Genomic DNA, 56,152 nt, shown 5'->3' on the forward strand with positions numbered 1-56,152 from the left:
GGCACGTCCCCCCCGGTCAGCGCCCAGACGACGAGGGGCGTGAGCTCTGCGACGTTGTCCGTGAGGTGGTAGGTGAGGAAGCGCCGCACGTTCGCGAAGGTCGCACGTCCGAGCTCGATGGCTGTGACGATCGTGGCGAAATGGTCGTCCAGCAGCACGAGGTCGGCCGCTTCGCGGGCGACGTCGCTTCCCGACGCGCCCATCGCGACCCCGACGTCTGCCTCGCGAAGCGCCGGAGCATCGTTGACGCCGTCACCGGTCATCGCCACGACATGCCCGTGGGTGCGCAGGGCCCGCGCGATCCGAAGCTTGTCTGCCGGCGTCGCGCGGGCCACGACCACGCCGCCGGGGTGATCGATGGCATCGGCGAGCGCCGCGTCCGTCGGTGGGAGGGAGGGGCCGTCGAACACCACGCCGTCCGGCCCCAGCAGCCCGACTTCCCGCGCGATCGCCGCGCCGGTGCGCGGGTGGTCGCCGGTGATCATCGCGATACGGATGCCCGCGTCGCGACAGGCGAGCAGCGCCTCCTCGACGCCGTCGCGAGGTGGGTCTTCCAATGCCACGAGGCCGAGCAGCTGCATCCCCCTCTCCGCCTCGACTGTGAGCGGCGTCTCCCACTGCAGCGTCGCGACGGCCAGCACGCGGCGCCCCTCGCCGGTGAGGCGATGGAGGGCTTCCGCCATGCCGGCGGGAACGAATGCGCAGCGCGCGAAGACAGCCTCAGGAGCGCCGAGCGTCGATACCGTGCCTCCGTCGAGTGACGAGCTGATCATCCGGTCGGCGGTGTAGGGCAGCCGCTCCCCTTCCGACGTCTCGGCAACGTGCGCGCGCAGCGCGAGGCAGTGCAGCGCGGCCTCCATCGGATCACCCACGGCAACCCATTCGCCTTCGCGCTGCGCGACCCGGCCGCTGACGCACCGCCGCGCAGCCTCGGCGACGCCCACGAGCGAGGCGCGGGCCGCGGCGCTGCCGACGAACTCCGCGTCGGGGGTGTACCCGTCGCCGGTCACCGTGACGGCGCCGTCCGGCGTCACGACCTCGACGACGTTCATGCGGTTCTGCGTGAGCGTTCCGGTCTTGTCGGTGCAGATGAAGGTCGTCGCCCCGAAAGTCTCAACCGCGTCGAGCCGCCGGACGAGCGCCCGCCGTTCGGCCATCGACTCCGCGCCGCGTGCCAGCGAAAGCGTGACAGTGGGAAGCAGCCCCTCGGGAACCAGCGCGACGGCCACCCCGACGGCGAAGATGAACGCCTCGGTGAGCTGAAGTCCGAGGAGGATCGAGGCGGCACCGAGCCCTAGCCCGGTCACGGCGGCGATCACCGCGATCACGCGCACCACCCGATTCAGCTGCACGGTCAACGGACTCTGCGGCCGACTCGCCGACTCGGCAAGCCGGCTGATTCCTGCCAGCTCCGTGCGCGCACCGGTGGCGACCACGATGGCCGACGCCTCACCCTCGACCACGAACGTGCCACCCCGCAGCCGATCACCCGGTGCGCGCGCGACCGGAACGCTCTCGCCCGAGATCATCGACTCATCGACTCGGAGACCTTCGCCGGTGAGCACCTCCAGATCGGCGCCCACCCTGTCGCCCGCCGTGAAGACGACCAGATCGCCGGGCACCAATGTCGCTACGGCGACGTCGGTCGGCGCACCGTCGCGCACCACGCGTGCGGATGCGGGCAGAAGCGCCCGGAGCCGTTCCGCAGAGCGGTCGGCGCGATGCTCCTGTGCGAACGCGAAGACACCGTTGAGCACCACGATGATCACGATGGCGACCGCAAGAGCAGGGGTGCCGGCAATGAGAGCGAGGACGGCGGCGACTCACAGCAGCACAGCGAGCAGGTGCGTGAACTGCCGTGCGAGCTGACGCCAGACGGGCACGCGGCGTGGTCGCGGCACCAGATTGGGGCCGACCCGCGCGAGGCGCGATGCGGCTTCGACCCCGCTCAGTCCGGCTTCCGATGACACGCGCTCAGCATCGCAAAACCCGTCGCGCACCGGAACCGCATCTCGGGTGTGGACTGCCTGGCCGACGCTCCAGCGTCCCGAATCTGATGGCCTCGTCGGCGAGACCGCGATGAGCGCCCCGCCGTGGTCGTTATGAAAGGACTCGAGCTCGCGCCTGCGCTTGCAGGCTGAGCTCGGCCGCCTTCAGCGCGTGCGCCTGGGTCATTGCCGTCTCGGTCCGCCGAAGGCAGTCGAGGATCAGCTCACCGAAGAACGGATAACCGACGGTGCCGGTCGCGTTGATCCGGTGCTCCCCGTCGCTGTCCACCAGAAAGAGCTGACCCGGGCCGTCGTCCGTGGCGATGTTGGTGTACTTGCGAAGCTCGATGTACCCGTCGGTGCCGAGGAGGATCGTGCGGCCATCGCCCCACGTGCTCAATCCGTCCGGAGTGAACCAGTCGACGCGCACGAAACCGGTCGCGCCCGTGTCGGTCACCACGTGGGCGTCGCCGTAGTCATCCAGCTCAGGAAACTCGGGATGCGCGTAGTTGGCGATCGATGAGCTGACGATGTCTGCATCGGTCGCACCGGTGTAGTGGAGGATCTGCTCGAAGTTGTGACTGCCGATATCGCAGAGGATCCCGCCGTACTTCTCCTTCTCGAAGAACCACGCCGGCCGCGTGGCAGGGTCGCCTATGCGGTGGGGACCGAGACCGATCACCTGCAGAACCCGGCCGATGGCGCCACGCTCGATCAGCTGCCCCGCCAGCACCGCCGCCTCCACATGGATGCGCTCGGAGTAGTACACGGCGTACTTCTGACCGGTTCGGGCGGTGGCCTCGCGGACGTCCGCGAGCTGCTCGAACGTGGTCAGCGGCGCCTTGTCGGTGAAATAGTCCTTTCCGGCAGCCATCGTCCGCAATCCGAGCGCGGCGCGTTCGGAGGTCACGGCAGCGCCCGCCACGAGATGCACGACGGCGTCGGCGAGGATCTCCTCCTCTGAGCGCGCGACCTGCACCTGAGGGAAGCGCTCGACGAAGGCCGCGACCTTAGCCGGGTCAGGATCGAAGACCCACTTGAGTGTGGCGCCTGCGCCCAGGAGGCCCTCGGTCATTCCGTAGATGTGGCCGTGATCGAGGTGAGCCGCCGCGAAGACGAACCCCCCCTCACTGATGACGGGCCGGGGAATGGGGGCGGGCGCGTAGCGCGCGCCTTCAGATGCTGGCATTGATCGGGCTCCCTTGATCACGCGCTGGTGGCGCCGACGACGATCGAGCCGACCTGGTCGCGGACGGACTCGCGCTTGCGGTGGAAGCGGGGAGCGCGCTCGACGAGGGACCCGCTGAAGTAGTAGGGATCCTCCGAGAGCAACGGCAGGTCCACGACCGACCGTTCGATACCCGATTCGTAGATCGCGGTGACCAGCTCGACGGCGTTGCGCCCGTCTTGACCCTCGATCGCGGGCGGCCGGCCGCTGACGACCGCATCGAGGACGTCCGCGATCTGGCCCGTGTGCCCCACGTATGCGAGAGGCTCGTGAGCTGCCACGAGGCGTTCGATCGCGGTCACGACATCCTGGTCGCCGCCTCGCGCGGGGAATCCATTGGGTTGTGCTGTTTCGGCGCTCACGCTCCACGGCTGCGCGATCTGAGCACGCTCGCCCTGAATGACGATCTCCTGTCGCTCGCCATGATGGACGACTGAGCTCGTCAGCTGGGCGAGAGCCTTTCCATAGCGGAGGATGGCGACGGAGAGGTCCTCCACCTCGGCGTTGCCGTGCTGCACGTTCGTGATCATCGACACCACCGCATCGGGACGACCCAGCAGCCACAGGCTGAGATCGATGTGATGAATCGCGTGATTGAGGGTGGGTCCGCCCCCTTCCGACTCCCACGTCCCGCGCCACCAGAGGTCGTAGTACGGAAGCCCCCGCCACCACGCGGAGTCGATGCGCACGTGAGAGATCGAGCCCACGAGGCCTGAGTCCAAGACCTCCTTGAGAATCATCAGATCGTCACGGAACCGGTTCTGCGCGACGACGGACAAGAGCCGACCCGATTCCCGCTGGGCGGTCAGCATCGCGTCGCACTCTTCGAGCGACGGCGCCATCGGCTTCTCGACGATCACGTGAATGCCCGCGCGGAGCGCGGCGATCGAGAGTTCGGCATGACTGCTCGGCGGCGATGCAATGCTGACGAGGTCGACATCCGCCTCCGACAGCAGATGAGCCGCATCGCGGTAGGCGACGGCGTTCTCGAGACCGAACGCGATGCGCTTCTGCTCGCTCTTGTCCTGCGAGAGGTCTGCGAGGGCGACGATTTCGCACCGATCCGGGAACGTGAGGTAGCCGCGGATGTGCTCGTCGGCGATGTTGCCGACCCCGATGATTCCGATTCTGAGCATTCGAAGTCTTTCTCTGTCGGTAATGAGGAGGGTGAGGGCGCTCCCCGCGCCCCCACCCTCGTGGTCATGCCGCGTCGATGGCCTGCTGGAGCTCGGCGATCATCGCCGCCGCCGCATCATCGGGCGATGTTTGCCCGAACAGCACTTCTTGCTGGTACCGCTGCAAGACGTCCTGGATGTTCGACGCACCGTTGGGAACGATGTCGGGAGCTGACCCGATGAAGGGCTCCCGTGACTCGGAGTACGAGACGACGGACTGCTCCTCCGGCGAGAGCTGGTCGAAGATGGCGTCGAGGGCATTGGTGGTCGCAGGCAGTCCGCGCTCCGCGCCGAGGACCTCCGCGGCCTCTTCGTTGTTGATGAAGAAGTCGACCAACGCGGCTGCTTCCGCGGGATGCTCGGACTGCGAGGAGATCGACCAGTACATGCCCGGCTTGGAGTACTCGAAGTCCTCCACTCCATCCTCCGTGCGGGGAAGGGGAAGAAGCTCGATGTTCGCGCCCGACGCACCGGAATACGCAGATACCAGCGTGGCGGTGTTGGGGAAGGATGCCACGGCGCCCACAGCCATCGGCGTCTGGTCCAGCGGCAGTCCGGCCGATTCCGCCCACACGGAGGCAGGTGCGGAGGCGCCCGACTCGGACAGCTCGAGAGAATTCTGGAACCACATGGACAGCACCTCCGGTGAGACGGCGACGCCGTCCTCATCGAAGAGCTCTTCGCCGTGCTGCCGGACGAACAGCTGGAGCTGATACTCCGTGAACGGGATGGACGCTCCGTACGTGCCGGCCGGGGAGGCTGCAGTGACCGCGGCACCCCAATCGCGGTACTCCTCCCACGTCCACGAATCGGCGTTCTCGGGGAGCGGCACCCCGATCTGCTCCAGCAGGTCGGTGTTCACCAGCATCGCCGTCATGCTGGTCGAGATCGGTGCGGCATACGACGTGCCCTCGTACAGGCCGGAGTCGCGGACGCTGTCCTCCATCCCGCTCATGTCGACGTCGAGACTCCCCAGATCTGCCAGCGTTCCGCGGTCGGCATATGAGGCGAGGTAGAGCTGGTCCATCTGCATCACGTCGGGAGAGTTGTTGCCCGCGGTCGAGGTCGCGAGCTTCTCCCAGTACCCGCTCCAGTCGGAGAACTCCGGTTCCACCGTGATGTTGGGGTATTCCTCCTCGAACAGGTCGATGACCTGTTGCGTGCGTTCGTGTCGGCCGTCGCCACCCCACCAGGCCATGCGCAGGGTTACGGGCTCGTCGCTCAGTTCCGCTTCACCGCCTGCGCCGCCGGCTGTGCCGCATCCGGCAAGGGTGATGACGAGCGCAGCTGCGCCGGCGATGGCGACAGCCTTTCTGACCGGTGGCTTCATATCGATCTCCTTTGTTCGATGGCTCGGCGAGCCGCTTCTGCGGGCGGGCCCGCGATGGGTGGGAGGAAGGGTCATTTCAGACCGGTGGTGGCGATGCCCTTGATGAGGAACCGCTGCCCGAAGGCGAAGATGAGCACGAGTGGCACGATCGCCACGACGCTCATGGCGAACATGGCGCCGAAGGATGTCGACGACTGGGCGTCCACGAAGGCGCGAAGCGCGATCGGCACTGTGTAGTTGTCGGGGCTGGTGAGGAAGATGAGCTGGGAAAAGAAGTCGTTCCACACCCAGATGAAGGTGAAGATCGCCGTCGTCGCGAGGGCCGGCACCATCAGCGGGAGCACGATCTGGAAGAAGATCCGGAAGTGGCCGGCGCCATCGATCCGCGCGGCTTCATCCAGTTCTCTGGGTAGGCCTCGCATGAACTGGATCATCAGGAAGATGAAGAAGGCGTCCGTCGCGAGGAACTTCGGTGCGATCAACGGCCAGAACGAGTCGGTCAGGCCCACCTGCGCCCAGAGCACGTACTGAGGAACGATCACTACGTGGATCGGCAGCATCAGCGTGATGAGCATGTAGACGAAGGCGGTCCGCTGGAGGCGGAAACGCAGCCGCGCGAAGGCATAGGCGGCGAGCGAGCACGTGATGAGGTTGCCCAGGATGGAGCCGGCGACGATGATCGCGGAGTTGAGCAGGTATTGGCCGAACGGCGTACCCAGCGCGGTCCATCCGTATGCGTAGTTCTCCCACTCGAACGTCGTCAGAAGCAAAGACGGGTTGCCGAAGATCTGTCCGTCCGGGCGTAGCGAACTGACGACCATCCAGAGGATCGGGTAGAGCGAGATGATGACGACGATGATCATCAGCGCGTGACGGAGGAGCGAAGCCCATCTCGTTCGACTGCGGGGACGGTACCTGGTGTGGAGGGTCGTGGTGTCGACGCTCTCACCCTTGGATGTCGATGCGCGCGCCGTTTCGGCGGCGAAATCCTCAATCGTCATAGTGAACCCAATACTTCGAGAGCCAGAAATTCACGGCGGTCAGGACGCCGATGATGATCAGCAGCAGCCAGGCCAAGGCCGAGGCGTAGCCCATTCGGAAGGCGCCGAAGCCCTCCTGGTACAGGTAGAGCGAGAAGAACAGCAGCGAATCCGTCGGGCCACCGGTTCCGCCCGAGACGATGAATGCTTGAGTGAAGGCGCTGAAAGAATTGATCACCGCAAGCACGAGGTTGAAGAAGATGATCGGAGTGAGCAGCGGGAGAGTGATCGCCCGGAACCGGCTCCACGGTCCGGCGCCGTCGACGGCGGCGGCCTCGTAGAGCTCACCGGGTATCTGGCGAAGTCCCGCGAGGAAGATCACCATCGGTGAGCCGAACATCCATACGTGCAACAGGATGATGGTCATCAGCGATGTGTCGGGGTTACCGATCCAGCTGGTGTCGGTCTGGATACCGACGACGCCGAGCAAAGAGTTCAGAAGACCCTCGCTGCCGAAGATGAGGCGCCACAGCATCGCGATCGCGACGGAGGCACCGAGAAGACTGGGCAGATAGAACGCCGACCGATAGAACGGCAACCCCCGCAAGCCCTTGTCGAGCAGGACCGCCAGCCCGAGCGCGACTCCAAGCTGCAGCGGCACACCGACGAAGACGTAGGTGAAGGTGACGACAAGCGAATTGTGCAGACGCGCATCCGTCAGCATCCGCTCGTAATTCGCCAGCCCCACCCACTCGGGGTCCTGGAGGAGGTTGTAGTCGGTGAACGACAGGTACAGCGACCCGACGATCGGTCCGATCGTCAACGCCAGCGCTCCGAGGATGAACGGTGCAAGGAAGAAAAGTGCCGCCCGGTTGTCGGGGTGACGCTGACCGGATGCCCGGCGGCCGCTTCTGCGGTCCTTCGCCAGCGTTCGCAGCTCCGCGACGCTCATGCCACGCATCCTCCTCGATCGCGTTAGTGATACGTATAACTGATACGTATCACTACTATGCTGGGAGGAGCCGTCGCACGTCAACCCCCTCGAAGAACGTGCAGCAAGGGAGACGAGATGGCCGGCCGGCCGACAAGTCGGGATGTCGCACGACTCGCCGGGGTCACGCAGGCCACTGTGTCGTATGCGCTGAGCGGCAAGGGCTCCATCTCGCCCGAGACGCGGGACCGAGTTAAGGCCGCCGCCCGGGAGCTGGGCTATCAGCCCAACCTCGCGGCGCGGGCGATGCGGACCAGACGAACCGGCAGGATCGCCGTCGTCATGGGCATTCCGATCTACAACCCGGTCCAGATGCTCGCGGGTGCGGGAGCTGCTGCGGCCGACGCAGGATTCGTCATGGAAGTCCACAGCGTCGACGGCACCATCGACGAACGCAGCCAGCGCATTGTGGAGCTCGCCGGGTCGGGGCAGTACGAGGGCGTGCTTTCCTTCGTCCCGGCTTCCGACAGCGCGCCTGGCGCCATCCCTCCTGACGTCGGGTTCGTCGTCGCGGCGAGTTTCGACGAAGCGATGCACTCCGCCGGCGAGCTGGCCGATGCGAGCCCGGTGGCCTCGCTCATCACACGGCTCGCAGACTGGGGCCACACACGATTCCTCCATGTGGCCGGTGAGCGGGGTTTCGCCTCCGCCGACAGCCGAGCGCAGGTGTTCCAGGAAACAGTTGCGCACCTTGGACTGGAGAACCTTGGGGTGGTCGGTCACGCCTGGACCGGAGAAGCGGGACTCGAGGCGATCCGCTCCCTTCCCGCTTCCGCCCGGCCGCTCGCCGTCGTCGCTGCGAATGACCTCGTCGCCGTCGGAGCGATGCGCGGCGCAGCGGAGCGGGGCTGGAAGATCACGCACGACATCAGCGTGACCGGATGGGACAACTACGACGTGGGGCGGTTCCTCTGGCCGGCGCTGACCACGGTCGACAACAATCGCGCCGAGGCAGGAAGGCATGCGATGCGCCGATTGATCGCGCTGCTCCGCAAGGCCGATAACGAAGTCTTGCCCGCCGAGCCTCCCCGCGGCCAGATCATCTGGCGCGAATCCACCGGCCCGCCGCGCTGGTGATCCCTCCCACGACTCATTTCGACCGGAGACCACCCGCGATCGGCGGCACTAGGATCATCAGCGACGCCCGACTCACGCAATGGCCAGCCCCGGTTGTCGGCGGCCCTCGGTGAATGACGCGGACCCGCTGCTGTCTTCCTCACTCCCCCGTTATCCGCGCGACCTCGGCGCCGAATGGAGGGATTGCGGATGGCTACCGTTCACGACGTCGCTGCGCTTGCCGGTGTGTCGATCGCAACCGTCTCGCGTGCGCTGCGTGAACCCCATCGGGTCTCGGACGCGACGAGAGAGCGGGTCATGTCCGCGGTGCGTGCAACGGAGTACTCACCGAATCGCTCGGCGATCGGCCTTCGCACGGGGCGGACCGGGTCGATCGCCCTCGTCGTGCCGGATGTCACGAATCCCTATTTCTCGGCTCTCACGAGAGGAGCGCAAGCAGCGGCCCGGGAGTCCGGCTTCGGGCTCTTCGTCGTCGACACACAGGAGTCCACGCAGCTCGAGCGAGCCGAGATCACCAGCATCCGGTCACACGTCGATGGCGTGCTGCTGGCGTCAGCGCGGTTGTCCGATGACGAACTCGAAGATCTCGTCGACAGCCCGACGCCCATCGTGCTCCTCAATCGTCTTCCCCGGCCCCACTGGCCTGTGGCGGGATCAGTAGTGATCGACGAGTCTGCCGGCGCGCGATTGGCGATGGACCATCTGCATGCCCTCGGTCACCGGGCGATCGCCTATGTGGGTGGACCGGCGAATGCATGGTCGGAGGTGCAACGGCGCCGAGCGATGGAGCGTGCCGCCTCGGCCTACCCGGATCTGTCTCTCGTCACCATGCGGGTGGAGTCTCCGGACGCGTCGGGCGGCAGGGCGCTCGGGCCGGCGGCTCTCGCAGACGGCCCGACGGCAGTCGTCGCATTCAACGATCTCGTCGCACTGGGGCTGATGTCGGACTGGGCCGAGAGAGGAGTCTCCGTGCCCGGCGACGTGAGCTTGCTCGGGCACGACAACACGTTCACGACGGGTCTGTCGAATCCCCATCTCTCGAGCATCGGCGTCGACCCCATGATCTTCGGCGCTCACGCGATCGATGCTCTCGCCGAAGCCGTCGTCCGCAAGCGACGGATGAGAACGCCCGGCTCCGTCGTATCCTTGCCGCCGACGCTGCACTCGCGGGAATCCACCGCGCAAGCCGCAAGAGGTGGCGGAGACGGAGGGATTTGAACCCTCGGTCCCCGTGAGGGGACTCCACCTTAGCAGGGTGGTGCACTAGGCCTGACTATGCGACGTCTCCAGGCATCCGAGCAGAAACCCGGACGCGCTCAGCCATCATAACGGGTGCCGCGGGCGACACCGAAACCGAGCTCAGCCCGAGAGGTTGCCGGCCGAGCAGGTCTCCTGCGCGGCGGTCTGACCCTGGATCGAGTCCGGCAGGACCGCCGCGGTCTCGGTCGGTGCCGGCTCGACGGGCGCGGCGCCCTCGGTGGGCTCCACGGGCTCGGTCGGCTCGGTGGGCTCGCCCTCCACAGGCGCATCGGTCGGAGCGGGGTCGGCCGTGATGACACCACCGCTGAGGTTCGGGTCGCTCGTCAGCTGCAACGGCTGGTTGGCCTCGAGGGCCGCCCACAGCTGCTCCGCGGCCGCCTCATCCGGCACCACGCGGTTCGCGTTGGAGGGGTCGTCGAAGACGGGATAGCGAACGAACACCATCTCCTCGAACGGCACGCCCTGCACGGCGCGTGCGATCTGCACCATCGTCACCGGGTTGGTGAGGCTCTGCGAGGGGGTCACGTTGTCCACGACGGTGGTCGCCAGCCGCAGCAGCGTCGAGGGGTTCGTCAGCACCTCCTCACTGACGAGCTTCCGCGCGAGCGATGACATGTACTGCTGCTGGTTGCTGATGCGGGCGAGGTCGCTGCCGTTCTCGAGCCCGTACCGGGTGCGCAGGAACTGCAGGGCCTCCACGCCCTGGACGTTGCGAGGGCCGGCCGCCCAGTCGATACCGGTGTAGCGGTCGCGCATTCCCCCGTTGCCGATGCAGACGTCCACACCGCCGATCGCGTCGGTGATGTCGATGACGTTGCCGAAGCTGACCTTGGCGGCGAAGGGGATGCTCATGCCGCTCAGCTGCGACACCGTCTTCACCACGCAGTTGAGTCCCCCGTAGCCCCATGCGGAGTTGATCTGCTCGTAGCTCGACCCGCCCGTCTCGCTGCCGTCTTCACGCGTGCAGGAGGGGATCGACACCATGAGGTCGCGCGGGAACGAGATGACCGTCACCCGGCGCGGATTGTCGGAGATGTGAAGCAGCATGTTGACGTCGTTGAGCTGGCCCTCGGCGTCGGGTCCGGTGCAGCGGTCGCCGAACAGATACGCATACTCCGGCTCGCACTCGTCGGTGCCCACGAGCAGCAGGTTGACCCCACCCTCGATCGCCCCGATGTCGGGCGGAACCGACCCCTGACCCTCGAGCTCGACCGCGTCCGACGCGAAACTCGTCGTCAGGTCGTAGTAGGCGTAGGCGCTGACGCCGAGTCCCGAGACCAGGACGACCGCGACCACGATGCCGAGCATCTTCATCAGCGAGGCGAACGGATGCGGCGACCGCAGCCGGCCGTGTCGGGCGACCGTCTTGCGCCCGCGCGCACCGGCTCTGCTCGTCTGACTCACTCGGGTCCTCACAGGTAGGAAGCGGAGGGTGTGGGATTCGAACCCACGGGACATCTCTGCCCACTGGTTTTCAAGACCAGCTCCATCGGCCGCTCGGACAACCCTCCCGAACGCACGCCCTGCGGCATCCGCTCGAATCGGCGTCGAGTCTAGTCGACAGCGCCAACCCCTCATTTTTCCCATAGCGCCTGGCAGAGCCCTGGGAGGCGCGCCTGCCCGCCTCGCCGAGGTTCTCGACCACCGCCGGTCCGCTCTGCCATGATGACCTCACCCGCGACCCGACGCGAAAGGTCCGACGATGGCCGCGCACGACATCCCCGACACCCCTGAGATCCGTGCGACGCTTCAGCGCTCGCAGGAGGAGGGACTCGCCGCCCTCGGCCTGAAGTCCGACACCGTCGAGCCGTGGGAGGACGGGTACCGCGCTGCCGCAGCCGCCGATTCGACGTTCGAGTGGTGGTACTTCGACTGCCAGTTCGATGACGGCTCGACTCTCGTCGTGACGTTCTCGAACAAGCCGCACACCGACCCGTCCGGCCCGTTGACGCCGACCCTCCTGGTCATCCGTCAGCTGCCCGACGGCACCCGTCGGCACCTCGAGCCGACCTTCCCCGCCGGCGAGTTCGCCGCCGCCACCGACAGCTGCGACGTGCGCATCGGTCCGAGCCGGGTGACCGGCGACCTGCGCACCTACGACCTGCACATCGAGGCCGACGACATCGTCGCCGACGTGCATATCGATCGCGCGGCGCCGTCCTGGCGACCCGGAGCCGGCATCACCTACTTCGGACAGGCGAAAGACCGCTATCTCGCGTGGGTCGTGCCCGTGCCGTACGGGACGGCGACCGCGACGGTCACCGAGCACGGTACGACCCGGCAGCTGACCGGGAGCGCCTATCACGACCACAACTGGGGCAACCACCTCATGGGGTCTTTCCTCGACCACTGGTACTGGGGCCGTGCGCACGTGGGCGACTACACGCTCGTGTACGTGCGGATGACGACGAAGGGCCTCTTCGGCTTCGGTGAGGTCAACATCCCCACCTTCTTCCTGGCCAAGGGTGACCGCCTCATCACCGACGACCTCGTGCCGCTCCGGCTGACCACCAGCGGCGACGTGCCCGGCCCGGGCCATCAGTCCTATCCGACGCGCATGGAGTGGACCTGGCGAAGCGACCGCGGGTCGATCGCGATGACGGTGACCAACCCGACGCTGATCGAGTCGCTCGACATGAAGGTGCCCCGCCACGGCGTCGGCGCGCTGCTCCACGCGGGCGAGCACCCGATGTACTACGACTTCAACGCCGACGTGGATCTCGACATCCGCCTCGATGACCTCACCGACCACGTCACCGGACGCACCCTCTACGAGAAGATGATGTTCCGCTGAAGGCCGAGCGGCCCGATCAGAGCGCGCGGAGGATGGCGGCCACGCCGCCGGCCTGCACGGTGCTCGTGACCTCGCCGGCAGCAGCCCGCACCTCGTCGGGCCCCTGCTCCATCGCCACGGCGCGGCCGCCGTGCTGGAGCGCCCACTCGAACATGCCGACGTCGTTGCGCCCGTCGCCCATCACGAGCACGCGCGACGGGTCGATGCCCAGCTCCTTGCGGACGAGCTCGAGCGCGGTCCCCTTGTCGACGCCCTGGGGTGCGACATCCAGCCACGCCGTCCAGCCGACCGCGTACGACACCTCGTTGAGCCCGACGCGCTCGACGAGCTCGATGAAGTCGTCTTCGCTGTCGCCGGGCGAGACCACGACGACACGGCAGACCGGCTGCGCGACGAGCTCGTCGAACGACACCCTGCGGGCGCCGGCGAGGTTCCAGTCCTCGAGGTACTCGGTGTAGAGGCGGCTGCCGTCGGGCAGCTCGACCATGTACCGCGCGTCGGGGAGGTGCTCGCGCAGCAGGCGCAGCACCTCGGTGGCGTCGAAGGTCTCGGTGTGCCACCGCTCGTAACGCACCTCATCGGCGTCGACGCGCTTCATCACCATCGCGCCGTTGGAGCAGACCACGTACTCGGGGGCGATGTCGAGGACACGGAGGATGCCTCGGGTGGACTCCCAGCTGCGTCCGGTGGCGAGCATCACCTCGTGGCCGGCGGAGCCGGCATGCGCGACGGCGTCGACGACGCCGGGGCTGAGCGTCTCGTCTTCGAGGAGGACGGTGCCGTCGATGTCGAGCACGATGAGAAGGCGTTGGCCTGCGGCATCCGGTCGGTCGGGTCCCGTCGCGAGATCCTCGACGAGCTCGGCAGCCTCCTCCTGCTCGGTGCGTTCGATCTCGCCCGTGTCAGGGAGGCCGGTCTCGGCAGACTCGGCGGTCATGACACCGGCTCGATGACCTCGAGGCCGCCGAGGTAGGGGCGGAGCACCTCGGGCACGACCACCGAGCCGTCGGCGCGCTGGTGGGTCTCGAGCATCGCCACGATCCACCGGGTGGTGGCGAGGGTGCCGTTGAGGGTCGCGACGAATTGCGTCTTGCCGCCCTCGTCGGCCGGCAGCCGGTGCCGGATGTTCAGGCGCCGCGCCTGGTACGTCGTGCAGTTGGAGGTCGAGGTCAGCTCGCGGTAGGCGTTCTGGGTGGGCACCCACGCCTCGATGTCGTACTTGCGTGCGGCGCTGGAGCCGAGGTCGCCGGCGGCGACGTCGATCACCCGGTACGACAGGCCGAGATCCTGCAGCATGCCCTCTTGCATGTCGGCGAGACGCTGGTGCTCGGCCTCGGCCTCATCGACGGTGGTGTAGACGAACATCTCCAGCTTGTTGAACTGGTGGACGCGGATGATGCCCCGGGTGTCCTTGCCGTACGAACCCGCCTCGCGGCGGTAGCAGGTCGACCAGCCGGCGTAGCGCTTGGCACCCCGGGAGAGGTCGAGGATCTCGTCCATGTGGTAGCCGGCGAGGGGAACCTCGCTCGTGCCCACGAGATAGAGGTCGTCCTCCTCGAGGTGGTACACCTCGTCGGCGTGCTGACCGAGGAATCCGGTGCCGCGCATCACCTCGGGGCGCACCAGAGTCGGCGGCACGAGGGGCGTGAATCCGGCCTGCAGCGCGCGGTCGAGGGCGAGGGTCATGAGCGCGAGCTCCAGGCGCGCGCCGATGCCGGTGAGGAAATAGAACCGGCTGCCCGACACCTTCGTGCCGCGCTCCATGTCGATCGCCCCGAGGAGCTCACCGAGCTCGAGGTGGTCGCGTGGTGCGAAGTCGAACGTCGGCGTCTCACCGTGCGTGCGGAGGGTCACGAAGTCGTCTTCACCACCGGCGGGCACCCCGTCGATGACGATGTTCTCGATGCGCGCGAAAGCGGCGTCGGCGGCTTCCTCCGCGGCGGTCACGGCGTGCTGGGCCGTCTTGACGCGCTCGCTGAGTTCCTTCGCCTCGGCCACGAGGGCGGCCTTCTCGTCTTTGGGAGCCTGCGCCACCCGCTTGCCGTGCGCGTTCTGCGCCGCGCGCAGTTCCTCGAACGCGGTGATGGCGGCGCGGCGGGCGCGGTCGGCGTCGAGGGCGGCATCGACGGTGTCCGCCGACTCCCCCCGTGCCTCCTGCGAGCGCTTGACCAGCTCGGGATTGTCGCGGAGAAGCACGGGATCGATCACGGAACGAGTCTAATCACCGGCCTCCCGGGTCCTAGTCTGAGTGCATGCCAGGGGGACAGAACGACAACGAAGAGGCGCCCGACCGCGCCGACCCGCCGCACCCGTCCGATGCGGTGTACTCCGACGGCCCCGACGAGCCCGAGCTCGAGGCCGCCGACGAGGAGCTCGCCGAGCAGGCCGAGGAGATCGCGCAGGGTGACCTGCCGGAGGGCGACGCCATGGCGGGCGACCTTCTCGACGACGAGGAGATGGACAGCGGCGAGTCGTCTTCGGACGCCTCGGGCTCGACCGGCGCCCCCGACCCGACCGAGGCCGCCGCTCCCGACGACGTCATCCGCGAGCCCGACGACGTCGAGCCCGACACCACCGACGGCGAAGAGGGCGAAGCCCGCCGCGTGTCGGCGGAGGGCGAACCCGAGCCGATGGCCGACACCGAGGGGCGCCCGAGCCCGAAGGCGGCCCTGGTGTACAACCCCATCAAGGTCGACGCCGACGACCTGCGTGCACGCGTCGAGCGCGCCGCGAATGAGGCGGGCTGGTCGGAGCCGCTGTTCTACGAGACCACGGTCGACGACCTCGGCGACGATGTCACCCGCCAGGCTCTAAAGGAAGGTGTGACCGCCGTGCTCGTCGCCGGTGGCGATGGCACCGTGCGCGCCGTGGCCGAGGCGATGACCGGCACCGGCGTTCCCCTGACGATCGTTCCGAGCGGCACCGGAAACCTCCTCGCCCGCAATCTCCTCCTCCCCCTCGACAACCCCGACGCGATGATCCGGGCGACCTTCGACGGCGATTCGCTGGCGATGGATGTCGGCTTCGCCAGCCTCCGACGCCAGGACGGGAAGGTCGACGAGCACGCGTTCGTCGTCATGGGCGGCATGGGCCTCGACGCCGCGATGATCGCCAACACCAACCCCAAACTGAAGAAGCAGGTCGGCTGGGTGGCGTACGTCGACGGCGTGGCGCGGTCGCTTCCGGCCGCGAAGCCGTTCCGGCTGATGTACCAGCTGCCGCAGCGCCGCATCCACGCGGCGCGCGTGCAGAGCGTGCTGTTCGCCAACTGCGGGTCACTCCCGGCGGGACTCGAGCTCATCCCCGAGGCGTCGGTCGCCGACGGCAACCTCGACATCGTCTTCATCCAGCCCAAGGGCCTCCTCGGCTGGATCTTCGTCTGGCGCCGGGTCGCCTGGGACAACAGCTTCCTCCGGCGGTTCCGCAGCGGGCGGCGCGTGATGGCCCTGCGGACGAAGGACAACGCCGTGCGCTACTCGCGCGGCCTCGGCGTGGACCTGGCGACCTCCGAGCCCCACCCCGTGCAGCTCGACGGCGACGAGTTCGGCGAGGCCGCCCAGGTGCGCGTGCGACTGGAGCCCGCCTCGCTTTTGCTCGCCCTCCCCCGCGGGCACAAGGTCGAGGGGCTCTGACGGCCCCGGGCGGTCGGGCGAAGGCCAGGATGGGTGCATGGCTGCGCCCTCGATCGTCTGGTTCCGCGACGACCTCCGCCTCGGTGACAACCCCGCGCTGCGGGCGGCGCTCGACCGGGACGCCCCCGTCATCGGCGTCTACGTGCTCGACGAGGACTCCGCGGGCGTGCGCCCGCTCGGTGGGGCAGCGAGGTGGTGGCTCCACCACTCGCTGACCTCGCTCGGCGACGACCTCGCCGCCAAGGGGGCGAGCCTCGTGCTGCGGCGGGGCGCGGCATCCGATGTCCTTCCCGCTCTCGTCGCCGACACCGGTGCCGGGGCCGTGTTTTGGAACCGGCGCTACAGCCTGCCGGAACGCGACATCGACGCCGATCTGAAGGCGAGCCTGCGCGAGGACGGTGTCACGGTCGAGTCGTTCGCCGCCTCGCTGCTGTTCGAGCCGTGGACGGTGAAGACCGGCGCCGGCAAGCCGTTCTCGGTCTACAGCCCGTTCTGGCGGGCGTGCCTGTCGCTGCCGGCGCCGCGGGCGCCGCTTCCCGAACCCCGCGAGGTGCCGGGATTCTCAGGACGCGTCGACTCCGACGATCTCGACTCGTGGGAGCTGCTTCCCACCGATCCCGACTGGGCGGGCGGGCTGCGCGAGCGGTGGACACCGGGCGAGGCGGCGGCGAAGCGTCGACTGAAGGAGTTCATCGCCGGCGACCTCGCCGGTTACGACCGGAGCCGCGACGAACCGGCGTCGGGGTCGACGTCGATGCTGTCGCCGCGCCTGCGCTGGGGCGAGCTCAGCCCGTACCAGATCTGGGATGCCGCGGTCGACGAGGGGAACCCGCGCCGGTTCCTCTCCGAGCTCGGCTGGCGCGAATTCGCCTGGCACACCCTGTTCCACCACCCCGACCTCGCGACGGTGAACCTCCGCCGCGAGTTCGACGCCTTCCCGTGGCCCCGGCTGAAGCCCTCGCACCTGCGGGCGTGGCAGCGGGGCGAGACCGGGGTCGCGCTCGTCGACGCCGGGATGAAGGAGCTCTGGGTCTCGGGTTGGATGCACAACCGGGTGCGGATGGTGACGGCGTCGTTCCTCATCAAGAACCTCCTCATCGACTGGCGCCGCGGCGAGGAGTGGTTCTGGGACTGCCTGGTCGACGCGGATGCCGCGAACAACCCCTTCAGCTGGCAGTGGGTCGCGGGATCGGGCGCCGACGCCGCACCGTATTTCCGGGTGTTCAACCCCGAGCTGCAGGCCGAGAAGTTCGATCCGAAGCGGGCGTACATCCGCAAATGGGCGCCCGAGCACGTCTCGGACGACGCCCCCGCGCCCCTCGTCGACCTCAAGGAGTCGCGCAAGGCGGCGCTCGAGGCGTACGAGGAGGTCAAGCGCGCGCCGCGCTGAGCCAGGCTGTCCCGAACTCCGGCAAAACCGCCCGCGAGAGCGGTGAGAGGGGGCCTGCGGGCCCGTCGAGACCAAACGTGCAGGAGCTGGGGACATCGCGCGGGCGGGAATGCCCGAACGGGCACCTCGGTTGGCCCCACACATGACCACCATCGGAATCATCGGCGCCGGACACATCGGCAGCCAGCTCGCCCGCGCATTCACCGGAGTCGGCTACGACGTCGTCATCGCGAACTCCCGCGGACCCGAGACCCTGAAGGATCTCGTGGACGAGGTCGGCCCGAAGCTCCGCGCCGCCACCGCAGAAGAAGCCGCCGAGGCCGCTGATATCGCCGTCGTGACGGTGCCGCTCAAGGCGATCGGCGCGATCCCGGTCGAACCGCTCGCCGGCAAGATCGTTCTCGACACCAACAACTACTACTTCGAGCGCGACGGGCACATCGAGGCCCTCGACCGGGGCGAGACCACGACCTCGCAGCTCCTTCAGGACCACCTTCCGACCTCGAAGGTCGTCAAGGCGTTCAACAACATCCTGTCCTCGCAGATCACCACCGACGGCTCGCCCGCGGGAACACCGAATCGCCGGGCGCTGGGCACCGCGAGCGACTTCCCCGAGGCCGTCGAGACGATGACCCGCCTCTACGACGAGCTCGGATTCGACACCGTCAATGCCGGCCCGCTCAGCGAGTCGTGGCGTCTCGAGCGCGACCGCCCGGGGTACGGGCAGCGTCAGACCGCAGAAGAGATGCGCGAGAACCTCGCCCGCGCGAACCGCCTCCCCTGATCGGAGCACCCTTCGGTATGAGCATCACCCTGTCGGTCCTCGACCTCGTGCCGGTGCGCGCCGGTCAGACCAGCGCCGAGGCGGTCGCGGCATCCCTCTCCCTCGTCGAGACCGCGGAACGTCTCGGCTACGAGCGGTACTGGTTCGCCGAGCACCACAACATGCCGGCCGTCGCCTCGACGGCACCTCCGGTGCTGATCGCCGCGGCCGCGGCGCGCACCTCGCGGATCCGGGTCGGGTCCGGCGGGGTGATGCTGCCCAATCACTCCCCGCTCGTCGTCGCGGAGCAGTTCGCCGCGCTCGAGGCCATCGCCCCGGGCCGCATCGACCTGGGCATCGGGCGGGCGCCCGGCAGCGATCCGGTCATCACACAGCTGCTGCGGATGTCGGGGACCACCAGCGACGTCGAACGCTTCCCCGATCACATCGGCGACATCCTGGCTCTCACCTCGCCCGACGGCGCGGCGATCCGCCTGACCTCCGGCAGCACGTACGAGGTGCGAGCGACCCCGGCTGCGCAGAACGCCCCCGAGGTCTGGCTGCTCGGCTCGAGCGATTACTCGGCGAAGCTCGCCGCCTCGCTCGGTCTGCCCTACGTCTTCGCCAACCACTTCTCCGGTGCCGGCCTCGAGCGGGCCCTGCAGCTGTATCGCGACCAGTATCAGCCCTCCGAGGCGCACCCGCAGCCGCGCACCTTCGTCACGGCCAACATCGTCGCGGCCCCGACCGCGGAGGAGGCGGAGGCGCGAGCCCTGCCGCAGCTGCGGATGATGGTGCGGCTGCGGACCAACCAGACCCTCACCCCGCTCGAGACCGTGGAAGACGCGCAGAGCGCGGCGCCGCTCGCTCCCATGGCCGATCAGATCATGGCCGGTGCTCGCGCGACCTGGTTCGTGGGCACCGGCGATGACGTGGCGGCGGGCCTGGCCGATCTGGCCGCACGCGCGGGGGTCGACGAGGTGATGGTGTCGCCGATCGCGGGAGCGTTCGCTTCAGAGCAGAGGGATGCCGCGGCGGGACGCACCCAGTCGCTCACGCTCCTCGCCGAGGCGATGGCGTCTCGCGCCGACGCGGCGTCGGCAGGAGCAGCGCCCGCGCTCACACGCTGAGCCCGGCAGCCTCGGAGATCGGCGCGCCCTCGGCCCATCCGGGGGGATGTGGGCCGAGGGCGCGCGGATCCCCGAGGCTGCGTCGCGCGAAGCGCGAGGCCGGGTCAGCCCCCCGCCACGGCGGGTGCCTTCGACGGGTCACCAGAACCGACGTCCTCACCCGACGCCGCCGCGGCGGCCGCCCGGCGGCGCTCCACCTCGAGCGGGTCGGCGAACGCGTCCGCACCCTGCGCCGCCGCATCCGCGTCGCTGAGCTTCGGACGTCGCGGCCACCACACCCGGTCGCGAAGCAGGAATGTCAGCGCAGGCACGATGACCGTCCGCACCAGCAGCGTGTCGATGAGGACGCCGATGCAGACGATGATGCCGATCTGCGTGAGGGTGATCAGCGGCAGCACCCCGAGGACGGCGAACACTGCGGCGAGCAGGATGCCGGCGCTGGTGATGACGGCGCCGGTCGCGGCCAGCGCCCGGATCATGCCCTGCGTGATGCCGAGTCGGTCGGCCTCCTCCTTGGCCCGGGTGACGAGGAAGATGCTGTAGTCCACGCCGAGGGCGACGAGGAACAGGAAGCTGAACAGCAGCACGTTCGTGTCGATCGCGGGGAAGTTGAACAGCGGCGTCTGGAACAGCCACCAGCTCGCCCCGACCGCCGAGAAGAAGCTCACCACGACCGCGACGAGCAGCAGCAGCGGCGCGACGAGCGCCCGCAGCAGCACGACCAGCACGATGAAGACGAGCACCAGGATGAGCGGGATCACCAGCGCCTGGTCGCGGGCCTGCGCCTCGGCGACGTCGAGCGAGCGCGCGTCGAGTCCACCGACCAGGCCGTCGCCGGCGCCCACGTCGTCGAGCGCGGCACGCATCGCCGTGATGGCCGCATACGCCTCCGGGGTCTCGGCACTGGCGTCGAGGGTGACGTCGATGCGCGCGAGGTCGTCGGTCTCCTCGGCGATCGCTGCGGCGTCGACCCCGTCGATGGTCTCGAGTTCTGCGACGGCCGCTTCGGCGTCATCCCTGCCCACGACGACCGTCGCGGGCGAGGTGGCCCCCGCCGAGAACGCGTCGGCGATGATCTCCTGACCCACGACCGCCTCGGGCTTGTCGAGGAAGCGGTCGTTCTGCGACAGACCGGTCTGCACGAAGAACACGCCCGAGGCGAGCGCGCCCAGCACGACGAATCCGCTGATCGCGACGATCGCGGGGCGGCGCGAGACGCCGCGCCCGAGCTTGCCCCAGGGGCTTCGCGAGATGGCGTCGCGCGACCCGAACCGCGGGATGTAGGGCCAGAACAGTCCTCGCCCGAACAGCACGAGGGCCGCCGGGAGCACGGCGAGCGCGAAGATCATCGCGACCACGATCCCCACGGCGCAGGCCAGCCCGAGGGCGCGGTTGCCCGCCAGCTCGGCGAAGAGGAGCGTCGCGAGGGCCAGCGCGACGGTCGATCCGCTCGCGATGATCGCCGGGCCGGCACCCCGCACCGCCCGCCGCATGGCTTCGCGGCGGTCCTCGTGAAGCCTCAGCTCGTCGCGGTATCGGGCGATGAGGAGGAGCGCGTAGTTCGTGCCGGCACCGAAGACGAGCACCGACAGGATGCCGGTGATCGACGGGTCGAGTTCGACGCCGACGGCGGCGGCGACGTTGCGTGCCACGATGCCCGCCAGCGCGTCGGCGACGCCGATCACCGTCAGCGGCACGAGCCAGAGCCACGGGCTGCGATAGGTGATGAGGAGGAGGATCGCGACGACGATCACGGTGGTCAGGAGCAGCGTGATGTCGGCACCGGCGAACACCGCAGCGAGGTCGACCTCGAAGCCTTCGGGGCCGGTGAAGTACACGCGCACGTCGTCGCCGAGGTCGGCGGAGGCGGCATCCCGGATCTCCTGCGCACGCTCGGACTGCGCCTCGATACCGGTCTCGGGATCGAGCGGCACGATGACGAGGGCGACCCGCCCGTCATCCGAGACCTGCGCCGGCGGCACGAATCCATCGGGGGTGAAGTCGACCAGGTCGCCGAACACCTTGCCGTTGATGGTCTCCAGTGTCTCGGCGCTGAGCTCGTCGCCCTCGGCCTCGAACACCAGGAACGCCGAGGTGGTGTCGGCGCTCGGGAACTCGTCGAGCAGCTCGTCGACCTGCACCGACTCCGCGGAGTCGGGCAGCCCGACAGCTGGGGCGTTGTCGGACTCGCCGCCCGTTCCCCAGGCGAAGAGCGCCGCCGCCGCGGCGGCGGCCAGGACCAGCACGATCCACGAGGTCTTGGCTGCGGTGATGAAGCGCACGTACCCGTTCATCCGTCGTCTCCTGTGTCGATGAGAGGGATTTAATTAGAAAGACTAGATATGAGGAAGACTAGCGCAGTTATACTGTCACCGTGCACGCAGCGGATGTCCCGTCAGCGCCGGCACCTCCCGGCCCGCCCGCGTTCCGCGCGCCCACCACACTGCTGCGCGAGGTGCTCGACGTCACGGAGCTGTTCGAAGAGCGGATGCGCCGCGAGCTCACGGTGAATCCCACCGACCTCGAGGCGATGGAGCACCTGCTCATGGCCGGACCACTCGCGCCCAGCGAGTTGGCCAAGCGTTTGGGCATCTCGACCGCCTCGACGACGACGGCCGTCGACCGGCTGGTCGCCCTCGGTCACGTCACGCGCGAGCCGCACCCCACCGATCGCCGCGGCGTCATGGTCGTCCCCACACCCGCGTCCCGCGCCCGAGCCCTCGGCATGCTGATGCCGATGATCCACGACGTCGACCGCGAACTCGACGACTTCACCCCCGAGGAGCAGGAGGTCATCGCCCGCTACCTGTCACGGGTGATCGCGACCTACCGGGCTCACGCGGCGACGGCAGACTGAGCCCCTGCGCGGCTCAGCCCTCGGGCTCTCCGCTGAGGAGTCCTCGCAGCCAGTCGCGCGCCTCGACGAAGACGTCGTCGGAGTACCGGTCGGGGTAGCGCACGACTGCGCGGTCGGCGCGCGGGTAGGAGCCGAGGAAGATGACCTTCGGGCTGAAGCGGCGAAGCCCCAGCAGCGCATCGGCCATCCGCTCGTCGTGGACGTGGCCGTCGGCGTCGATGACGAAGCGGTAGCGACCGAGCTCGTCGCCGATGGGACGTGAGGCGAGGAGCGAGAGATTGATCCCGCGGGTGGCGAACTGCTCGAGCATCTCCAGGAGCGCCCCCGGGCGGTCATCGGGAAGCTCGACGATGAGCGATGTCTTGTCGGCTCCGGTCGGGTCGGGCGGCGCCACGGTCTTGCCGACCAGCACGAACCGGGTCACGGCATTGAGGTTGTCGCCGATCTTCTCGGCGAGGAGTTCGAGGTCGTGGTGCTCGAGAATCCCCGGCGGGGCGATCGCGGCATCCGCATCGCTGGTGCCGTCCAGAAGACCCAGGGCGCTGGCGACGTTGCTGGATGCCGGGATGTGCGCGTGGGCGGGAAGGGTCCGTGTCAGCCACTGCAGGCACTGCGCGTACGCCACCGGATGCGCCGCGACGAGGGAGACGTCTTCGAGCCGCACTCCTCGGCGCCCGACGAGCACGAAGTCGACCGGCACGAGGTACTCGCCGATGATCCGGAGCCCCGCAACGGTGGCGAGCGCATCCTGGGCGGTGGACACACCGCCGTCGACGGAGTTCTCGATCGCGATCATCGCCGCGTGCGCACGGCCGTCGATGACGTCGGACAGGGCCTCGCCGACGTTGTGCACGGGGCGCCAGATCTGCCCCCGGGCCTCGGGAACCTGCGCGAGCGCCGCCTCGGTGAAGGTGCCGGCAGGACCGAGGAAGCTGTAGGTCCGGCGGGTGGGAACGGATGCCTCGGTTCCGGCGGCGTCGGAAGTCACGGCGTTCAGCCTAGCCACCCGGCATGTCAACCCGTGCGGGAGGTGGCTCGGTCGGGGCAGACTGGTGGCATGACGCGCGCAGGAAAGCCCGCCGAGGCCTCCGACCTCATCGACATCGACGCCCTCATCTCCGCCTATTACGATCGCAGACCCGATGCCTCCGTCCCCGCGCAGCGCGTGGCGTTCGGCACGAGCGGTCACCGCGGATCGTCGCTGAACACCAGCTTCAACGAGGACCACATCCTCGCCACCACGCAGGCGATCGTCGACTACCGGCGGATGGCGGGCATCGAGGGGCCCCTGTTCCTCGGGCGCGACACCCACGGCCTCTCCCTCCCCGCCGAGCGGAGCGCGATCGAGGTGCTGGTCGCCTCGGGGATCGACGTCCGCGTCGACGCTCGCGACTCCTGGGTCCCGACGCCCGCCCTCAGCCACGCGATCCTCGCGTACAACCGCGGGAGGAGCGCGGATGACCCCGGGCGGGCCGACGGCATCGTGGTGACCCCGAGCCACAACCCTCCCGCCGACGGCGGGTTCAAATACAACCCGCCGCACGGCGGACCGGCCGACACCGACGCGACCGGGTGGATCGCGAACCGCGCGAACGAGCTCATCACCGCGGGCCTCGAAGGAGTCGCGCGCACGAAGTACAGCGACATCGACGCCGACACGCTCGGAAGCTACGACTTCCGCGAGGAGTACGTGCGCGACCTCGCCACCATCATCGACGTCGACGTCATCCGCTCGGCCGGTGTGCGCATCGGCGCCGACCCGCTCGGCGGCGCCTCGGTGGAGTACTGGGCGCGCATCGCCGAGATGTACGAGCTCGACCTCACGGTCGTGAACCCCGACGTCGATCCGACGTGGCGCTTCATGACCCTGGACTGGGACGAGAAGATCCGCATGGATCCCTCGTCCCCGTCGGCGATGGCCTCGCTCGTGGCCAAGCGCCACGACTACGACATCCTCACCGGGAACGACGCCGACGCCGACCGGCACGGCATCGTCACCCCCGATGCGGGGCTGATGAACCCGAACCACTACCTCGCCGTCGCGATCGACTACCTCTTCTCGCACCGCGAGAACTGGCCCGCCGAGGCGAGAGTCGGCAAGACCCTGGTGTCGTCGATGATCATCGACAAGGTCGTCGCCGGGCTCGGCCGCAGCCCCTACGAGGTGCCGGTGGGGTTCAAGTGGTTCGTCCCCGGGCTTCTCGACGGCTCGGTCGCCTTCGGAGGAGAGGAATCGGCAGGCGCCTCGTTCCTCCGCAAGGACGGCACAGTGTGGACGACCGATAAAGACGGCATCCTGCTGTGCCTGCTCGCCGCCGAGATCCTCGCGGTCACCGGGAAGACCCCGTCGGAGCGCTACGCGGAGCTGGAGGCCGAGTTCGGGTCATCCGCCTATCAGCGCGTCGACGCCCCGGCGACCCCCGAGCAGAAGGCGAAGCTGGCGAAGCTGTCGCCCGACGCCGTCACGGCTACCGAGCTCGCCGGCGACCCGATCACCGCGAAGCTCTCGCACGCGCCGGGGAACGACGCGGCGATCGGCGGACTGAAGGTGCAGACGGCCGATGCGTGGTTCGCCGCACGACCGTCGGGCACCGAGGACGTCTACAAGCTGTACGCCGAGTCGCTCCGCGGCGAGGAGCACCTTCGGCAGGTGCAGGAGGAGGCACGGGCGGTCGTTTCGGCGGCCCTCGACGGCTGATCCGACGCGCCCCTCGGAACCGCGACGGACGCGCGAGCGGAGCGTACCGAATTCGTCTGCCCGCGTCGACCCCGTGGGGCATACACTGAGCCTGTGACCGAGAGCGTCGCACTTACCCGAGGTGCACCCACTCTCCACGACGTCGCCCGCGAAGCGGGGGTGTCGTTGGCGACTGCGTCGCGCGTTCTGAACGGATCGAATCGCAAGGTCGCCGACAGCTACCGGGTGCGCGTGGAGGCGGCCGCGACGAAGCTGGGCTACACCGCCAACGTCGCCGCGCAAGCGATCGCGCGTGGCGCCTCGGCCATCACGGCGTTCATCGTCACCGACATGACCGATCAGAGGTTCGGCGAACTGACCCGCGCGCTGTCGCGCGAGACCGAGGCGGCGGGGCTGATCCTCACCGTGGCCGAGACGGGCGGCGACCCCGAGCGGGAGCGGAAGATCCTGCAGACTCTGCGCGGCCAGCGGCCCCAGGGGCTGATCCTCGGGGCCGGCGTGGCGGGGATCGAGGGGCCGGTCGCGGCGGAGATCAGCGCGTTGCAGGCCATGGGGACGAGGGTGGTCACGCTCGCCCCCGAGAGCGTCGACGACGACGCGGATGCCGCAGCCCGCGCCATCCGCGTGATCCGGAACCTCCCCGAGGACTGATCCGGCCTCCGCCACCACGTGGGGCAGGATGGAGCCATGTCTTGGCTTGTCACCGGCGGAGCCGGCTACATCGGCGCGCACATCGTCAGAGCTCTGGATGCCGCGGGCCTTCCGCCCGTCGTCATCGACGACCTCTCCAGCGGTCACCCGGGATTCGTCCCCGACGGCGTCCCCTTCGTGCGCGGCAGCATCCTCGACCGCGAGCTCGTCGAGCGGACCCTCCGCGAGCACGCCGTCACCGGCGTCATCCATGTCGCGGGCTTCAAGTACGCCGGCGTCTCGGTGAAGCGGCCCCTGCACACCTACGCACAGAACGTCGAGGGCACGCGCATCGTCCTCGAGGCGATGGAGTCGGCGGGGGTGGCGAACCTCGTGTTCTCCTCCAGCGCCGCGGTCTACGGCACCCCCGACGTGCCGCTCGTCACCGAGGACCTCCCCAAGCGCCCCGCGAGCCCGTACGGCGAGTCGAAGCTGATCGGCGAGTGGCTGATCCGCGACCAGGCGGTCGCGACCGCCGAGACGGCCGCTCCCCTTCGCCACACCTCGCTGCGCTACTTCAACGTGGTGGGCTCCGGCGACCGCTCGACCTACGACACCTCACCCCACAACCTCTTCCCGCTGGTCTTCGAAGCGCTGATCGAGGGACGCACGCCCCGCATCAACGGCGCCGACTACGACACCCCTGACGGCACGAACGTGCGCGACTACGTCCACGTCGCCGACATCGCCGCCGCGCACGCGGTCGCCGCGCAGCGTCTGGCCGCCGGCGATCCGGTCGAGGCCGCCTACAACCTGGGCTCGGGCGACGGCCTGTCGGTGCGCCAGATCATGGACGCCATGGCGCGGGTCACCGGCATCGACTTCTCCCCCGAGATCGGCCCGCGTCGCGCCGGCGATCCCGACCGAATCGTCGCCACCGGCGAGCTCGCCGCCCGAGACCTCGACTGGCAGATGCGCTACAGCGTCGACGAGATGGTCCGCACGGGGTGGGAGGCCCGGCGCGCTGCCGACTGACCCGATCAGCGCAGCGGAGCGGTGCTGTCTCGGACCACGAGCGTCGGGGTAAGCGTCTCGACGACCGGCGGCGCGACGCCTGCCGACTCCACATCGTCGATAAGGACGGTGACGGCACGCGCGCCGAGGGCATCGAAGTCCTGCCGAACGGTCGTCAGCGGAGGACGGTACTGCGCAGCATCGGCGATGTCGTCGAATCCGACCACGCTGACATCACGCGGCACCTCCCGGCCGGCGTCGGCCAGGGCCCGCAGGGCGCCGAGCGCCATCTGGTCGTTCGCGACGAACACGGCAGTGGCGTCGCCGAGGCTGCCGGCGGCGGCATGACCGGATGCTGCGCTCCAGTCGCCGCGCACCGGGGCGACCGGCTCCATCCCGGCCTCGGCCAGGGCCTCCCGCCAGCCCCGCTCCCGCTCCCTGGCGGCGAACGAGTCGGACGGCCCGGCGATGTGCGCGATACGACGATGACCGAGGGAGAGGAGGTGAGCGGTCGCCTCGGAGGCGCCCGCCGCGTGGTCGGTCTGGACGACGTGCGCTCCCGACGGCTCTCCCGCACTCGATCGGCGCCCCACGGGCGCGTCGACGAGGACGAGGCGGAAGCCCGCGGCGGCGGGGACCGCCGCGGCGAACGGCGTCGCCTCGTTCAGCACGACGGCGCCGTCGACCCCCTGATCGGCGAGCCGCGCGAAGGCGTCGTCGGCCGATTCCGGCCCGGCCACCGTGGCGACGGCCAAGCCGTAGCCGCGCCCGGCGGCAGCCGCCGCCACGGCCTGCAGCATGCGGGAGTTCCCCACCGTGCCGAGGGTGGCCACGACGAGGCCGATCGTCTGGGTGCGGCCGGTGCGCAGAGCGCGCGCGGCGCGGTGCGGGCGATAGCCGAGCCGGGCCATGGCCTCCTCGACCCGCGACCGCGTGGCCGGATCCACCCGAGGGCTGGCATTGACCACCCGGGAGACGGTCTGGCCCGACACCCCGGCCGCCGCGGCCACATCGGCCATCGACACTCGACGCATGCCCACTCCCACCCACACAACTCCGGCAATCCGGTTCATGTTGACGTTACCACGGTCGTCGAGCTATCGTGTTGACGTGAACATGCAGGAGTTCGGCGCCTCCGACGGCGCGTCGACGACCCCCGATGCCGAGATCCTCACCGGCGGCGTCACCAAACGGTCGACCCGCCTCGCCGACGGGCGGGAGTTGATCTACTTCGACGATCCCGGCACGACGCTCGGCCCGGAGCGCTTCGTCGACGTGCGCGCTCTGGATCCGCGGCCTGAGACCGCGACCATGCGGCTGGACGTCCTGACCGGCGACTGGATCTCGGTGGCGGCCTCCCGCCAGAACCGCGCCTTCCTCCCCCCGGCCGAGCTCGACCCCCTCGCGCCGCAGACGCCCACCAACCCCTCGGAGATCCCCTCGCACTACGACGTCGCGGTCTTCGAGAACCGGTCGCCCTCCTTCGGTCCGGCCCTGAGCACCGCGCACGGCGACGCTCCCGCCGCCGTCGACCCGCCGCGCGGCCGGGAAGATCTCGCCGAGCTCTCGCTCGGCCGCACCCGCACCTCGGTCGGCCGCTGCGAAGTGGTGTGCTTCAGTCCGGCCCACGAGGGTTCGTTCGGCACCCAGTCGCCGACCCGTGCGCGCACGGTGATCGAAGCCTGGGCCGACCGCACCGCCGCCCTCTCGGCCCTTCCGGGGATCGAGCAGGTCTTCCCGTTCGAGAACCGCGGCGAGGCCATCGGCGTCACCCTCGCCCACCCGCATGGGCAGATCTACGCCTACCCGTACGTCACCCCGCGCACCCAGCAGCTTCTCCGCTCGCTGGAGAAGGCCGGGCCCGACCTCTTCTCGCGCATCCTCGACAGCGAGCGGGCATCGGACCGCGTCATCCTGAGCGGTGAGCATTGGACAGCTTTCGTGCCCTTCGCGGCCCGCTGGCCGATCGAGGTGCATCTCCTCCCCCACCGCCACGTCGCCGATTTCGCCGACACGACGACGGCCGAGCGCGACGAGCTCGCCCCGCTGTACCTCCGCCTCCTCCGCGGCATCGACGCGCTGTACGACTCGCCCACCCCCTACATCGCCGCCTGGCATCAGGCCCCCGTCCACGTCGCCCGCGACAGCGCCCGCCTGCACCTCCAGCTGACCTCGCCGCGCCGCGCGGCCGACAAGCTGAAGTTCCTCGCCGGATCAGAGGCGGCGATGGGCGCCTGGATCGGAGACATCCCCCCCGAGACCGCCGCCGAGCGCCTGCGCGAAGCCGTGGCATCCATCCCCGAGGAAGCACTGTGACCGCTGCACCCACCGACGCCCTCGACCCGAAGCAGGCGGCGCTCGACGCCCTCGCCCGCCTGACCGATGTCGCGCCCTCCGGTGTCTGGTCGTCACCGGGCCGTGTGAACCTGATCGGCGAGCACACCGACTACAACGACGGATTCGTGCTCCCGCTGGCGATCCCCCACCGCACCGTCGCCGCCGTCGCGCCGAACGGTGACCGCGTGCTGCGGGTCACCTCGACGTTCGCCGACGAGCCGGTCGCCGTCCCCCTCGCCGATCTCGGCGACCTGTTCCCACACTCCCGCGAGAGCATCATCGAGTGGGCGCGTTACCCCCTCGGCGTCGCCTGGGCACTGGGTGAGTCCGCCCCCGATGGCGCAGCGGCCCACGCGACCGGGCTCGACATCGCCATCGCGTCGAACGTGCCGGTCGGCGCCGGCCTATCGTCGTCGGCGGCGATCGAGGGCGCCGTCGCCATCGCACTGAACGATCTGTGGCAGCTGGGCCTCGACCGTCCCGCCCTCGCGCGCGCGGGACGACGCGCCGAGAACGAGGCGGTCGGCGCCCCGACGGGGATCATGGATCAGATGGCCTCGATCCTCGGCGCCGCCGACGCCGCGATCCTGCTGGACTGCCGCAGCCTCGAGGTCGAGGTCGTCGATCTCGGGTTCGATGCCGCCGGACTCACCCTGCTCGTGATGGACACCCGCGTGCAGCACTCGCACGCCTCGGGTGGGTACGGCGAGCGCCGCGCCTCCTGCGAGGCGGGTGCGGCGACGCTCGGCGTCGCATCCCTCCGCGATCTCGACATCGCCGACCTCACGCGCGCGGAGCGCGAGCTCGATGACGTCACCTTCCGTCGCGTCCGTCACGTCGTCACCGAGAACCAGCGGGTGCTCGATACGGTGCGGATGCTGCGGAGCGGCGGGCCGCGATCGATCGGCGACCTTCTCCTCGCCTCCCACGCGTCGATGCGCGACGACTTCGAGATCTCCGTCCCCGAGCTCGACACGGCCGTCGACGCGGCGGTCGGAGCCGGGGCGATCGGTGCGCGGATGACCGGCGGCGGGTTCGGCGGAGCGGCGATCGCGCTGGTGGACCGCGATCGCGTCGCCGAGGTGTCCGATGAGGTGATGCGGTCCTTCGCCGGGCGCGGCTTCGCCGCACCGACGATCTTCCCGGTCACCGCCGCCGACGGGGCGCGCCGCGAGAGCTGACCGGCGTACTCCCCCGCCCCATCGCGCGCAAGACCTGCCGCCGCAGCATCCCGCGTCCTACGCTGGCGGACGGTGCCATCGGGTGCCGCCACAGGAAAGAGGGAAACTCGCATGGCCTTCGTCACCGTCGGAACGGACAACTCTGCCGATATCCAGCTCTTCTACACGGACCAGGGCTCGGGTCAGGCGGTCGTGCTCATCCACGGCTTCCCCCTCGACGGGGAGTCGTGGAACAAGCAGCAGGCGGCCCTGCTCGACGCCGGGTACCGCGTCATCGCGTACGACCGGCGGGGGTTCGGCGGGTCGAGCAAGGTCGGCACCGGGTACGACTACGACACCTTCGCCTCCGACCTCGACGCCCTGATGAAGCGCCTCGACCTCGCAGACGCCGTGCTCGTGGGCTTCTCGATGGGGACGGGCGAGATCGCCCGCTACCTGTCCCGGTACGGCAGCGGCCAGGTGGCCAAGGCCGCCTTCCTCGGCTCCCTCGAACCGTTCCTCCTCAAGACCGACGAGAACCCCGACGGCGCGGCACCGCAGGAGTTCTTCGACGAGACCGCGGCCGCGGTCAAGAAGGACCGGTATGCGTTCCTCACCGGTTTCTTCCAGGACTTCTACAACCTCGACGAGAACCTCGGCTCCCGCATCTCGCAGGAGGCCGTCGACGCGAGCGTCCAGACCGCGAACCGCGCGGGCAACACCGCGATCGCGGCGGCGCCGCTCGCGTGGCCGACCGATTTCCGGGCCGACATCGACAAGATCGACGTCCCGACCCTCATCGTCCACGGGACCGCCGACAACATCCTGCCGATCGATGCGACCGGGCGTCGGTTCCGCGAGATGCTCCCGGAGGCGACGTACATCGAGATCGAGGGCGCGCCGCACGGCATGCTCTGGACCCACGGCGATGAGGTCAACGAGGCGCTGCTGAAGTTCCTCGCGTCCTGACCGCTCGGCGGCGGCGCGTCACCGGGTGGGCGCGCCGCCGTTCGCGGCGTCGATGAGCCGATCGATGTCCTCCGTGGTCACCGGATCTCCGCCGCCGAGCGCGCCCATGAGCCCGATCCGGCCGAGCGGGAACGCCTCGAGGATCCGCATCATGTCCACACCCTCGGGCATGATCGACCCGCTCGCATCGCCGCCCCCCATCATCCGGCCCATCGCCTGCTGCAAGAGGGGCCCGGCGATCGGATGCCGCAGGGCCTCGCCGAGGGATGTCGACCGTGACACCGGGACGACGAGATCGTCGCCCGCGATGTCGATGACGGTTCGAGAGCGGATGTCGCGGCTCGACGCCCCGACCTCGACGGCGTATCGGCCGCCTTCGACGACCCATCCGTCGACACGGCGGTCCCAGTAGGCGAGGTCGCTTCGCCGCACGGCCAGCACCACCTCGCGGGTCTCACCCGGATCGAGCTCGACCGAGGCGAAGGCCTTCAGTTCACGCGGGGCACGCTGGATGGCCGAACCGGGAAGCGCGGTGTACCCCTGCACCACCTCGCGGCCGGCACGGGAGCCGGAGTTCGTCACGGTGACGCGCACCTCGACGTCGCCCGAGGGGGTGATCGCAGCGAAGCAGTCGCCGTAGGTGAACGTCGTGTACGACAGCCCGTGCCCGAAGGGGAAGGCCACCGGCATCCTGCGGGCGTCATACCAGCGGTAGCCGACGAACAGGCCCTCGCTGTAGCGGACGTGCGAGAACTCACCCGGGAAGTCCAGGAACGCCGGGGTGTCCTCGAGCCGCAGCGGGATGGTCTCGGTGAGTTTGGCCGACGGGTTGACGTCGCCGAAGAGGATGTCGGCCGTCGCGCCGCCCCCGGCCTGTCCGAGGAGCCATCCCTCCAGGATCGCCGGCACCGCCTCGGCGAACGGCAGGGCGACCACACCGCCGTTGGAGAGCACGACCACGGTGCGCGGGTTCACCGCGAGCACCGCCTCGAGCAGGGCGAGCTGGTTCACGGGAAGGTCGATGTCGTCGCGGTCGTATCCCTCGGACTCCAGACGCGCCGGCACACCGAGGAACACCACGGCGACCTCGGCGGCGGCAGCCACCGCCACCGCCTCGGTGCGCAGCGACACCTCCTCCTCCTGCGCGACGTCGACCGCGGTGGAGAACCCTCGCGAGAACGCGACCTCTGATGAGGCGGCCTGGCGGATGGCGTCGAGCGCGGTGTCCAGGCGCGTCGGATTGATCATCGACGAGCCGGCGCCCTGATAGCGCGGTGCCGCGGCGAACTCGCCGATGACCGCGAGCCGCGCGTCCTTCGCCAGCGGCAGCACGGGTGCGCCCTCGACGCTGTCGTTCTTGAGCAGCACGATCGAGCGTGCCGCCGCGTCGCGGGCCAAAGCGTGGTGTGCGTCGACGTCGAGGGGTCCGGTCGCGGTGCCCGCGGCATCCGTGACCTTCCGGACCAGATCGATGACGCGGCCGGCGGCGGTGTCGAGCACCGATTCGGGCAGCACGCCGTCGGTGACCGCGCGGACGATCTGAGCGTCGGTGATGCCGCCCGATGACGGCATCTCGAGGTCGAGGCCCGCGGCGATGCCCGCGACGCGCTCATTGACCGCGCCCCAGTCCGATACGACCAGCCCCTCGAACCCCCACTCGTCGCGGAGGACCGAGGTCAGCAGCCAGGGATCTTCCGAGGCGTAGACGCCGTTGATGCGGTTGTAGGAGCACATCACCGTCCACGGCTGGGCGTCCTCCACGACGCGCTGGAAGCCACGCAGGTAGATCTCGCGGAGGGGTCGCGCATCGACGTCCGATGACGCCCGCATCCGGTCCTCCTCTTGATTGTTGGCGGCGAAATGCTTCAGTGACGCTCCGACTCCCTGCGACTGGATGCCACGGACGATCGCGGCACCGAGCTCGCCGGAGACGATCGGGTCTTCGGAGAAGTACTCGAAATTGCGACCGCACAGCGGCGAGCGCTTGATGTTGACGCCCGGACCGAGGAGGACGCCGACATTCTCGATCGACGCTTCGACGCCGAGCGCCTCCCCGACCCGCCGGAGCAGGCCGACGTCCCACGAGGATCCGAGACCGACCGCGGGTGGGAAGCAGGTGGCCGGCACACTGTCGCCGATGCCGAGGTGGTCGCCGCTCCCCGCCTGCTTGCGAAGGCCGTGGGGCCCGTCGGTGAGCATGACGGGCGGAATGCCGACGCGCTCGACGGCCTCGGTGAACCAGAAACTCGCGCCACTGGTCAGCGCCGCCTTCTCTTCCAGGGTCAGGTCGGCCAGGGCGGGAAGGGTCATGAGGGGTCCTTTCGGGCAGAGAGGAGTCGGTCGAGAAGCCCGAGGATGCGCGCGTGATCGAGGTCGGGATCGAGGAGCCACTGCGACTGCAGACCGTCGGAGGCGGCGATCACGAGGGCCGCGACCTCGTCGGGGTCGACGTCGTCGCGCATCCGGCCCGCCGCCTGGTTCTCACGCACGCGCGCAGCCAGGCCCTCGCGGAGACTCTCGAACCGCGCGGATACGAACGCCCGGGCGACGGGGCGGTCGTCTTCGAGGGCCGCGGCGACAAGGGTCGAGTAGAGCTGAACCAGACCCGGGATCTCGCGGTTGCGCTCGGCGGAATACCGCATCATCTCGGCCGGAGTGGTCTCGGGCGGCAGAGTCTCGGCGTCGTGGCGCTGCGACGCGCGGTACACCTCGACGAGCAGTTCCTCGAGAGACCCGAAGTAGTGGCGGAGGGCGGCGTGGGTCACCCCGACCTCGCTCGCGATCGCGCGGAGGCTCGTGCGGTCCGATCCTCGCTGCGCGAAGACCTCGATCGCGCGGTCCAGGATCTCCTGCCGCCGCGCGATGCCCTTCGGTGAGGCGCCCCGGCTCCCCGGCGACGCTGACTCCGCGGTCATCCGCTCAGAGGGTCCGGGCGAAGGGGTCGAAGTCCCCGTCGATGACGGGCACCGGGTCGACGGTGCTCTCCACGCGGACCGACTCGCCGGTCTCGATCGACTGCTCCGCCGACAGCATGACATCCAGGACGTGCAGCGCCAGGTCGCCGGACGCGACGTGCGGACGCCCGTCGGCGATCGCGCGCACCATGTCGAGCAGGCCGAGCCCGCGTCCCACGACGACGCCCTCCTGCTCGATGTCGATCCACTCCTGCTCGACGCTCATGCCGTCGCGCAGCACTCCCAGGGGCTTGACATAGGCGATGCGCCCGGCGAACTGGTTGGGGTCGGGCAGGATGATCGACCCCTCGGTGCCGTGCACCTCGAAGACGCCGGTGCGCTCGAGCGCCGAATCGAAGCTCAGCAGGCTCTGTGCCTGCTGGCCGCTGTCGAAGGCGGTGACCACCTGCACGGTGGTCGGGACCTCGACCGGGAACGTCGCGCCGGCGTTCGGCCCGGTGTGGATGACGCGCTCGTCGCGCGCCTTCCGGCCGACCGCCGACACCCGGTCGACGGGCCCGAAGAGGCTGACGAGCCCCGTGAAGTAGTACGGGCCCATGTCGAGGAGCGGCCCGGCGCCCCTGGCGAAGAGGAACTGCGGTGCGGGATGCCAGAGGTCGGGCCCCTGCGTCTGGAACACCGTCTGTGCGAAGAGCGGCTCGCCGATCACGCCCGCGGCGATCGCGCGCTTGGCGGTCTGGAACCCGGGGCCGAGAACGGTGTCGGGGGCAGAGCCGACCCGGAGCCCGGCGGCCGCTGCGGCGGCGAGGAGCTCGGCGGCACCGTCGCGATCGAGACCGATCGGCTTCTCGGTCCACACGTGCTTGCCGGCCGCGATCGCACGCATCGACACCTCGATGTGCGCGGCGGGGATCGTGAGGTTCACGACGACCTGCACGTCGGGATCGGCCAGCACATCGTCGACGCCTCCCCAGCGGGCGACGCCGTGCTTGCGGGCCTGGGCCTCGGCGCGATCGACGAGGAGGTCGCCGACGATGACCACGTCCACGTCGGCGAAGGACTGCAGGTTCTCGAGGTAGGTGTCGCTGATGACCCCGGCGCCGATGACGCCGACGCCGACCGCGCCGCTCATCGGACGAACCCCCCGTCACGGAGGAAGGCGAGGCTGGCGGCGATGTCGTCGAAGACGTCGCCCGGCGGGTTGTCGTACTCGATGACGGCGTAGCGGATCGCGCCCTCGCCGGCGCGGAGAGCCGCGGCCAGGGGCACGTCGCCGGTGCCGGCATGACGCTGCTCGAGCGTGCCCGATCCGAAGGCGGGAGCGTCGGGGGCGAAGGGATTGGATGCCGGGACGGCGCCGTCCTTCACATGCACGGCCGTCAGCCGTTCCCCCAGGCGCGACACGAGGGCGGGGACGTCCTGCCCGCCGGCGGCGGCCCAGTACAGGTCGAGTTCGAGGGCGACGCGGGAATCGGTGAGCGAGATGAAGCGCTCGTAGGCGGTGACGCCGTCGAAGCTCGCGACGAACTCCTGGGAGTGGTTGTGGTAGCCCACGGTCAGCCCGAAGGTCGCGGCAAGATCGGCGGCACGGTTCAGTCGCTCCGCGAGCTCGGCCACCGAGTCTTCGGTCAGCCAGCGCTCGACCGGCACGAAGGGGTCGAAGACGGTGTGCAGGCCGATCCGCGCGGCGGCCTCGAGCACGACCTCGGGCGCCGGGGTGGGAATGGCGCCGTCCGGCGTCCACAGCTCGTCGCTGAGGAGCGGCGCGTGCCCGGTCGGGGCGTCGAGGCCGCTCGCGTCGAGAGCTGCGCGGATCTCGTCGGGCCGGTCGACGAACGCGAACGCCTCGACATGACGCAGCCCGATCTCGGCGAGGCGGTCGAGTGACCGGCCGGGATCGGCGGTGAACTGCTCGGCCAGGGTGTACAGCTGGACCGAAGCTTCGGGCAGGGCTTCCGGATGCGCCATCGCGACCTCTCTTCTCTCGTCGATCTGTCGACCGATCGGGACGATGAGGTGAGGCTAGCGGAAAACCTCCATGTGGAGGTTTTCTTCTCTGGGGCGGCGAACGACCGACGCCGTACGATGACCAGCGTGAACGATGCGGTCATCACCCTCTCCTGCGGCGCGGTGCGGGGCCTGTGGCGGGGAGAGCCGGGCGACCCCGGATCATCCGCCGCGTTCCTCGGCATCCCGTTCGCCGAGCCGCCCGTCGGGGAGAGGCGCTTCAGCGATCCGGTGCCCGTGTCCCCGTGGGAGGGTGTGCGCGACGCCACGGCATACGGTGCGACGGCTCAGCGCGGCGACACCGGGATCACGCTGATCCCCGAACCATCGGTCGAGGGCGACTCGACCCTGAACGTCAATGTCTTCACCCCGCGCCCCGGCGACGCCGACGCCGCGCTCCCGGTGCTGGTCTACATCCACGGCGGCGGCTTCACCTCGGGGTCGCCGGCGAGCCCCTGGTACGACGGGCGCGCATTCAACCGCGACGGCGTCGTCACGGTCTCGCTCTCCTACCGCCTCGGTTTCGACGGATTCGGCGAGATCGACGGCGCGCCGAGCAACCGCGGCGTCCGCGACTGGCTGGCCGCGCTGGAGTGGGTGCAGCAGCACATCCGCGACTTCGGCGGTGATCCGTCTCGCGTGACGATCGCGGGTCAATCCGCCGGCGGCGGGGCGGTGCTGACCCTCCTGGGCATGCCGTCCGCCCAGCACCTCTTCCACGCGGCGTGGGCGCTCTCGCCCGCCCTCGGCGACATCGCGGCCCCGCTCGCCCGGGAGCGCTCGGACCGCCTCGCCGACCTCGCGGGCGTCGCCGCCACCCTCGAAGGGTTCCGCTCCGTCTCCGAGGAGCGGTTGCTCGCGCTGCAACGGGATGCGGCGAAGGTGGCGTCGAGGGATCCGTTGGCGCCGCTGACCGGCATCCTCCGCGACGGACTCCCCTGGGGGCCCGTCGTCGACGGCGACCTCCTCCCCGGGCGACGATCGCGTCGCTTCGCGCCGGCGTGGGCGCAGAGAAGGCGCTCGTCGTCGGGGCCACCGACGACGAGTTCACGATGATCACCGACGGGCTTCGCGTACCGCTGCGGTTGATTCCGCCGATGCTCCTGCTGCGCCGGATCGGCGTCGACCGCGAGGTCATCGGGCCCTACCTCGCCGCGAACGGGTCGCAGCGGCGCAAGGGCGGGGCTGCCGTGATCGGACGCTTCATCAGCGACAGCATCTTCCGCTCGACCGTGGTGCGCGCCGCCGACGCGCGTGGGGAGGCAGACACCTGGGTGTACGCCTTCTCATGGCCGTCCCCGACGCGCAGATGGTCACTGCACTGCCTCGACGTGCCGTTCTGGTTCGACGGGCTCGACCTCGAGGGCGTCGCCGCCATCGCGGGCGACCGGCCGCCTCGCGCGCTCGCCGACGCCGTCCACGGCTCGGCGGTGGCTCTCGTCCGCGACCGCGACCCGGGCTGGCCGACGTGGGCGAGCGCCCCGGGCACGGCGCGTGTCTTCGGCGGCCCGTCTTCGGCGCCCGACGTGGTGCGGGACGCCTTCGCGAGCGTCGCCGCGCTCGTGTGATCCCGCGCCGCGCGGACATCCGGCCCCGCGCGGAGATCCGCGGGATCGTGCGAGCTCAGCGCAGCGCCGGGATGACCTGACGCTCGAACTCGCTGACGCCTGAACGGTCGTAGGCGTGCTCGGGGAAGTAGTGGATGGCGTAGCCGAGACCACGTTCGCGGAGCGCCGCGAGGCGCTCGGCGACCTGCTCGGGCGTGCCGACGAGGCCGCGGTCGGAGCGGTACTCGGCCATGAAGGCCGCCGTGCGGTCGCCCAGGTAGGGGGCGACACGCTGCTCGATGCGGTTCAGGCGCGCCGCGACATCCTTCTCGTTCTCGCCGATGACGGTGTTGAAGTTTGCCGACCGCACGATCTCGGCCTGGTCGCGACCGAGGTCGTCGGCGTGGGCGCGCAGGATCTCGTCTTTGCGGGTGAACTCCTCCGGCTCGCTCGACCAGTTCGTGTACTGCGCGTACTTCGCCGCGATCTTGAGCGTCACCTTCTCGCCGCCGCCCGCGATCCACAGCGGGATCCCGCCCTCCTGCAGGGGCAGCGGGCGCACGAGCGCGCCATCGACGTCGTAGTGACGGCCGTGGAGCGTGGCGGTGCCGGTCGTCCAGGCCTGGCGCATGATCTCCACGCCCTCCTCGAGCATGCCGAGACGATCGCCGATCTTCGGGAACCCGTAGCCGTAGGCCCGCCACTCGTGCTCGTACCAGCCGCCGCCGATCCCCATCTCGGTGCGGCCGCCCGAGACGATGTCGACGGTGGCGGCGACCTTGGCCAGGTAGGCGGGGTTGCGGTACCCCATGCACGTGCACATCTGGCCGAGACGGATGCGGTCGGTCACCGCGGCGAACGAAGCCATCAGCGTCCATGCCTCGTGCGTCGCCTCGTCGCTCGGCACGGGGACGGTGTGGAAGTGGTCGTAGACCCACAGCGATTCCCACGGACCGCGGTCGGCGTGCTGCGCGAGCTCGCGCATCACCCGCCACTGATCGGCGGGATCGATGTCGACGAGGTCGTGGCGCCAGCCCTGGGGGATGAAGAGTCCGTATCGCACGGGCCTCAGCCTACGGGAGCGGCTCCAGGGCGGCATCCGATCGGGCGACCTGATCGAGAGGAACGGATGTCACGAGTTCCGCGTCGGGGATGCGGCGGCGGATCACCTCGATCGCGGCGGGGTTGTCGTCGACGAGCACCGCATTCCTTCCGAGGGATGCCGCGACGGCGGCGGTCGTGCCGCTCCCGGCGAAGAAGTCGAGGACCCGGTCGCCGGGGCGGCTCGACGCCTGCACGATGCGGCGGAGGATCCCCTCGGGCTTCTGCGTCGGATAGCCCGTCTTCTCCCTGCCGGTGGTGGGGACGATGGTGTGCCACCAGACATCCGTGGGGAGCTTGCCGCGCGCGGCCTTCTCGGGGGTGACGAGCCCGGGGGCCATGTAGGGCTCGCGGTCGACGCCGTCGGAGTCGAACCAGTACCGATCGGGGTCCTTGACGTAGACGAGGATCGTGTCGTGCTTGGTCGGCCAGCGGCGCCGCGTCTTCGCGCCGTAGTCGTAGGCCCAGACGAGCTCGTTGAGGAAGTTCTTGCGGCCGAACAGGGCGTCCATCAGCACCTTGGCGTAGTGCGCCTCGCGGAAATCGAGGTGCAGGTACAGCGTGCCGTCCGGCGCGAGGAGGCGCCAGGCCTCCTCCAGGCGTGGCTCGAGGAACCCCCAGTAGTCGTCGAACCGGTCGTCGTAGGTGCGGAGATCGCCCCGCAGCCGCTCGTACTCGCGCCCGTGGAACCCGCGCCGGACGACTCCCGCCGGAGCCTCCGGAGGGGTCGCGCGGGCACGCTCGACGCTGCGCTCCCGCATCCGTCCGGTGTTGAACGGCGGGTCGAGGTAGATCAGCGTGAACGACGCGTCGGGGAAGGTCCGGATCACGTCGAGGTTGTCACCGTGGTGCACGGTGACCGAGCCCCGCGGCGCTGCAGGCGGAGGCGGGGTGCTCACGGCACGCGGTGCAGCCAGGCCGAGGTGGCGAACTTGCTGTCGACGAGCGCCTGAGCGGCGGCGTACTCCTCGTCGGTGACCGAGCCCGGCTCGGCGCCGTAGAGCGTGGAGAAGGTCTCGATGAAGCGCTCGATGATCGCCTCGCGGGGCAGGCCCGTCTGCCGCCGCAGCGGATCGACCCGCTTGGCGGCCGACGCCGTCCCCTTGTCGCTGAGCTTCTCGCGGCCGATGCGGAGCACCTCGGTCATGACCTGACCGTCCATGTCGTAGCTGAGGGTGGCGTGGTGGAGCACGCCGCCGTTGGCGAGCCGCTTCTGCGCGGCACCGCCGATCTTGCCCTCCGGGGAGGCGATGTCGTTCAGCGGCTGGTAGACGGCCTCGACGCCGAGCGACCGCAGCGCCTGCAGCACCCAATCGTCGAGGAAGGCGTACGAGTCGGCGAAGGTCATCCCCGCCACGAGGGAGGCCGGCACGTACAGCGAATACGTGACGATCGAGTTGGCGCCCATGAGCATCGCCCCGCCGCCCGAGATGCGTCGGACGACGTCGAACCCGTGGCGGTTCGCCCCCTCGGGGTCGACCTCGTTGCGGTACGACTGGAACGACCCGATCACCACGGCCGATTCGTTCCACTCCCACAGTCGCAGAGTCGGGCGGCGCCGACCGTCGCCGACGCGCTCGGTGAGCACCTCATCGAGGGCCAGGTTCATCCGGGGCGAGACCGGGGCGTCGTGAACGACCTCCCAGTCGAAGTCGCGCCACCCGGGCGCGGTGACGAGGGCGCGGCGCACGGCCGTGCCCACCGCCTCCGGGGTGAAGCCGAGAAGCTGCGCCCCCTCGGGGAGCGCCGAGCGCACCGCGGCCGCGATGCCCGCGACATCCGTTTCGACGGGAAGCCCGGTGACGGCGGCGTCGATGAGGGGCAGCGCGTCGTCGGGCTCGAGGAAGAAGTCGCCGGCGAGGCGGAAGTCGGCGATGCGTCCGCCCTGCACCTCGAGGTCGACGACCACGAGTTTTCCGCCGGGGACCTTGTACTCGCCGTGCATGGCCTCAGCCTATTCGCTGTCCGCTCCGCGTCGGCGTGCCCGCGCATGGCGCACGCGATCGACCGCTAGCGCGGCGATGCCGGCCGCGAGCGCAGCGAAGGCGAGTTTTCCGAGCCAGAGAACGATGACCTCGGCGCCGTCCGCGCTGCGTCCGTCGTCCGTGAGGAATCGGACCAGAGGAGCGAGGCCGCGGCCTGGATACGACGCTTCGGTCATCAGGGCGTAGGCGCCCATCAGCGAGGGCGCGGTCACCACGAGAAGCAGCGTCGGCGGTACGACCCACCACGACCAGGAGACGGCCTGTCCGCGCCGATGCGCAGCGACCAGTCGGACAGCGGTCGAAACGGCGGTGACGACGATCGCCCCGAGCGACCACCCCGCGCCGTAGGCGATGACCCACAGGCCGGCACCGAGCAGGATGAACACCAGTTCCCCCGCATCCGACACACCGGCGGCGATGCGAACGACCGTCCGTCCCAGAGCTGCGACGACGAAGAGACCAGCCGACCACACGGCATCCGACAGCGATCGCGGTCCCACCACCCGAAGCACCGCCGTCCCGGGATGCCGGCCGTCGTCGATGGTCACCGACTGCGCCAGCCCGGCCGACGAGCCGACCGGAACGGCACCCATGCGAAGCGACGAGACGACGGCGGCGAGCGCAAGAAGCAAGGCGGCGATGAGCAGCGCGGGATTGCTCCCCGGCTCCTCGGCCGGATCGATCACGAGGGTCAGGGCCAACGCCGCCAGAGCGCTCAAGATCACGACGGTGGCGCGCACCGCCCCCCATCGCGCCACAGCGTCAGTCGGAAAGAGCATCCCGCGACGATATCCGCTCACCTCGTCGCGCCGCTGCACCCGGCGCATTCAGCTTGGCGGCCCGCCGGCCTGCTACGGTTGTCGTGCGGCAGTTCCTTGCCGCTGCGTCGTCGTCACGCTTCCGCCTCCTGTGAGGCCACCGGCAGATTTCCCGATCCGCCACACGACGAACGGCGAACCGATGCGCGATCCCGCGCCGTCGCCTCCTTCTGCTCTTCGCTCGCTTCGGAGCGCCGAGCCTCACCGAAAGCCTCCATGTCTTCTTTCACCTCCCTCGGCGTGCCCGAGAACCTCGCCGCCGTCCTCCTCGCCGACGGCAAGACCGAGCCCTTCGCGATTCAGCGCGACACGCTCCCCGACTCCCTCGCCGGCCGTGACGTGCTCGGCCGGGGCCGCACCGGCAGCGGCAAGACCATCGCGTTCGCGCTGCCACTGGTCGCCCGTCTCGCCGGCGGCCGCCGCGAGCCCCGTCGTCCGCGCGGCCTCGTGCTCGCGCCGACCCGCGAGCTCGCGACGCAGATCGCCGCGACGATCGCCCCGCTCGCCGCCACCGCGAACCTCACCGTCACGACCGTCTTCGGCGGTGTCAGCCAGAAGCCCCAGGAGCAGGCACTGAACCGCGGCGTCGACATCGTCGTGGCCTGCCCCGGTCGCCTGGAAGACCTCATGAAGCAGGGCGTCATCCGGCTGGATGCCGTGCAGATCGCCGTGCTCGACGAGGCCGACCACATGGCCGACCTCGGGTTCCTCCCCGGAGTGACCCGCATCCTCGCCGCCACCCCGCAGGGCGGGCAGCGTCTGCTCTTCAGCGCCACGCTCGACCGCGGCGTCGACGCGCTCGTCCGCCGTTTCCTGCAGAACGAGGTGCGTCACGAGGTCGACGAGGAGAGCGTCCCCGCCGGCGTCATGACCCACCGCGTCTTCGTCGTGCCCTCCGACGGCAAGGCCGCACTCGTGCGCCACCTCGCGTCGGGTCGCGGGCGTCGCATCCTCTTCACCCGTACCAAGCACCAGGCCAAGAAGCTCGCCAAGCAGCTCACCGCCGCCGGCATCCCCGCGGTCGACCTGCATGGGAACCTCGGCCAGAACGCCCGCGAGCGCAACCTCGCCGCCTTCGGCGCCCCCGCCGACCAGGGCGGCGTGCGCGTGCTCGTCGCGACCGACGTCGCCGCGCGCGGTGTGCACGTCGACGAGGTCGAGCTCGTGGTTCACGTCGACCCCCCGGTCGAGCACAAGGCGTACCTGCATCGTTCAGGCCGAACCGCCCGCGCGGGCGCCGAGGGCGTCGTCGTCACCGTCGCGACACCCGACCAGCGTCGCGAGGTCGGCGATCTGCTGCGCAAGGCCCAGGTGACCGCACCCCTCGAGCAGGTCGCGGCGGATGACGCCACGGTCGCCGCGCTTGTGGGCACCGTTGCCGAGCACGTCACCCCGGCCCCGGTCGCGGCGGCCACCGGCCGCAGCGGCGGCAACAGCGGCGGCGGCGGCCGCGGCCGCTCGGGCGCCGGCGCGGCACGGACATCTGACGGCGCAGGTGGCGGTCGTGGTCGCTCTCACGGACGCCGTCCGGCCGGCGAACGCTCGGCGCAGTCCGGCGAGCGCACCGCGGCGTCGACCGGCGGCGCGCGCGCAGGTCAGGCGGGCGCCCGATCGGGTCAGGCCGGCGGCAGCGCCGCCCGCACCCAGACGGGTCCCCGTTTCACCACCGGCAGCACCGTCGCCGACATCCAGCGCGGCACCCGCCGCCCGCGGCGCGCGCGCGGCTGACCCCGCGGCGCGGCCGGCCCGCTCAGTCCCTCGAGGGGAAGCGCGGGTCGAGCCACGCCAGCAGGTCGGCACGCACCTCGGCCTGCATGACCTCGTTGAAGATCTCATGCCGCGCGTCGGGGTAGACGAGGGTGGTGACATCGGCCAGCCCCGACCGTTCCCGATAGGCCGCGGCCAGGCGGTGCACGCTCCGCGGTCCGCCCACGGTGTCATCGCGGCCGACCATCAGCAGCACCGGGATGTCGTGACCCGCCGCCTGCGCGAGTCCGCGGCCCGGGCGTTCGAACAGCCGCGCCGAGTCGATGAGTCCGAAGAGCTTCCGCAGCGGCGTCGTGGTCGTCAGCGGATCGTCGAGGAAGTCACGACCGACCTCAGCGTCGGATGCGAGCCACTCGACCCCCGTCGCACCCTCCCCGGCCCACGGTGCGTTCAGATCGCCGGGGTTGAGCGAGCCGGGCCACATCAGCGCCGAGCCGCTGAGGACGAGGGCGTCGTAGGCATCGGGGTGGCGGTTGAGGAGCATCTGCGCGAGGAACGAACCCCACGAGTGCCCGAGCAGGATCAGCGGCAGGTCCGGGTGGGCGTCGCGGATGAGCTCGGTGAACTGCCAGACCGCGTCGCGCGTGGCCGGCATGCCCCCGGGACCGAGCCGGCCGAGTCGGGAGTGGTCGCCGTCGTGCTGCCGCAGGCCCGTGCGACCGTGTCCGCGGTGGTCATCGGCGTACACGGTGTACCCCGCGGCGGTGAGCGTCTGCGTCAGGCGCGTGTAGCGTCCGGCGTGCTCGCCGACGCCGTGCAGCAGCTGGACGACGGCCCGAGGGGCGGACGTCTCGGCCGGGTGGACGTCGTAGACGATCGCGATGCCGTGTGCATCGATGAACTCGGGCATGCCCCGAGCCTAACGGCGGGTGTTCGCCGGCGCCTCGGATACGCCACCCACCCCGACCGTTAGCACAACTAATGAGCTATGCTAAATAAACGTATGAGCGCATTCGAGAACCTGTCCGACGAGGCATCCGACTTCCGCATGGCGACCTTCCGCCTCGCCCGCAGGCTTCGCGCGGAGCGCGCGATCGACAGCATGAGCGACGGTCAGTTCGCCGTGCTCGCCGTGCTCAAGATGTTCGGTTCGCACACCCTCGGCGAACTCGCCGAGCGCGAGCGGGTCACCGCACCCTCGATGAACCGGACGGTCAACTGCCTCGAAGAGGCCGGATACCTCACCCGGACTCCGGATGACGCCGACCGACGCAAGGTGAACATCACTCTGACCCCCGCCGGCCGCGAGGTCGTCGAAGAGACCGTGCGCCGCCGCGACGCGTGGCTCGAGCAGGCTCTCGCGGAGTTGACGCCGGCCGAGCGCCGCCTTCTCGCCGAGGCCGCCGACCTCATGCGGAAGGTGGCCGACCGATGAGCGCGATGTTCCGATCGTTCTCGATCTTCAACTATCGCGTGTGGTTCATCGGCGCGCTGGTGTCGAACATCGGCCAGTGGATGCAGGCCACCGCGCTCAGCTGGGTGGTGCTCACACAGCTGACCGACAACGACGCCGCGGCGATGGGCGTGACGATGGCCCTGCAGTTCGCACCCCCGCTGCTCCTCGTCGGCGTCACCGGCTGGGTCGCCGACCGGTTCGACCGGCGGAGACTGCTCGTGGTGACCCAGAGCCTTCTGATGGTGCTCGGCATCGTCATCGGCATCCTGCTCCTGGTCGGCGTGATGACCCTGTGGCTGATGTACGCCTTCGCGCTTGCGCTCGGTGTCATCGCCGCGTTCGACAACCCTGCCCGGCAGGCCTTCGTCTCCGATCTCGTCGCACGCGAGAACGCCTCCAATGCCGTGGCGCTGAACGCCGCGTCATTCAACGGCGCCCGGATGATCGGACCCGCCGTCGCCGGTATCGTCATCGTCGCCGTCGGCACCGGGTGGGTGTTCCTGCTCAACGGCGCCACCTTCCTCGCCATGATCGTCGCGCTGGCCCTCATCCGGCCGCACGAGCTCATCCCCCGGATCAAGGCGCCCGGCGCCTCGCGCCTCGCGGACGGCTTCCGCTACGTGGCCCGCCGCCCCGACCTCATCGTGACGTTCTCGATGGTGTTCCTGCTGGGCGCGTTCGGAATGAACTTCCCGATCTTCGCCTCGACCATGGCGCTGGAGTTCGGTCGGGACGCCGACGGCTACGGCCTGCTCAGCTCGATCCTCGCGATCGGGTCGCTGTTCGGCGCACTGCTGGCGGCACGCCGGGACCGGGCTCGCATCCGTGTCGTGATCGGCGGCGCGCTGCTGTTCGTGGTCGCCGCCGTCGTCTCGGCTTTCATGCCCGTCTACTGGTTGTATGCCGTGACGCTCATGTTCACCGGCTTCGCCGTCGTGACCATGCTGACCACCGCGAACGGATACGTGCAGACCACGACCGACCCGGCCCTCCGTGGTCGCGTGCTGGCTCTCTACATGGCGATCCTCATGGGCGGCACACCGGTCGGCGCGCCGATCGTCGGCTGGGTGGCCGCGGAGTTCGGCCCCCGCGCCGCGATCCTCCTGGGCGCAGGCGCGGGCTTCGTCGCTTTCGCGATCGGCGCCACCTGGCTCATCGTCTCCGGTCGGCTTCACCGCCGCGAGAACGCCCGCTTCCGCCTGACGATCGATGAGACCCGGCCGCTGTCGGTGGTGCAGGCCTCGCCGGAGGAGTTCAGCGACGAAGTCGCCGAGACCACACCCATCACGCTGCCGATCGGCGACAAGCGCGGACCGGCCCCCGCCCGGCGCGCCGGCTGACCCCGTCGGGGCGAAGTTCGACTACCCGGTCACACCCACGAGATCGGCATCGCCCGCGGCATCCCGGATCACCCGCTCGCGGCGCACCTGGTGTCGGAAGAGGATCGTCACCGTGGCGGCGAGGAGGCACCCGCCCGCGATGATCGACAGCGTGGCGAAGAGGCCGAGCTCTGCCTGCAGGATCGGGAAGAAGAAGGTGCCGACCGCAGCGCCGGCCTTCCCCGCGGCGGCGGCGAAGCCCGCGCCCGCGCCGCGCACCTCGGCAGGGAACGCCGCCGTCGGCATGGCGAAGGTCGTGGCGTTGGGGCCGCCGTTCATGAACAGGTTGAACGCGGCGAACGCGAGGAAGATGACCGCCACCTGCGCCGGTGACGGCGCCACGAGCTGCGTCGATCCGAGCGCAACCAGCGCCACCGCCATCACCACGAACCCCACCGACTGCATGAGGATGAGTCCCAGACGCCGGACCAGCAGGATGGCGGCGGCGAAGCCGACGATGAGGAACAGGTCGAGGACGGCGGCGCCCTCGGTCGAGGTGATGTCGTCGGCGATGAACGGGCTGCTCGCAGAGGAGCTGAGCGCGAGTGCGGCGATGATCGTCGGAGTGAAGACACCGACCCCGTAGGTGGCGATGTCCATGAAGAACCACGGCACCGTCGTGAGCGCGGTCGCCTTCCGGTACTCGCCTGCGAACAGTGCGCGCTTGCGCACGGTGGGCACGACCCCCGTCGCGCGCACGAGAACGGGATGATCCGCCGAGGGCGAGACATCCCGGATCTCCGTCTCGACGACCTGGCGCCCGGCGAACCGGCTCATCACCGCGGCCGCCTCGAGGTATCTCGCCTGGGAAGCCAGCCAGATCGGGCTCTCCGGCACTCCCCGGCGGAGGACCACGATGATGACCGCCGGGACGACGCCGGCCGCCAGCATCCATCTCCAGGCCTCGGGGTGCGGATCGAAGGTGAGGACGACGAGCCCGACGAGGGCACCCAGGAGCTGTCCCACGGCCTGGAAGCTGAATGCTCCGATCAACAGCCTCGGACGCATCCGCCCCGGTGAGATCTCGGCGACGTAGCTCGCTGCGATCGGGTAGTCGGCGCCGATCCCCACCCCGAGCAGGAACCGGAACGCGATCAGCCACCAGATATCGGGGGCGAAGGCGGACGCGACGGCGAAGACCACGAACATGCCGAGGTCGATGCGGAACGCCAGCTTCCGTCCAATGCGGTCGGAGAGCGGCCCCATGATCGCGGCGCCGAAGATGGCGCCCACCACTGCGACGCTGGTGAGAAGCCCCGTCTCGAGCGGGGTGATCCCCCACTCGGCGACGATGAGCGGCACCGCGACACCGACGATGAAGAAGTCGAAGCCGTCGAGCATGATGCCCATGGCCGACAGCCACCACACCCGCCGATGAAGGGGGCCGAATCTCAGCCGGTCGAGGAATCGGAGGGCCGCGCGCTCTCGCATGCCCGCATCCTGCCGACCCGGCGTGGCCGCGAAGGGCTACGGCACGTGAATGGGCGATGAACGTTGGCGCGCGTCGTGCCCAAGACTTGAGAGGATGTCGGGATGCCCGACTCCAACGCGCCCGACCTCCCGCCCGCGCAGGGAGAGGCCGCCTCGGCGGGATCGACCGAGTCGAAGACCAAGGCGCCCTCGCGGATCCTCGTCATGATGCGCGATCCGTTCGTGCTGACGGTGACGGCGCTCGCCGTCGTCCTGAACGTCGTGGCGACCGTCTCGGCCGCGTCGGACGGCGAGGGCGACGGCCTCGCGGGCAACGGCATGTTCGCCGCGCCGATCATCGCGACCCTTCTCGTGGTGCTGCAGGTGGCGTGGCGCCGGGACGGGCACATCGCCGACGCCTTCGTGAGGGCGATGGTGTACAGCGCCGCGGTGTCCTTGCTGTGCGCCCTCGCGAGCCTGGTGACGACCTGGGTGCCTGCCGTGGCGGAGGCGATGGCGGCCTCCCGCCGCCCGAGCGGCTTCCACTACTGGTTCGAAGAGCCGCATCCGTTCGTCCTGCCCTTCTTCGGCGGCTGGCTGCTGGGCATGATCGCCGGGCTCGTCGGATGCCTGCTGGTCATCCTCTTCTTCGCCTACCGCCGCCCCCGTGATCTCGCGGCGGCGAACATGAACGACCTGGCGCCGGCCTACGCCACGCAGGTGCGCCGGGCGAACATCGCGCTGGCCTGGGTGCTGATCCTCGTCTTCCTCGTCCCTTCGCTCATCGTGTGGGGGTCCGGCGAAGCCGTGGGCCGATCGGTCCTCGAGGCCGCGCAGAACACGCTGCTGTTCTTCGCCTCCCCGGGGCGGTACGTCGCCGACGCCGCGTGGATCGTCGGCCTCGTGCTGATCCCTGTCGGAATCGTGCTCGTGGTGTTCATCGTGCTGACGCAGCGCGTCGACCGCGCCGCGCGTCGCGCGGCCGGGGTGCCGGTCGGACTGAGCGCGCAGGATGACGACGCGAAGCGTTCAGAGTGAGATGAACCGGCCCCGTCCGAAGGGGAGGATCGGGGCGCGGTAGTGCAGCGTCGGCGGATCGGTCGGGTGCAGGACCACCCCTGCGTCACCGAACCGCCAGCCCCGGGCGAAGAGGTAGACGCCGAGCTCGACCGGCTCATCCGCCGCCACCTGCCAGGTGCCCGCACCCCACTGGACCGGCTGCCCACGGCCTCCGATCACCAGAGTCGGGCGGATGCCCGCCCACAGGGTCAGGGCCGGTCTGCCGAGGGTCAGCTGAATGCGCCGGGTGGCCGGCGGCGCGGCATCCATCCCTCAGGCCATCCACGAGCGCCGGCCGAAGCGCTCCCAGCGCTCCACGACGCGCGGCGCGGAATCGTCGCCTGAGGGCTCGAGCACCGGCGCGCCACCGATGAAGACCTGCTCGACGGCCGAGTCGACGTCGAGCGGATCGCCCGACCAGACGACGACGTCGCCGTCGAGCCCCTCGACGAGCGCCCCCACCCGATCATCCAGGCGGAGGATCGACGCAGGATTGACGGTGAGCGCCTCGAGCGCCGTCCGAGGGGCGAGACCTTCGCGGACGGCGAGGATCGCCTGCAACCGGATCTGCTCGATCGGCACGACGGGGTGGTCGGTGGTGATCGCGACCTTCACGCCCGCGGCGGCGATGAGCGCCAGGTTGCCGATCGCCCGGTCGCGCAGTTCGACCTTCGAGCGCGACGTCAGCATCGGTCCGAAGAGCACCGGGATGTCCTTCTCCGCCAGCACATCGGCGATCTTGTGCCCCTCGGTGCCGTGATTGACCACGAGGCGGTACCCGAACTCCTCCGAGAGGCGGATCGCCGTGGCGATGTCGTCGTGGCGGTGGCAGTGCTGGTCCCACAGCAGGTCGCCGTCGAGGACGGACGCCAGGGTCTCCTTGCCGAGATCGCGCTCGAACGGCTCACCCTTCGTCGCGGCGGCCGCGCGCTTCTCGGCGTACGTGCGCGCCTCGACGAACGCCTGACGCAGCACCGCTGCGACCCCGAGGCGGGTGGAGGGCGTCTGCTTCTTCTCGCCATAGACGCGCTTGGGGTTCTCGCCGAGGGCGGACTTGACCGACACGTCGTGCGCCAGCACCTGCTCGTCGACCGTGCGCCCACCCCAGGTCTTCATGGCCACCGTGCGCCCGCCGATGGGGTTTCCCGATCCGGGCTTGATGACCGCGGTCGTGACCCCGCCGCGGAGCGCGTCGCGGAAGCCGACCTCTTCGATGTCGATGCCGTCGAGCGCCCGGAACCGCGCGCCGTTGGGGTCGGTCATCTCGTTGGTGTCGTTGCCCGACCATCCCTCGCCGTCTTCGTGGACACCGAGGTGGCCGTGGGCCTCGACGAATCCGGGGAGCACCCACTTCCCCGTCGCATCCACGACGCGGGCGCCGTCGGGAATGTCCGTCGTCGCGTCACCGACGGCGGTGACGACGCCGTCGGTGATGACGACCGTCCCCCCGTCGATCGGGTCCCCGGCGACGGGGACGACGTAACCACCGGTGATCGCGAGTGCGTCAGACATCCCTCCACCCTAGGCGCGCGGCGCTGCGCCGCCGCCGCTCTCCGAAACACTTGACGGGAGACAATCACTAGATAATCTAGCGATATGGCAGATCTGTCGCACCGCCGGTGGGCGGGCCTGGTGTTCATCAGCATCGCGGTGTCGCTCATCATCGTCGACTCCACCATCGTCAACGTCGCCATCCCCGCGATCGTCGACGACCTCGGCATCTCCTCCACCGAGGTGCAGTGGGTCCAAGAGGCCTACACCCTCGTCTTCGCCGCGCTTCTGCTCGTCTTCGGCAGCGTCGCCGATCGCATCGGCCGGAAGCGGATGCTGCTGATCGGCGTCGTCATCTTCGCCGCATCCTCGATCCTCGCCGCCCTGTCGACCTCGGGCGGCATGCTCATCGCCGCGCGCTTCGTCCAGGGTGTGGGCGGTGCGATGATCCTGCCGACGACCCTGTCGCTCATCAACGCCACCTTCCGGGGTCGCGAGCGGGGCATCGCCTTCGCGGTGTGGGGGTCGACCATCGGCGGCATGGCCGCCGTCGGCCCGCTCCTCGGCGGCTGGCTGACCACCGCGTTCTCGTGGCACTGGGCGTTCGGCATCAACATCCCCCTGGGCATCCTCATCTTCGTCGGCGTGATGGTCACCGTCGCCGAGTCGCGCGGCACCGACACGCGCCGCACCGACGCCGTCGGCGCCGTGCTCTCGGTGATCACGATGGCCGCGCTGGTGTTCGGCCTCATCGAGGGGCGCAACTACGGCTGGTGGACGACGGACGGCTCGATCGAGCTCGCCGGGGTCTCCTGGCCGTGGGACCTGTCCCCCGTCCCCCTCGCCCTCGCGATCGCGGTGCTCGGGCTCATCGCCTTCATCGCGTGGGGCCTGCGACGGCGGCGGCTGGGGCGCTCGACGCTCCTGAGCTTCGACCTCTTCCGCATCCCGTCGTTCCGCAACGGCAACATCGCGGCGACGATCGTCTCGCTCGGCGAGTTCGGCGTCATCCTCGCCCTCCCGCTCTGGCTGCAGTTCGTGCTGGGCTTCGACGCCCTGCAGACGGGGTTCATCCTCCTCGCGCTCGCGATCGGATCCTTCGTGGCAAGTGGCGTCGCGGGGGCCGCGAGCGGGCGCATCGCGCCGGTGTGGGTGGTGCGGGCGGGCCTCGTCGCCGAGATCATCGGCATCGGCGGGCTCGGGTTCGTCATCACGCCCGACGCGAATTGGGTGCTGCTGCTGCCCTTCCTCTTCGTCTACGGCCTGGGCGTCGGTCTCGCCACCGCGCAGCTGACCGGTGTGGTCCTCGCCGATGTGCCGGTCGCCGAGGGCGGCCAGGCGTCGGGCACGCAGTCCACGGCGCGCCAGGTCGGCGCGGCGCTCGGCATCGCGGTGCTCGGCACGATCCTCTTCACCAGCACCTCCGCTGCCCTCACCGCCTCGCTCGATGACCAGGGTGTCCCGGCCGCGCAGCGCGACCAGGTCGTCTCGTCGGTGGTCGACAGCGCCGGGGGCGCGATCGCAGGCCTGCGCGCGAACCCCGAGACGGCTTCGATCGCGGATGCCGCGGCGCAGGCGTTCTCGGACGGCACCCGTTACGCGACGTGGGCGGCGGCCGGGTTCCTCGTGATCGGGCTGGCCGCCACGGCATCGCTGGGCAGCGGGGCCGGGGGAACCGTCGGGCGGTCACGCACCGAAGAGGTGGCCGGCGCAAGCCCTCCGGGCGATCGGGTGCCCGGGCCTACCGTGGAGACATGAGCGAGCACCACGACCGTCCCGACGAGCACGGCGACACCGACGAACCCCCTGTCGGCGAGACTCCCGGCGACGGGCCCGCCGGAGGCGACGAGAAGACCGAGAACCGCCTCGAGGCCGACAACGCCGTCGAGGAGGATCAGATCCGCGCCCTCGACCCCGACGCACCGACCGGCTGACCCCCCTCCGGCGAGCCATGCCGGGCAGAGCCGCCGGGTGACGCTCACCCGCCTCGTTCTGTGACACCCGCACCACCGGTCGTGCATCCGTCATCACGATCCGGTCGCGGAGGCGTCCTCTCCGGGCAACCGACCGACGGCCGTGACGATATGGCCCCCGCGCACCGTGACCTCCCGCACCGACCCGGGATCGGCGTCGCGCGCGACGAGTCGCCACGGCCGGGCCCGGATGTCCGCACCGCCCACAGCGCACGCGAGGCGCGCGAGCGGCGAGAAGATCCGCCAGCGCCCGGTCGGCGGCTGCATGTCCACGACGGCGAGCACCCCGTCCGGACGCACGAGATCCACCGCACGCGCCCACGCTTCCGTCGCGCCGTCTCGCATGACGCTCAGCGCATAGGTCGACAGCACCGCGTCGACACCGCCGGCACTCCCGGTGGCCGCGGCGACCCGTGCCCGAACGTCCCCGGCATCGAGGTCGGCCGCATCCGCCTCGACGAGGGTGACGTTCGACCATCCCTCGCGGCGCACCCTGCCCCAAGCGACCGCGAGCATGTCGGCGCTCCGGTCGACGCCGACGATGTGGCCGGTCCTCCCGACGGCGGCGCGCACGAGCGGGAAGTTCAGCCCCGTGCCGCAACCGAGATCGAGCACGACGTCTCCGCTGCGCAGACCCATGAGTTCGATGCCGGCGACACGACCCGCCCGGTAGACCCAGCGCTCCCCCGACAGCACGTCGTATAAGCGAGCGCCGGCGCTGTAGCGGCGGAATGGCCTGGACATCGGTTCTCCTCGAATCGGGCGGCGCGAGTCGAGCCGGTGACCTCGATGATGCCATCGGCGACCCACCCCTCGGGCCGCCGCGTAGGCTGACGCCCGTGACCTCCCCCTCGTCTGGCCGCGCCCGCATCCTCTCCCCCGCCGAGGCGGCCGGTGAGTGGGATCTCGTCGTCATCGGCGCGGGGAGCGCGGGCCTCGTGGCCAGCCGGACCGCGGCCTCTCTGGGCGCACGCACCCTCCTCATCGAGGCCGCGCGGTTCGGCGGCGAGTGCCTCCACACCGGCTGCGTACCCTCGAAGGCCCTCATCGCGGCCGCACACGCGGCCCACACCGCCCGCACCGCGTCGCGCCTCGGCATCGAGGTCACCGGGGTCACCGTCGACTTCCCGCGGGTGATGGCCCGCGTCCGCGCCGCGATCGCGCACATCGAGCCCGTCGACGCCCCCGAGGCCCTGGTGGCCAAGGGCGTTTCTGTGCTCACCGGTCGCGCGCGGTTCACCGGTCCGACGCACCTCGAGGTCGCCGGACACCGCCTCCGGTTCCGCGACGCGGTCATCGCCACCGGCAGCCACCCGGTGACGCCCGACGTGCCCGGCGCCGCCGATCTGCCGGTCCTCACCAATGAGACCTTCTGGGATCTGCAGCGCCGGCCAGAGACCCTGCTCGTGCAGGGCGGCGGACCGATCGGATGCGAGCTCGCACAGGCGATGGCGCGCCTGGGCACCCGCGTCACGCTGGTGCACCGAGGCGAGCGGATCCTCCCCCGGGAGGATGCCGCGGCGAGCCGGATCGTCCACGACGCCCTCGTCCGCGACGGCGTCGACGTCCGGGTGGACACCACGGTGACGGCGCTGACGCCTGCCGGACCCGCGGGTGCCGGCACCGCGCACCTCTCCGACGGAACGGAGGTCGCCTTCGATCGGATGCTCGCGGCGCTCGGTCGTCGTGCCGCCGTCGAGGGCCTGGGGATCGAAGAAGCGGGGGTGCGCCTCACGCCCGACGGCGACGTCGACGTCGACCGCACGCTGCGCACCTCCAACCCGCGCATCCGCGCGGCCGGCGACGTGACCCCGCTGCCGCGGTTCACCCACACCGCGGGGTTCTTCGGCAGCACGGCGGCGACGAACGCCGTTCTCGGTCTTTCGCGCACGGTGGATGTCGCGGCCGTGCCGCGGGTGACCTTCACCGCCCCCGAGGTCGGCGCCGTCGGAGTCGCACCCGCCGATGCCCGCGCGCAGGGTCTGCGTGTCGTGACCAAGGAGCATGACGACGTCGACCGCGCCGTCGCCGATCACGACACCGCCGGGCACACCACGCTCGTCATCGACCGCCGCGGACGGCTGCGCGGCGCCTCCGTCGTCGGCCCCCGCGCGGGCGAGGTGCTCGGGGAGGTGACGACCGCGATCGCCGCGGGCGTGTCCGTCCGTGCCCTCGCGAGCACGATCCACGCCTACCCCACCTACGCCGATGCCGCCTGGAACGCCGCGATCAGCGCCGCGCAGGACGGCCTCGATCGCGGGATCGTCGGCCGCGGCATCCGATTCCTCCGGCGGCGGCACGCCCGCCGGGCAGCTCTCTGATCCGATCCGGTCAGCGCAGCGCCCGGTAGCCGACGACGATCCGCTGCGTCGCGCTCAGTCCGACGATCACCGCCCACGCCACGGCGATCTCGCCCGCCCAGAACGGCAGGATGAGCCACAGCGCGTGCACCGCGATGGTCTCGGTCGCCTCGGCGAGTCCTCCGAGGAACGACAGCGACCGTCCGTCGTCGATTCGACGATCGGCACGCTCGGCGATCGAGGAGAACGCCAGGAATGCCGTCCCGTTGATGTAGTAGGCGAGGAGCACCAGGAGAAAGGGCCACCACGGGGCCCCACCGGCGGTGGCCCCGATCGCCACGCCCACCACGGTCGCGCCGTACACGACGAAGTCGGCGGCGATATCGAGGAACCCGCCCGCGTGGGTGCCGCCGCGTTCCTGGCCGCGAGCGGCCGCTCGGCGGCGGGCGAGCGTGCCGTCGAGGCCGTCGACGACGCGCGAGACCAGCCAGAGCACCAGCGCCGGTATCCACAGCTGCAACGCCGCCGCCGCCGCGGAGGCCAGACCCAGCACGAGTCCGGCGACGGTCAGACGGTCGGGCGTGATCCCCGGCCGGTCGAGCATCGCCGCGAGGGCTTCGAGTGGGCGGGCGAGGCGGGGTCGGAGCGTCGCGTCAAGCATGCTCGGCCCCCCGTCCGCTCCGGTCCTCGAGGCCGGTCGTCGCTTCCTGTTCGGAGCCGGAGGGAGCATCGGATGCCGCGCCGGCGGCGCGCGCACGCACGCGGCGGCGCTGCACGACCACCCCGGCGGCCGCCCCGACGAGGGAGAGCGCGCCGAGAACCCCCAGAGCGACCCAGAAGAGCGGTCCTGCCTCGATGCCGAACGCGCCGAGCGCGACGTAGGCCGCCGTGCCCGGGATGATCCCGACCGCGGTCGCGGCGGCATAGGCGGGATACCTGACACCGGTGAGGCCGGAGGCGTAGTTCAGGGCGGTGAACGGCACGACCGGCACGAGGCGCAAGCCCAGGATCGAAAGGAACCCCCGACGCTCGAACAGGTCGTCGATCGCGGCGGCCCGACGCCCCATCAGCCGCGCGACGGCGTCGCGTCCGAGCAGCCGCGACGCCCAGAACGCCAGCGTCGCCCCCAGGAGTGCCCCGGCGTAGACGGCGAGCACGCCGACGCCGAACCCCCACACCACGCCCGCGCCGATGCTCAGCACGCCCTTTGGCACAGGAGAGAGGGTGAGCAGCCCGTAGATCGCCGCGAACGCCGCGAGACCGGTCCACCCGAGGTCACCGAACAGGTCACGCAGGCCGTCGACATCGAGCGGGGGCAGCAGCAGTCCAACCGAAACCGCCACGGCGACGAAGACACCGAGAGAGATCAACCGGATGATCGCACCCCGGGAAACGCTGCGGCGATTTCGCGTGATCATGCGCCTCTCGTCGTCTGTGCTCTCGTCGGGGTTTCGGTCGGTGTGGACCCGCTCACGATAGCCGAGGCCCGAACCTGGAAGGATCGCTGCAATGAACCTCGTATCCCGCCGCCGGCGTCTCGCCGTCGCCGCCCTGGCGCTTCCGGCGCTGGCCCTCGCCGCCTGCTCCGCCCCTGCAGCCCC

Annotated in this window: 52 protein-coding genes and 2 tRNA genes (2 of these 54 only partly in view); 24 read left to right on the plus strand and 30 right to left on the minus strand. The window is 70.2% G+C overall.

Features of this window, described 5'->3' with window-relative positions; genetic code table 11:
- From FBY40_RS16185 to FBY40_RS16210, 7 genes are all read right to left on the minus strand, one after another.
- On the minus strand, positions 1-1,769 hold the 5' portion of the coding sequence (locus FBY40_RS16185) for a cation-translocating P-type ATPase (protein WP_268815539.1). 568 nt of this gene lie to the left of the window's left edge; 1,769 of the gene's 2,337 nt are visible here — the first part of the coding sequence; the start codon lies at positions 1,767-1,769; its stop codon lies off the left edge, out of view.
- Positions 1,770-1,823: 54 nt separating this feature from the next.
- On the minus strand, positions 1,824-1,970 hold the full coding sequence (locus tag FBY40_RS17595) for a cation-transporting P-type ATPase (RefSeq protein ID WP_235014959.1): 147 nt from the start codon (positions 1,968-1,970) through the stop codon (positions 1,824-1,826).
- Positions 1,971-2,100: 130 nt separating this feature from the next.
- Entirely contained in the window at positions 2,101-3,177 is a 1,077-nt protein-coding gene (locus tag FBY40_RS16190; protein ID WP_141939771.1) for a Gfo/Idh/MocA family protein, read from the minus strand.
- A 17-nt stretch (positions 3,178-3,194) separates the two neighbouring features.
- A complete protein-coding gene (locus tag FBY40_RS16195; RefSeq protein WP_141939772.1) occupies positions 3,195-4,352 on the minus strand; it encodes a Gfo/Idh/MocA family protein in 1,158 nt (385 codons plus the stop codon).
- A gap of 64 nt (positions 4,353-4,416) precedes the next feature.
- Entirely contained in the window at positions 4,417-5,721 is a 1,305-nt protein-coding gene (locus FBY40_RS16200) for an ABC transporter substrate-binding protein (protein ID WP_160141429.1), read from the minus strand.
- A 71-nt stretch (positions 5,722-5,792) separates the two neighbouring features.
- Positions 5,793-6,722 carry a carbohydrate ABC transporter permease gene (locus tag FBY40_RS16205; RefSeq protein WP_141939774.1) on the minus strand — a complete coding sequence of 310 codons (930 nt, stop codon included), beginning with the start codon at positions 6,720-6,722 and terminating at the stop codon, positions 5,793-5,795.
- Positions 6,712-7,653 carry a carbohydrate ABC transporter permease gene (locus FBY40_RS16210; protein ID WP_141939775.1) on the minus strand — a complete coding sequence of 314 codons (942 nt, stop codon included), beginning with the start codon at positions 7,651-7,653 and terminating at the stop codon, positions 6,712-6,714. The genes FBY40_RS16205 and FBY40_RS16210 overlap by 11 nt, the downstream gene beginning before the upstream one ends.
- A 117-nt stretch (positions 7,654-7,770) precedes the next feature.
- On the opposite strand from FBY40_RS16210, the gene FBY40_RS16215 reads away from it, so the two are divergent.
- Together FBY40_RS16215 and FBY40_RS16220 are read left to right on the plus strand one after the other, a co-directional pair.
- The gene (locus FBY40_RS16215) at positions 7,771-8,769 is read left to right on the plus strand and encodes a LacI family DNA-binding transcriptional regulator (protein ID WP_141939776.1); all 999 of its coding nucleotides are present in this window, start codon (positions 7,771-7,773) and stop codon (positions 8,767-8,769) included.
- Positions 8,770-8,958: 189 nt separating this feature from the next.
- Complete coding sequence (locus FBY40_RS16220) at positions 8,959-9,987, plus strand: LacI family DNA-binding transcriptional regulator (RefSeq protein WP_160141430.1); 1,029 nt, start codon at positions 8,959-8,961, stop codon at positions 9,985-9,987.
- On the opposite strand, the gene FBY40_RS16225 is transcribed toward FBY40_RS16220, so the two are convergent.
- The 3 genes from FBY40_RS16225 to FBY40_RS16235 form a co-directional block, all read right to left on the minus strand.
- A tRNA-Ser gene (locus FBY40_RS16225) sits at positions 9,966-10,057 on the minus strand. The genes FBY40_RS16220 and FBY40_RS16225 overlap by 22 nt on opposite strands.
- Positions 10,058-10,128: 71 nt before the next feature.
- Positions 10,129-11,433, minus strand: a complete 1,305-nt coding sequence (locus FBY40_RS16230; RefSeq protein WP_235014961.1) for an LCP family protein — start codon at positions 11,431-11,433, stop codon at positions 10,129-10,131.
- A 22-nt stretch (positions 11,434-11,455) separates the two neighbouring features.
- A tRNA-Ser gene (locus FBY40_RS16235) sits at positions 11,456-11,540 on the minus strand.
- A gap of 191 nt (positions 11,541-11,731) precedes the next feature.
- Here FBY40_RS16235 and FBY40_RS16240 point away from each other — a divergent pair.
- A complete protein-coding gene (locus FBY40_RS16240) occupies positions 11,732-12,823 on the plus strand; it encodes a hypothetical protein (protein ID WP_141939779.1) in 1,092 nt (363 codons plus the stop codon).
- Positions 12,824-12,839: 16 nt separating this feature from the next.
- Here the strand turns inward: FBY40_RS16240 and FBY40_RS16245 are convergent, their stop codons facing one another.
- Both FBY40_RS16245 and serS read right to left on the minus strand, forming a co-directional pair.
- Positions 12,840-13,760 carry an HAD hydrolase family protein gene (locus tag FBY40_RS16245; protein ID WP_141939780.1) on the minus strand — a complete coding sequence of 307 codons (921 nt, stop codon included), beginning with the start codon at positions 13,758-13,760 and terminating at the stop codon, positions 12,840-12,842.
- The gene (gene serS / locus FBY40_RS16250) at positions 13,757-15,031 is read right to left on the minus strand and encodes a serine--tRNA ligase (protein ID WP_141939781.1); all 1,275 of its coding nucleotides are present in this window, start codon (positions 15,029-15,031) and stop codon (positions 13,757-13,759) included. The genes FBY40_RS16245 and serS overlap by 4 nt, the downstream gene beginning before the upstream one ends.
- Before the next feature lie 44 nt (positions 15,032-15,075).
- Here serS and FBY40_RS16255 point away from each other — a divergent pair, with 44 nt between their 5' ends.
- The 4 genes from FBY40_RS16255 to FBY40_RS16270 all read left to right on the plus strand — a co-directional run bounded on the left by FBY40_RS16255 (position 15,076) and on the right by FBY40_RS16270 (position 19,738).
- A complete protein-coding gene (locus tag FBY40_RS16255) occupies positions 15,076-16,455 on the plus strand; it encodes a diacylglycerol/lipid kinase family protein (protein ID WP_141939782.1) in 1,380 nt (459 codons plus the stop codon).
- Between the two features lie 37 nt (positions 16,456-16,492).
- Positions 16,493-17,845, plus strand: a complete 1,353-nt coding sequence (locus FBY40_RS16260) for a cryptochrome/photolyase family protein (RefSeq protein WP_141939783.1) — start codon at positions 16,493-16,495, stop codon at positions 17,843-17,845.
- A 109-nt stretch (positions 17,846-17,954) separates the two neighbouring features.
- Entirely contained in the window at positions 17,955-18,629 is a 675-nt protein-coding gene (locus FBY40_RS16265) for an NADPH-dependent F420 reductase (RefSeq protein ID WP_442922876.1), read from the plus strand.
- Positions 18,630-18,646: 17 nt separating this feature from the next.
- Positions 18,647-19,738, plus strand: coding sequence for an LLM class flavin-dependent oxidoreductase (locus tag FBY40_RS16270; protein WP_141939785.1), 1,092 nt, complete (start codon positions 18,647-18,649; stop codon positions 19,736-19,738).
- A gap of 104 nt (positions 19,739-19,842) precedes the next feature.
- Here FBY40_RS16270 and FBY40_RS16275 read toward each other — a convergent pair whose 3' ends face one another.
- Positions 19,843-22,032, minus strand: coding sequence for an MMPL family transporter (locus FBY40_RS16275; protein ID WP_141939786.1), 2,190 nt, complete (start codon positions 22,030-22,032; stop codon positions 19,843-19,845).
- Positions 22,033-22,112: 80 nt separating this feature from the next.
- Here FBY40_RS16275 and FBY40_RS16280 point away from each other — a divergent pair, with 80 nt between their 5' ends.
- Complete coding sequence (locus FBY40_RS16280) at positions 22,113-22,595, plus strand: MarR family winged helix-turn-helix transcriptional regulator (RefSeq protein ID WP_235014963.1); 483 nt, start codon at positions 22,113-22,115, stop codon at positions 22,593-22,595.
- 13 nt (positions 22,596-22,608) lie between these two features.
- Here FBY40_RS16280 and pheA read toward each other — a convergent pair whose 3' ends face one another.
- Positions 22,609-23,583, minus strand: a complete 975-nt coding sequence (gene pheA, locus FBY40_RS16285; RefSeq protein ID WP_141939787.1) for a prephenate dehydratase — start codon at positions 23,581-23,583, stop codon at positions 22,609-22,611.
- 69 nt (positions 23,584-23,652) lie between these two features.
- Between pheA and pgm the strand changes: the two genes are divergently transcribed.
- The 3 genes from pgm (at position 23,653) to galE (ending at position 26,958) form a co-directional block, all read left to right on the plus strand.
- Entirely contained in the window at positions 23,653-25,293 is a 1,641-nt protein-coding gene (gene pgm / locus FBY40_RS16290) for a phosphoglucomutase (alpha-D-glucose-1,6-bisphosphate-dependent) (RefSeq protein ID WP_141939788.1), read from the plus strand.
- Positions 25,294-25,386: 93 nt separating this feature from the next.
- On the plus strand, positions 25,387-25,944 hold the full coding sequence (locus tag FBY40_RS16295; protein WP_141939789.1) for a LacI family DNA-binding transcriptional regulator: 558 nt from the start codon (positions 25,387-25,389) through the stop codon (positions 25,942-25,944).
- 36 nt (positions 25,945-25,980) lie between these two features.
- Positions 25,981-26,958 carry a UDP-glucose 4-epimerase GalE gene (gene galE, locus FBY40_RS16300; protein ID WP_141939790.1) on the plus strand — a complete coding sequence of 326 codons (978 nt, stop codon included), beginning with the start codon at positions 25,981-25,983 and terminating at the stop codon, positions 26,956-26,958.
- 5 nt (positions 26,959-26,963) lie between these two features.
- Here the strand turns inward: galE and FBY40_RS16305 are convergent, their stop codons facing one another.
- Positions 26,964-27,971: a LacI family DNA-binding transcriptional regulator gene (locus FBY40_RS16305; protein ID WP_235014965.1), complete on the minus strand. Its 1,008-nt coding sequence runs from the start codon at positions 27,969-27,971 to the stop codon at positions 26,964-26,966.
- 82 nt (positions 27,972-28,053) lie between these two features.
- Between FBY40_RS16305 and galT the strand changes: the two genes are divergently transcribed.
- The 3 genes from galT to FBY40_RS16320 all read left to right on the plus strand — a co-directional run bounded on the left by galT (position 28,054) and on the right by FBY40_RS16320 (position 31,403).
- Positions 28,054-29,253: a galactose-1-phosphate uridylyltransferase gene (gene galT / locus FBY40_RS16310; protein WP_141940244.1), complete on the plus strand. Its 1,200-nt coding sequence runs from the start codon at positions 28,054-28,056 to the stop codon at positions 29,251-29,253.
- On the plus strand, positions 29,250-30,455 hold the full coding sequence (galK, locus tag FBY40_RS16315; RefSeq protein ID WP_141939791.1) for a galactokinase: 1,206 nt from the start codon (positions 29,250-29,252) through the stop codon (positions 30,453-30,455). The genes galT and galK overlap by 4 nt, the downstream gene beginning before the upstream one ends.
- A 111-nt stretch (positions 30,456-30,566) precedes the next feature.
- Positions 30,567-31,403: an alpha/beta fold hydrolase gene (locus FBY40_RS16320; RefSeq protein WP_141939792.1), complete on the plus strand. Its 837-nt coding sequence runs from the start codon at positions 30,567-30,569 to the stop codon at positions 31,401-31,403.
- A gap of 18 nt (positions 31,404-31,421) precedes the next feature.
- Here FBY40_RS16320 and FBY40_RS16325 read toward each other — a convergent pair whose 3' ends face one another.
- Genes FBY40_RS16325 through FBY40_RS16340 form a run of 4 tightly spaced genes read right to left on the minus strand, consistent with a single transcriptional unit; the run spans position 31,422 to position 36,286 of the window.
- Positions 31,422-33,713, minus strand: a complete 2,292-nt coding sequence (locus tag FBY40_RS16325) for a glycoside hydrolase family 3 C-terminal domain-containing protein (protein ID WP_141939793.1) — start codon at positions 33,711-33,713, stop codon at positions 31,422-31,424.
- Positions 33,710-34,318, minus strand: coding sequence for a TetR/AcrR family transcriptional regulator (locus FBY40_RS16330; protein ID WP_141939794.1), 609 nt, complete (start codon positions 34,316-34,318; stop codon positions 33,710-33,712). The genes FBY40_RS16325 and FBY40_RS16330 overlap by 4 nt, the downstream gene beginning before the upstream one ends.
- Before the next feature lie 4 nt (positions 34,319-34,322).
- Positions 34,323-35,450, minus strand: a complete 1,128-nt coding sequence (locus FBY40_RS16335; protein WP_141939795.1) for a Gfo/Idh/MocA family protein — start codon at positions 35,448-35,450, stop codon at positions 34,323-34,325.
- Positions 35,447-36,286, minus strand: a complete 840-nt coding sequence (locus tag FBY40_RS16340; RefSeq protein WP_141939796.1) for a sugar phosphate isomerase/epimerase family protein — start codon at positions 36,284-36,286, stop codon at positions 35,447-35,449. Before FBY40_RS16340 ends, FBY40_RS16335 begins: the two co-directional genes overlap by 4 nt.
- Before the next feature lie 126 nt (positions 36,287-36,412).
- Between FBY40_RS16340 and FBY40_RS17600 the strand changes: the two genes are divergently transcribed.
- Together FBY40_RS17600 and FBY40_RS17605 are read left to right on the plus strand one after the other, a co-directional pair.
- The gene (locus FBY40_RS17600) at positions 36,413-37,381 is read left to right on the plus strand and encodes a carboxylesterase family protein (protein ID WP_235014967.1); all 969 of its coding nucleotides are present in this window, start codon (positions 36,413-36,415) and stop codon (positions 37,379-37,381) included.
- The gene (locus FBY40_RS17605) at positions 37,327-37,893 is read left to right on the plus strand and encodes a hypothetical protein (RefSeq protein WP_235014969.1); all 567 of its coding nucleotides are present in this window, start codon (positions 37,327-37,329) and stop codon (positions 37,891-37,893) included. The genes FBY40_RS17600 and FBY40_RS17605 overlap by 55 nt, the downstream gene beginning before the upstream one ends.
- Before the next feature lie 55 nt (positions 37,894-37,948).
- On the opposite strand, the gene FBY40_RS16350 is transcribed toward FBY40_RS17605, so the two are convergent.
- The 4 genes from FBY40_RS16350 to FBY40_RS16365 are packed head-to-tail and all read right to left on the minus strand — an operon-like array spanning position 37,949 to position 41,737.
- Entirely contained in the window at positions 37,949-38,935 is a 987-nt protein-coding gene (locus tag FBY40_RS16350) for an LLM class F420-dependent oxidoreductase (protein WP_141939797.1), read from the minus strand.
- Between the two features lie 10 nt (positions 38,936-38,945).
- Complete coding sequence (locus FBY40_RS16355) at positions 38,946-39,872, minus strand: DNA-methyltransferase (RefSeq protein ID WP_141939798.1); 927 nt, start codon at positions 39,870-39,872, stop codon at positions 38,946-38,948.
- A complete protein-coding gene (locus FBY40_RS16360; RefSeq protein WP_141939799.1) occupies positions 39,869-40,918 on the minus strand; it encodes a lipoate--protein ligase family protein in 1,050 nt (349 codons plus the stop codon). The genes FBY40_RS16355 and FBY40_RS16360 overlap by 4 nt, the downstream gene beginning before the upstream one ends.
- 9 nt (positions 40,919-40,927) lie before the next feature.
- Entirely contained in the window at positions 40,928-41,737 is an 810-nt protein-coding gene (locus FBY40_RS16365; RefSeq protein ID WP_141939800.1) for a hypothetical protein, read from the minus strand.
- A 255-nt stretch (positions 41,738-41,992) separates the two neighbouring features.
- On the opposite strand from FBY40_RS16365, the gene FBY40_RS16370 reads away from it, so the two are divergent.
- On the plus strand, positions 41,993-43,504 hold the full coding sequence (locus FBY40_RS16370; protein WP_141939801.1) for a DEAD/DEAH box helicase: 1,512 nt from the start codon (positions 41,993-41,995) through the stop codon (positions 43,502-43,504).
- 22 nt (positions 43,505-43,526) lie between these two features.
- Here FBY40_RS16370 and FBY40_RS16375 read toward each other — a convergent pair whose 3' ends face one another.
- Positions 43,527-44,393 (minus strand): alpha/beta fold hydrolase, encoded by an 867-nt coding sequence (locus FBY40_RS16375; RefSeq protein ID WP_141939802.1) that lies wholly within the window; start codon positions 44,391-44,393, stop codon positions 43,527-43,529.
- A 93-nt stretch (positions 44,394-44,486) separates the two neighbouring features.
- Here FBY40_RS16375 and FBY40_RS16380 point away from each other — a divergent pair, with 93 nt between their 5' ends.
- Both FBY40_RS16380 and FBY40_RS16385 read left to right on the plus strand, forming a co-directional pair.
- Positions 44,487-44,918 carry a MarR family winged helix-turn-helix transcriptional regulator gene (locus tag FBY40_RS16380; protein WP_141939803.1) on the plus strand — a complete coding sequence of 144 codons (432 nt, stop codon included), beginning with the start codon at positions 44,487-44,489 and terminating at the stop codon, positions 44,916-44,918.
- A complete protein-coding gene (locus FBY40_RS16385) occupies positions 44,915-46,279 on the plus strand; it encodes an MFS transporter (protein WP_141939804.1) in 1,365 nt (454 codons plus the stop codon). Before FBY40_RS16380 ends, FBY40_RS16385 begins: the two co-directional genes overlap by 4 nt.
- A gap of 21 nt (positions 46,280-46,300) precedes the next feature.
- Here the strand turns inward: FBY40_RS16385 and FBY40_RS16390 are convergent, their stop codons facing one another.
- On the minus strand, positions 46,301-47,749 hold the full coding sequence (locus tag FBY40_RS16390) for an MFS transporter (protein WP_141939805.1): 1,449 nt from the start codon (positions 47,747-47,749) through the stop codon (positions 46,301-46,303).
- A gap of 102 nt (positions 47,750-47,851) precedes the next feature.
- Here FBY40_RS16390 and FBY40_RS16395 point away from each other — a divergent pair, with 102 nt between their 5' ends.
- A complete protein-coding gene (locus tag FBY40_RS16395; RefSeq protein WP_141939806.1) occupies positions 47,852-48,766 on the plus strand; it encodes a hypothetical protein in 915 nt (304 codons plus the stop codon).
- Here the strand turns inward: FBY40_RS16395 and FBY40_RS16400 are convergent.
- Both FBY40_RS16400 and FBY40_RS16405 read right to left on the minus strand, forming a co-directional pair.
- Positions 48,758-49,057 (minus strand): hypothetical protein, encoded by a 300-nt coding sequence (locus tag FBY40_RS16400; protein WP_141939807.1) that lies wholly within the window; start codon positions 49,055-49,057, stop codon positions 48,758-48,760. The two genes, FBY40_RS16395 and FBY40_RS16400, sit on opposite strands and share 9 nt — an antisense overlap.
- 3 nt (positions 49,058-49,060) lie before the next feature.
- Entirely contained in the window at positions 49,061-50,299 is a 1,239-nt protein-coding gene (locus FBY40_RS16405) for an amidohydrolase (protein ID WP_141939808.1), read from the minus strand.
- Positions 50,300-50,383: 84 nt separating this feature from the next.
- Here FBY40_RS16405 and FBY40_RS16410 point away from each other — a divergent pair, with 84 nt between their 5' ends.
- Positions 50,384-52,036, plus strand: coding sequence for an MFS transporter (locus FBY40_RS16410; protein WP_200830008.1), 1,653 nt, complete (start codon positions 50,384-50,386; stop codon positions 52,034-52,036).
- Positions 52,033-52,212, plus strand: coding sequence for a hypothetical protein (locus FBY40_RS16415; RefSeq protein ID WP_141939809.1), 180 nt, complete (start codon positions 52,033-52,035; stop codon positions 52,210-52,212). Before FBY40_RS16410 ends, FBY40_RS16415 begins: the two co-directional genes overlap by 4 nt.
- 93 nt (positions 52,213-52,305) lie before the next feature.
- On the opposite strand, the gene FBY40_RS16420 is transcribed toward FBY40_RS16415, so the two are convergent.
- Positions 52,306-52,995, minus strand: a complete 690-nt coding sequence (locus FBY40_RS16420; RefSeq protein WP_141939810.1) for a class I SAM-dependent methyltransferase — start codon at positions 52,993-52,995, stop codon at positions 52,306-52,308.
- Between the two features lie 95 nt (positions 52,996-53,090).
- Between FBY40_RS16420 and FBY40_RS16425 the strand changes: the two genes are divergently transcribed.
- The gene (locus tag FBY40_RS16425; protein WP_235014971.1) at positions 53,091-54,572 is read left to right on the plus strand and encodes a dihydrolipoyl dehydrogenase family protein; all 1,482 of its coding nucleotides are present in this window, start codon (positions 53,091-53,093) and stop codon (positions 54,570-54,572) included.
- A 10-nt stretch (positions 54,573-54,582) separates the two neighbouring features.
- On the opposite strand, the gene FBY40_RS16430 is transcribed toward FBY40_RS16425, so the two are convergent.
- Both FBY40_RS16430 and FBY40_RS16435 read right to left on the minus strand, forming a co-directional pair.
- On the minus strand, positions 54,583-55,212 hold the full coding sequence (locus tag FBY40_RS16430; protein WP_141939812.1) for a CDP-alcohol phosphatidyltransferase family protein: 630 nt from the start codon (positions 55,210-55,212) through the stop codon (positions 54,583-54,585).
- Complete coding sequence (locus FBY40_RS16435) at positions 55,205-55,969, minus strand: TVP38/TMEM64 family protein (protein ID WP_141939813.1); 765 nt, start codon at positions 55,967-55,969, stop codon at positions 55,205-55,207. Before FBY40_RS16435 ends, FBY40_RS16430 begins: the two co-directional genes overlap by 8 nt.
- Before the next feature lie 91 nt (positions 55,970-56,060).
- On the opposite strand from FBY40_RS16435, the gene FBY40_RS16440 reads away from it, so the two are divergent.
- Positions 56,061-56,152, plus strand: partial view of an ABC transporter substrate-binding protein gene (locus tag FBY40_RS16440; RefSeq protein ID WP_141939814.1) — the beginning only. The gene runs 1,147 nt beyond the window's last position; 92 of the gene's 1,239 nt are visible here — the first part of the coding sequence; the start codon lies at positions 56,061-56,063; its stop codon lies beyond the right edge, outside the window.

The sequence above is a fragment of the Microbacterium sp. SLBN-154 genome (assembly GCF_006715565.1).
Lineage (GTDB): Bacteria > Actinomycetota > Actinomycetes > Actinomycetales > Microbacteriaceae > Microbacterium.

What these genes read in the sequence shown, in the direction of transcription:
- FBY40_RS16330 (WP_141939794.1), bottom strand. Translation starts at nt 34,318, where the DNA reads ATGACCGCGGAGTCAGCGTCGCCGGGGAGCCGGGGCGCCTCACCGAAG.
- FBY40_RS16375 (WP_141939802.1), bottom strand. Translation starts at nt 44,393, where the DNA reads ATGCCCGAGTTCATCGATGCACACGGCATCGCGATCGTCTACGACGTC.
- FBY40_RS16190 (WP_141939771.1), bottom strand. Translation starts at nt 3,177, where the DNA reads ATGCCAGCATCTGAAGGCGCGCGCTACGCGCCCGCCCCCATTCCCCGG.
- FBY40_RS16265 (WP_442922876.1), top strand. Translation starts at nt 17,955, where the DNA reads ATGCCCGAACGGGCACCTCGGTTGGCCCCACACATGACCACCATCGGA.
- FBY40_RS16365 (WP_141939800.1), bottom strand. Translation starts at nt 41,737, where the DNA reads ATGCTCTTTCCGACTGACGCTGTGGCGCGATGGGGGGCGGTGCGCGCC.
- FBY40_RS16395 (WP_141939806.1), top strand. Translation starts at nt 47,852, where the DNA reads ATGCCCGACTCCAACGCGCCCGACCTCCCGCCCGCGCAGGGAGAGGCC.
- FBY40_RS16240 (WP_141939779.1), top strand. Translation starts at nt 11,732, where the DNA reads ATGGCCGCGCACGACATCCCCGACACCCCTGAGATCCGTGCGACGCTT.
- FBY40_RS16215 (WP_141939776.1), top strand. Translation starts at nt 7,771, where the DNA reads ATGGCCGGCCGGCCGACAAGTCGGGATGTCGCACGACTCGCCGGGGTC.
- FBY40_RS16205 (WP_141939774.1), bottom strand. Translation starts at nt 6,722, where the DNA reads ATGACGATTGAGGATTTCGCCGCCGAAACGGCGCGCGCATCGACATCC.
- FBY40_RS16195 (WP_141939772.1), bottom strand. Translation starts at nt 4,352, where the DNA reads ATGCTCAGAATCGGAATCATCGGGGTCGGCAACATCGCCGACGAGCAC.
- FBY40_RS16435 (WP_141939813.1), bottom strand. Translation starts at nt 55,969, where the DNA reads ATGATCACGCGAAATCGCCGCAGCGTTTCCCGGGGTGCGATCATCCGG.
- FBY40_RS16410 (WP_200830008.1), top strand. Translation starts at nt 50,384, where the DNA reads ATGGCAGATCTGTCGCACCGCCGGTGGGCGGGCCTGGTGTTCATCAGC.
- FBY40_RS16220 (WP_160141430.1), top strand. Translation starts at nt 8,959, where the DNA reads ATGGCTACCGTTCACGACGTCGCTGCGCTTGCCGGTGTGTCGATCGCA.
- galE (WP_141939790.1), top strand. Translation starts at nt 25,981, where the DNA reads ATGTCTTGGCTTGTCACCGGCGGAGCCGGCTACATCGGCGCGCACATC.
- FBY40_RS16305 (WP_235014965.1), bottom strand. Translation starts at nt 27,971, where the DNA reads ATGCGTCGAGTGTCGATGGCCGATGTGGCCGCGGCGGCCGGGGTGTCG.
- FBY40_RS16325 (WP_141939793.1), bottom strand. Translation starts at nt 33,713, where the DNA reads ATGACCCTTCCCGCCCTGGCCGACCTGACCCTGGAAGAGAAGGCGGCG.
- FBY40_RS16275 (WP_141939786.1), bottom strand. Translation starts at nt 22,032, where the DNA reads ATGAACGGGTACGTGCGCTTCATCACCGCAGCCAAGACCTCGTGGATC.
- FBY40_RS16260 (WP_141939783.1), top strand. Translation starts at nt 16,493, where the DNA reads ATGGCTGCGCCCTCGATCGTCTGGTTCCGCGACGACCTCCGCCTCGGT.
- FBY40_RS16385 (WP_141939804.1), top strand. Translation starts at nt 44,915, where the DNA reads ATGAGCGCGATGTTCCGATCGTTCTCGATCTTCAACTATCGCGTGTGG.
- pgm (WP_141939788.1), top strand. Translation starts at nt 23,653, where the DNA reads ATGACGCGCGCAGGAAAGCCCGCCGAGGCCTCCGACCTCATCGACATC.
- FBY40_RS16270 (WP_141939785.1), top strand. Translation starts at nt 18,647, where the DNA reads ATGAGCATCACCCTGTCGGTCCTCGACCTCGTGCCGGTGCGCGCCGGT.
- FBY40_RS16255 (WP_141939782.1), top strand. Translation starts at nt 15,076, where the DNA reads ATGCCAGGGGGACAGAACGACAACGAAGAGGCGCCCGACCGCGCCGAC.
- FBY40_RS16420 (WP_141939810.1), bottom strand. Translation starts at nt 52,995, where the DNA reads ATGTCCAGGCCATTCCGCCGCTACAGCGCCGGCGCTCGCTTATACGAC.
- FBY40_RS16245 (WP_141939780.1), bottom strand. Translation starts at nt 13,760, where the DNA reads ATGACCGCCGAGTCTGCCGAGACCGGCCTCCCTGACACGGGCGAGATC.
- FBY40_RS16320 (WP_141939792.1), top strand. Translation starts at nt 30,567, where the DNA reads ATGGCCTTCGTCACCGTCGGAACGGACAACTCTGCCGATATCCAGCTC.
- FBY40_RS16340 (WP_141939796.1), bottom strand. Translation starts at nt 36,286, where the DNA reads ATGGCGCATCCGGAAGCCCTGCCCGAAGCTTCGGTCCAGCTGTACACC.
- FBY40_RS16415 (WP_141939809.1), top strand. Translation starts at nt 52,033, where the DNA reads ATGAGCGAGCACCACGACCGTCCCGACGAGCACGGCGACACCGACGAA.
- FBY40_RS16430 (WP_141939812.1), bottom strand. Translation starts at nt 55,212, where the DNA reads ATGCTTGACGCGACGCTCCGACCCCGCCTCGCCCGCCCACTCGAAGCC.
- FBY40_RS16210 (WP_141939775.1), bottom strand. Translation starts at nt 7,653, where the DNA reads ATGAGCGTCGCGGAGCTGCGAACGCTGGCGAAGGACCGCAGAAGCGGC.
- FBY40_RS16200 (WP_160141429.1), bottom strand. Translation starts at nt 5,721, where the DNA reads ATGAAGCCACCGGTCAGAAAGGCTGTCGCCATCGCCGGCGCAGCTGCG.
- FBY40_RS16390 (WP_141939805.1), bottom strand. Translation starts at nt 47,749, where the DNA reads ATGCGAGAGCGCGCGGCCCTCCGATTCCTCGACCGGCTGAGATTCGGC.
- FBY40_RS16405 (WP_141939808.1), bottom strand. Translation starts at nt 50,299, where the DNA reads ATGTCTGACGCACTCGCGATCACCGGTGGTTACGTCGTCCCCGTCGCC.
- FBY40_RS16335 (WP_141939795.1), bottom strand. Translation starts at nt 35,450, where the DNA reads ATGAGCGGCGCGGTCGGCGTCGGCGTCATCGGCGCCGGGGTCATCAGC.
- FBY40_RS16380 (WP_141939803.1), top strand. Translation starts at nt 44,487, where the DNA reads ATGAGCGCATTCGAGAACCTGTCCGACGAGGCATCCGACTTCCGCATG.
- FBY40_RS16400 (WP_141939807.1), bottom strand. Translation starts at nt 49,057, where the DNA reads ATGGATGCCGCGCCGCCGGCCACCCGGCGCATTCAGCTGACCCTCGGC.
- galT (WP_141940244.1), top strand. Translation starts at nt 28,054, where the DNA reads ATGCAGGAGTTCGGCGCCTCCGACGGCGCGTCGACGACCCCCGATGCC.
- FBY40_RS16360 (WP_141939799.1), bottom strand. Translation starts at nt 40,918, where the DNA reads ATGCACGGCGAGTACAAGGTCCCCGGCGGAAAACTCGTGGTCGTCGAC.
- FBY40_RS16370 (WP_141939801.1), top strand. Translation starts at nt 41,993, where the DNA reads ATGTCTTCTTTCACCTCCCTCGGCGTGCCCGAGAACCTCGCCGCCGTC.